At 58.6% G+C, this 57671-nt stretch carries 50 protein-coding genes, 1 tRNA gene and 2 pseudogenes (1 of these 53 running past the window's edge); 23 read left to right on the plus strand and 30 right to left on the minus strand.

Annotation, left to right across the window (positions count from 1 at the left end):
• Positions 1–38: 38 nt before the first annotated feature.
• Positions 39–398, plus strand: a complete 360-nt coding sequence (locus HMPREF2935_RS07855; RefSeq protein WP_070732961.1) for a DUF2200 domain-containing protein — start codon at positions 39–41, stop codon at positions 396–398.
• On the opposite strand, the gene HMPREF2935_RS07860 is transcribed toward HMPREF2935_RS07855, so the two are convergent.
• From HMPREF2935_RS07860 to HMPREF2935_RS07875, 4 genes are all read right to left on the minus strand, one after another.
• Entirely contained in the window at positions 379–1503 is a 1125-nt protein-coding gene (locus HMPREF2935_RS07860) for an aminotransferase class I/II-fold pyridoxal phosphate-dependent enzyme (protein WP_070732702.1), read from the minus strand. The genes HMPREF2935_RS07855 and HMPREF2935_RS07860 overlap by 20 nt on opposite strands.
• Positions 1503–2141 (minus strand): DUF3239 domain-containing protein, encoded by a 639-nt coding sequence (locus tag HMPREF2935_RS07865; RefSeq protein ID WP_070732704.1) that lies wholly within the window; start codon positions 2139–2141, stop codon positions 1503–1505. The genes HMPREF2935_RS07860 and HMPREF2935_RS07865 overlap by 1 nt, the downstream gene beginning before the upstream one ends.
• Before the next feature lie 4 nt (positions 2142–2145).
• Positions 2146–3777: a DNA repair helicase XPB gene (locus tag HMPREF2935_RS07870; protein ID WP_070732705.1), complete on the minus strand. Its 1632-nt coding sequence runs from the start codon at positions 3775–3777 to the stop codon at positions 2146–2148.
• A 71-nt stretch (positions 3778–3848) separates the two neighbouring features.
• A complete protein-coding gene (locus HMPREF2935_RS07875; RefSeq protein WP_070732707.1) occupies positions 3849–5933 on the minus strand; it encodes a helicase-associated domain-containing protein in 2085 nt (694 codons plus the stop codon).
• 66 nt (positions 5934–5999) lie between these two features.
• Here HMPREF2935_RS07875 and HMPREF2935_RS07880 point away from each other — a divergent pair, with 66 nt between their 5' ends.
• Positions 6000–6185: a hypothetical protein gene (locus HMPREF2935_RS07880; RefSeq protein ID WP_061921131.1), complete on the plus strand. Its 186-nt coding sequence runs from the start codon at positions 6000–6002 to the stop codon at positions 6183–6185.
• Positions 6186–6382: 197 nt separating this feature from the next.
• Here HMPREF2935_RS07880 and HMPREF2935_RS07885 read toward each other — a convergent pair whose 3' ends face one another.
• The gene (locus HMPREF2935_RS07885) at positions 6383–6997 is read right to left on the minus strand and encodes a resuscitation-promoting factor Rpf1 domain-containing protein (RefSeq protein WP_062035627.1); all 615 of its coding nucleotides are present in this window, start codon (positions 6995–6997) and stop codon (positions 6383–6385) included.
• A 373-nt stretch (positions 6998–7370) separates the two neighbouring features.
• Between HMPREF2935_RS07885 and HMPREF2935_RS07890 the strand changes: the two genes are divergently transcribed.
• Positions 7371–7751, plus strand: coding sequence for a cold-shock protein (locus HMPREF2935_RS07890; protein WP_061921135.1), 381 nt, complete (start codon positions 7371–7373; stop codon positions 7749–7751).
• A gap of 84 nt (positions 7752–7835) precedes the next feature.
• On the opposite strand, the gene HMPREF2935_RS07895 is transcribed toward HMPREF2935_RS07890, so the two are convergent.
• On the minus strand, positions 7836–8441 hold the full coding sequence (locus tag HMPREF2935_RS07895) for a DUF2771 domain-containing protein (protein ID WP_062041645.1): 606 nt from the start codon (positions 8439–8441) through the stop codon (positions 7836–7838).
• Positions 8442–8452: 11 nt separating this feature from the next.
• Positions 8453–9316 (minus strand): annotated as a pseudogene (locus HMPREF2935_RS13850) (glutaminyl-peptide cyclotransferase).
• 14 nt (positions 9317–9330) lie between these two features.
• Here HMPREF2935_RS13850 and HMPREF2935_RS07905 point away from each other — a divergent pair.
• From HMPREF2935_RS07905 to HMPREF2935_RS07915, 3 genes are all read left to right on the plus strand, one after another.
• Entirely contained in the window at positions 9331–9981 is a 651-nt protein-coding gene (locus HMPREF2935_RS07905; protein WP_070732709.1) for a DUF3027 domain-containing protein, read from the plus strand.
• 97 nt (positions 9982–10078) lie between these two features.
• Positions 10079–11482 carry an NCS2 family permease gene (locus HMPREF2935_RS07910; RefSeq protein ID WP_062041642.1) on the plus strand — a complete coding sequence of 468 codons (1404 nt, stop codon included), beginning with the start codon at positions 10079–10081 and terminating at the stop codon, positions 11480–11482.
• A gap of 5 nt (positions 11483–11487) precedes the next feature.
• On the plus strand, positions 11488–12300 hold the full coding sequence (locus HMPREF2935_RS07915) for a TrmH family RNA methyltransferase (protein WP_070432596.1): 813 nt from the start codon (positions 11488–11490) through the stop codon (positions 12298–12300).
• On the opposite strand, the gene HMPREF2935_RS07920 is transcribed toward HMPREF2935_RS07915, so the two are convergent.
• The 3 genes from HMPREF2935_RS07920 to serC form a co-directional block, all read right to left on the minus strand.
• Positions 12261–13088, minus strand: coding sequence for a DUF6928 family protein (locus HMPREF2935_RS07920; protein WP_070588202.1), 828 nt, complete (start codon positions 13086–13088; stop codon positions 12261–12263). The two genes, HMPREF2935_RS07915 and HMPREF2935_RS07920, sit on opposite strands and share 40 nt — an antisense overlap.
• A gap of 48 nt (positions 13089–13136) precedes the next feature.
• Positions 13137–14405 (minus strand): septation protein SepH, encoded by a 1269-nt coding sequence (gene sepH, locus HMPREF2935_RS07925; protein ID WP_070732711.1) that lies wholly within the window; start codon positions 14403–14405, stop codon positions 13137–13139.
• A 210-nt stretch (positions 14406–14615) separates the two neighbouring features.
• Positions 14616–15746 carry a phosphoserine transaminase gene (gene serC, locus HMPREF2935_RS07930; protein ID WP_070732713.1) on the minus strand — a complete coding sequence of 377 codons (1131 nt, stop codon included), beginning with the start codon at positions 15744–15746 and terminating at the stop codon, positions 14616–14618.
• A gap of 154 nt (positions 15747–15900) precedes the next feature.
• Here serC and HMPREF2935_RS07935 point away from each other — a divergent pair, with 154 nt between their 5' ends.
• The 6 genes from HMPREF2935_RS07935 to HMPREF2935_RS07960 all read left to right on the plus strand — a co-directional run bounded on the left by HMPREF2935_RS07935 (position 15901) and on the right by HMPREF2935_RS07960 (position 22233).
• Positions 15901–17196 (plus strand): citrate synthase, encoded by a 1296-nt coding sequence (locus HMPREF2935_RS07935; RefSeq protein WP_082778565.1) that lies wholly within the window; start codon positions 15901–15903, stop codon positions 17194–17196.
• A gap of 214 nt (positions 17197–17410) precedes the next feature.
• Positions 17411–17767 carry an FKBP-type peptidyl-prolyl cis-trans isomerase gene (locus HMPREF2935_RS07940; protein ID WP_061921152.1) on the plus strand — a complete coding sequence of 119 codons (357 nt, stop codon included), beginning with the start codon at positions 17411–17413 and terminating at the stop codon, positions 17765–17767.
• A gap of 128 nt (positions 17768–17895) precedes the next feature.
• Complete coding sequence (locus HMPREF2935_RS07945; protein WP_070732714.1) at positions 17896–18738, plus strand: aldo/keto reductase; 843 nt, start codon at positions 17896–17898, stop codon at positions 18736–18738.
• Positions 18739–19082: 344 nt separating this feature from the next.
• A complete protein-coding gene (locus HMPREF2935_RS07950; RefSeq protein WP_062035619.1) occupies positions 19083–19427 on the plus strand; it encodes a DUF485 domain-containing protein in 345 nt (114 codons plus the stop codon).
• 3 nt (positions 19428–19430) lie between these two features.
• Positions 19431–21083 carry a solute symporter family protein gene (locus tag HMPREF2935_RS07955; RefSeq protein ID WP_070732716.1) on the plus strand — a complete coding sequence of 551 codons (1653 nt, stop codon included), beginning with the start codon at positions 19431–19433 and terminating at the stop codon, positions 21081–21083.
• Between the two features lie 31 nt (positions 21084–21114).
• Positions 21115–22233: a hypothetical protein gene (locus tag HMPREF2935_RS07960; RefSeq protein ID WP_246817807.1), complete on the plus strand. Its 1119-nt coding sequence runs from the start codon at positions 21115–21117 to the stop codon at positions 22231–22233.
• Here HMPREF2935_RS07960 and HMPREF2935_RS07965 read toward each other — a convergent pair.
• From HMPREF2935_RS07965 to HMPREF2935_RS07985, 5 genes are all read right to left on the minus strand, one after another.
• Positions 22211–23212, minus strand: coding sequence for a DUF1906 domain-containing protein (locus HMPREF2935_RS07965; RefSeq protein WP_070732720.1), 1002 nt, complete (start codon positions 23210–23212; stop codon positions 22211–22213). The genes HMPREF2935_RS07960 and HMPREF2935_RS07965 overlap by 23 nt on opposite strands.
• A gap of 113 nt (positions 23213–23325) precedes the next feature.
• Entirely contained in the window at positions 23326–23634 is a 309-nt protein-coding gene (locus tag HMPREF2935_RS07970) for an OsmC family protein (protein WP_141740989.1), read from the minus strand.
• Positions 23635–23961: 327 nt separating this feature from the next.
• On the minus strand, positions 23962–24990 hold the full coding sequence (locus HMPREF2935_RS07975) for an ABC transporter ATP-binding protein (protein WP_070732722.1): 1029 nt from the start codon (positions 24988–24990) through the stop codon (positions 23962–23964).
• 2 nt (positions 24991–24992) lie between these two features.
• Positions 24993–26609 carry an ABC transporter permease gene (locus HMPREF2935_RS07980; protein WP_371326237.1) on the minus strand — a complete coding sequence of 539 codons (1617 nt, stop codon included), beginning with the start codon at positions 26607–26609 and terminating at the stop codon, positions 24993–24995.
• Between the two features lie 6 nt (positions 26610–26615).
• The gene (locus HMPREF2935_RS07985) at positions 26616–27647 is read right to left on the minus strand and encodes an ABC transporter substrate-binding protein (RefSeq protein ID WP_070732724.1); all 1032 of its coding nucleotides are present in this window, start codon (positions 27645–27647) and stop codon (positions 26616–26618) included.
• Positions 27648–27994: 347 nt separating this feature from the next.
• On the opposite strand from HMPREF2935_RS07985, the gene HMPREF2935_RS13765 reads away from it, so the two are divergent.
• On the plus strand, positions 27995–28180 hold the full coding sequence (locus HMPREF2935_RS13765; protein ID WP_246817808.1) for a helix-turn-helix transcriptional regulator: 186 nt from the start codon (positions 27995–27997) through the stop codon (positions 28178–28180).
• Entirely contained in the window at positions 28168–28356 is a 189-nt protein-coding gene (locus tag HMPREF2935_RS07990) for a hypothetical protein (RefSeq protein WP_070732726.1), read from the plus strand. The genes HMPREF2935_RS13765 and HMPREF2935_RS07990 overlap by 13 nt, the downstream gene beginning before the upstream one ends.
• A gap of 129 nt (positions 28357–28485) precedes the next feature.
• Here HMPREF2935_RS07990 and HMPREF2935_RS07995 read toward each other — a convergent pair.
• From HMPREF2935_RS07995 to HMPREF2935_RS08015, 5 genes are all read right to left on the minus strand, one after another.
• Positions 28486–28558: transfer RNA gene (locus HMPREF2935_RS07995), tRNA-Arg, on the minus strand.
• 70 nt (positions 28559–28628) lie between these two features.
• The gene (locus HMPREF2935_RS08000; protein WP_070732728.1) at positions 28629–28910 is read right to left on the minus strand and encodes a glutaredoxin domain-containing protein; all 282 of its coding nucleotides are present in this window, start codon (positions 28908–28910) and stop codon (positions 28629–28631) included.
• Positions 28911–29453 (minus strand): dihydrofolate reductase, encoded by a 543-nt coding sequence (locus HMPREF2935_RS08005; protein ID WP_070732730.1) that lies wholly within the window; start codon positions 29451–29453, stop codon positions 28911–28913.
• Positions 29453–30259, minus strand: a complete 807-nt coding sequence (locus HMPREF2935_RS08010; RefSeq protein ID WP_210400736.1) for a thymidylate synthase — start codon at positions 30257–30259, stop codon at positions 29453–29455. Before HMPREF2935_RS08010 ends, HMPREF2935_RS08005 begins: the two co-directional genes overlap by 1 nt.
• A gap of 44 nt (positions 30260–30303) precedes the next feature.
• Positions 30304–31062 carry a 3'(2'),5'-bisphosphate nucleotidase CysQ gene (locus HMPREF2935_RS08015; RefSeq protein WP_070732966.1) on the minus strand — a complete coding sequence of 253 codons (759 nt, stop codon included), beginning with the start codon at positions 31060–31062 and terminating at the stop codon, positions 30304–30306.
• A 34-nt stretch (positions 31063–31096) separates the two neighbouring features.
• On the opposite strand from HMPREF2935_RS08015, the pseudogene HMPREF2935_RS08020 reads away from it, so the two are divergent.
• Together HMPREF2935_RS08020 and HMPREF2935_RS08025 are read left to right on the plus strand one after the other, a co-directional pair.
• Positions 31097–35988, plus strand: a pseudogene (locus HMPREF2935_RS08020) (ATP-dependent helicase).
• A gap of 103 nt (positions 35989–36091) precedes the next feature.
• The gene (locus HMPREF2935_RS08025) at positions 36092–36937 is read left to right on the plus strand and encodes a DNA-formamidopyrimidine glycosylase family protein (RefSeq protein ID WP_061921212.1); all 846 of its coding nucleotides are present in this window, start codon (positions 36092–36094) and stop codon (positions 36935–36937) included.
• A gap of 33 nt (positions 36938–36970) precedes the next feature.
• Here the strand turns inward: HMPREF2935_RS08025 and pgi are convergent, their stop codons facing one another.
• The 3 genes from pgi to HMPREF2935_RS08040 form a co-directional block, all read right to left on the minus strand.
• Positions 36971–38602, minus strand: a complete 1632-nt coding sequence (pgi, locus tag HMPREF2935_RS08030) for a glucose-6-phosphate isomerase (RefSeq protein WP_070732734.1) — start codon at positions 38600–38602, stop codon at positions 36971–36973.
• An 81-nt stretch (positions 38603–38683) separates the two neighbouring features.
• Positions 38684–40030 (minus strand): Na+/H+ antiporter family protein, encoded by a 1347-nt coding sequence (locus tag HMPREF2935_RS08035; RefSeq protein ID WP_070732736.1) that lies wholly within the window; start codon positions 40028–40030, stop codon positions 38684–38686.
• A 51-nt stretch (positions 40031–40081) separates the two neighbouring features.
• Positions 40082–40441 (minus strand): chorismate mutase, encoded by a 360-nt coding sequence (locus HMPREF2935_RS08040; protein ID WP_061921220.1) that lies wholly within the window; start codon positions 40439–40441, stop codon positions 40082–40084.
• Positions 40442–40560: 119 nt separating this feature from the next.
• On the opposite strand from HMPREF2935_RS08040, the gene pcrA reads away from it, so the two are divergent.
• Entirely contained in the window at positions 40561–43176 is a 2616-nt protein-coding gene (gene pcrA / locus HMPREF2935_RS08045) for a DNA helicase PcrA (protein ID WP_083313205.1), read from the plus strand.
• Between the two features lie 18 nt (positions 43177–43194).
• On the opposite strand, the gene HMPREF2935_RS08050 is transcribed toward pcrA, so the two are convergent.
• The 5 genes from HMPREF2935_RS08050 to HMPREF2935_RS08070 form a co-directional block, all read right to left on the minus strand.
• Positions 43195–43959 carry a M23 family metallopeptidase gene (locus HMPREF2935_RS08050; protein ID WP_061921226.1) on the minus strand — a complete coding sequence of 255 codons (765 nt, stop codon included), beginning with the start codon at positions 43957–43959 and terminating at the stop codon, positions 43195–43197.
• Positions 43960–44374: 415 nt separating this feature from the next.
• Entirely contained in the window at positions 44375–47053 is a 2679-nt protein-coding gene (locus tag HMPREF2935_RS08055; RefSeq protein ID WP_070732738.1) for an ABC transporter permease, read from the minus strand.
• Between the two features lie 3 nt (positions 47054–47056).
• Positions 47057–47761: an ABC transporter ATP-binding protein gene (locus tag HMPREF2935_RS08060; RefSeq protein ID WP_070432576.1), complete on the minus strand. Its 705-nt coding sequence runs from the start codon at positions 47759–47761 to the stop codon at positions 47057–47059.
• Between the two features lie 3 nt (positions 47762–47764).
• On the minus strand, positions 47765–48295 hold the full coding sequence (locus HMPREF2935_RS08065) for a PadR family transcriptional regulator (protein ID WP_348967643.1): 531 nt from the start codon (positions 48293–48295) through the stop codon (positions 47765–47767).
• Positions 48296–48538: 243 nt separating this feature from the next.
• Positions 48539–49309, minus strand: coding sequence for a M23 family metallopeptidase (locus tag HMPREF2935_RS08070; protein ID WP_070732969.1), 771 nt, complete (start codon positions 49307–49309; stop codon positions 48539–48541).
• Between the two features lie 457 nt (positions 49310–49766).
• Between HMPREF2935_RS08070 and HMPREF2935_RS08075 the strand changes: the two genes are divergently transcribed.
• From HMPREF2935_RS08075 to purH, 3 genes are read left to right on the plus strand one after another with little or no spacing between them, the layout of a single operon-like run.
• Entirely contained in the window at positions 49767–51470 is a 1704-nt protein-coding gene (locus HMPREF2935_RS08075; RefSeq protein WP_070455964.1) for a cell division protein PerM, read from the plus strand.
• Between the two features lie 11 nt (positions 51471–51481).
• Entirely contained in the window at positions 51482–52111 is a 630-nt protein-coding gene (gene purN / locus HMPREF2935_RS08080; protein WP_061921242.1) for a phosphoribosylglycinamide formyltransferase, read from the plus strand.
• A gap of 27 nt (positions 52112–52138) precedes the next feature.
• Positions 52139–53674 (plus strand): bifunctional phosphoribosylaminoimidazolecarboxamide formyltransferase/IMP cyclohydrolase, encoded by a 1536-nt coding sequence (gene purH / locus HMPREF2935_RS08085; protein WP_061921245.1) that lies wholly within the window; start codon positions 52139–52141, stop codon positions 53672–53674.
• Between the two features lie 90 nt (positions 53675–53764).
• Here the strand turns inward: purH and HMPREF2935_RS13345 are convergent, their stop codons facing one another.
• Complete coding sequence (locus HMPREF2935_RS13345) at positions 53765–53980, minus strand: flagellar basal body-associated FliL family protein (protein WP_061921248.1); 216 nt, start codon at positions 53978–53980, stop codon at positions 53765–53767.
• A 420-nt stretch (positions 53981–54400) separates the two neighbouring features.
• Between HMPREF2935_RS13345 and HMPREF2935_RS13600 the strand changes: the two genes are divergently transcribed.
• A complete protein-coding gene (locus HMPREF2935_RS13600; RefSeq protein WP_246817809.1) occupies positions 54401–55180 on the plus strand; it encodes a hypothetical protein in 780 nt (259 codons plus the stop codon).
• A gap of 131 nt (positions 55181–55311) precedes the next feature.
• Positions 55312–56142: a hypothetical protein gene (locus tag HMPREF2935_RS08100; RefSeq protein ID WP_246817810.1), complete on the plus strand. Its 831-nt coding sequence runs from the start codon at positions 55312–55314 to the stop codon at positions 56140–56142.
• On the opposite strand, the gene HMPREF2935_RS08105 is transcribed toward HMPREF2935_RS08100, so the two are convergent.
• Positions 56139–56930 carry a hypothetical protein gene (locus tag HMPREF2935_RS08105; RefSeq protein WP_062041572.1) on the minus strand — a complete coding sequence of 264 codons (792 nt, stop codon included), beginning with the start codon at positions 56928–56930 and terminating at the stop codon, positions 56139–56141. The two genes, HMPREF2935_RS08100 and HMPREF2935_RS08105, sit on opposite strands and share 4 nt — an antisense overlap.
• Before the next feature lie 176 nt (positions 56931–57106).
• On the opposite strand from HMPREF2935_RS08105, the gene HMPREF2935_RS08110 reads away from it, so the two are divergent.
• On the plus strand, positions 57107–57671 hold the start of the coding sequence (locus HMPREF2935_RS08110; protein WP_141744798.1) for a serine/threonine-protein kinase. 716 nt of this gene lie beyond the right edge of the window; 565 of the gene's 1281 nt are visible here — the first part of the coding sequence; its start codon is at positions 57107–57109; its stop codon lies off the right edge, out of view.

Raw genomic sequence — 57671 nt, forward strand, 5'->3', positions numbered from 1 at the left:
AGGCCCGATGTCTGCGCCCCAGCAGTAGGATGGAAGCCATGTCAGATACTTCTAAGCCTCGAATTTTTAGCATGCGGTGGGAGCAGATCCATTCCGCCTATATCGCCAAGGCGGAACGTAAGGACCGTACTCGCGCTGAGGTAGATGAAGTTATTTCCTGGTTCACGGGATACGATGTCCCAGGCATGGCTGCGGCAGGGGAACTTACTGTTAAGCAGTTCTTCGAGCAAGCATCAGAGATGAATCCGCATCGCTTTCTTATCAACGGCAGTATCTGCGGCGTGAACGTTCAGGAGGTGCAAGACCCAGTGATGCAGAAAATTCGCCAGCTCGACAAGTTGATTGACGAACTGGCGAAGGGTAAGGCTTTGGAGAAGATCAAGCGCTCAGACGCTTAACTGCCTCTTTGATTACGGCAGGGCGCTTACAGAACGCGAAACGGACTTTGTAGCGCCATGGTTCGGGGTTATCGGCAAAGGCAGCAAGCGGGATGGCAGCAACCCCGTGTGTCTCGGGGAGCTTTGTACAGAATTCAACTCCGTCCATGCCAGAGGAGCTCACGTCGGCGACTAAATAGTAAGTGCCTTGAGTCTCGTGGACTTGGTAGCCGGCCTTACTTAGGCCATCAACTAGGATGTCGCGGCATTCGGCCAGTTCTTCCACCATGGCTTTCTGCCAGTCCCGCTCATATACCAGTGCGTGGGCCACTGCGGCTTGGAAAGGCGTGGCAGATACAAATGTCATGAACTGCTTTGCTTTTATCACTCCGTCTAGAAGGTCTGGGTGTGCGAATGCCCAGCCCGTCTTCCAGCCGGTGGCGTTAAAGGACTTAGCCGCCGAGCCGACCTTGACCGTACGGGTTTCCATGCCCGGGATGCGCATGATGTCCACGTGCGTGGCAGAGCCGAAGGTGAGGTCCTCGTAGACCTCGTCGGAAAGCACGAGCAAGTCATGCTCCACGCAGATATCGCGGAGGCCCTCTAGTGCTGCGCGGCTAAATACTGAACCGGTGGGGTTATGCGGAGAATTGACGATCACCATCGCGGTCTTATCCGTCACAGCGGCGCGCACAGAATCGACGTCGAGGTCCCAGCTTTCTCCGGAAGGCTTGAGCGGGACGGGGACACGGGTGGCGTCGGCAAGCGCAATGGCGGCGGCATATGCGTCGTAGTAAGGCTCCAGCACAATGACCTCTTGGCCCGGCTCCACGAGTCCCAGCACGGTCGCGGTGATGGCCTCCGTTGCGCCCGCGGTGACCACGATTGCCTTGCGTGCAACGCAGTATTGGTATGCCAAGGCGTCGATAAGCTCAGGGCGCCCGCGCAGGGGAGCGTATTGATTATTTCCCGTCGCAATCTGCTCCTGCGCGATCTCCAGCATGCGCTCTGGCCCATCAGAGTCCGGGAAGCCTTGTCCCAGATTGATGGCGTCATTATCGATTGCCAGCTGGGTCATGGTGGCGAAGATGGTCTCGCCAAATTGCTGCAGACGTTTAACCGTCATTAGAGCACCAAGAGATCGTAACGGGTGGCCTTCACATCATTGAGGCGCTTGCGGGCGCGGTCGAGCTTTTGCCACTGGTCTTCTGGGATTGCCTTACGCGCCATAGTGACGACCTCAGCGTCCGGCGTGCCCCATGCAATTGGCATCGGGGTGACCTGCTGCCAGTGTTCTTTATCGCTACTGTTGCGCTGACCGGAAACTGCGGCAACCGGCAGCTTTGTGCCCACAGTCCGCTTGACACCTGGCACGGAAGTAACGGTGCGCAGGCAAGCTGCCCAACGCGGCGGAAGCCCGGGATCAACGTTGGTGTTCACTAGCGCCATCAGCACCATGTCACGTTCGTTGACCTCAGCTACCACTGCTGGTGCCAGCGGGTAGGAATCATAGAGGTGCTGTGCGGTGCCAACCTGGCGCGCGGCTGCAACGCCCACGATGGCCACGAGGATGCCGAAGAGCAACATACCGAGGCCAATGGTAAATCCCCAGTCCGCATTCACAGTCATGTAGACCGCAGCGGCACCGATGATGAGCAGCAAGCCCATGATGAGGCCGGAGTTGCGCAGACGCGCGGAATCGCGCAGGAGTTCATCGTTCTTCTTGGCGTAGGTCTCGTCGACCTGAAACTTGAAAATCTTCATCAGGTCATAAGTCTACTTCGTCGACGAGACGGTACGCGTATCCCTGTTCCGCCAAGAAGCGCTGGCGGTGGAGCGCATAGTCCGCATCCACGGAATCACGGGTGACGAGCGTGTAAAACTTTGCTTCCTTACCGTCTTCCTTCGGGCGCAAGAGGCGTCCTAGGCGCTGGGCTTCTTCCTGCCGCGAGCCGAAGGTGCCGGAGACCTGAATAGCTAGGGCAGCTTCGGGAAGATCAATGGAAAAGTTTGCCACCTTGGAGACCACGAGTGTTTGCACCTCGCCGTCGCGGAAAGCTTGGAAGAGCTTTTCACGCTTGGAGTTCGAGGTCTTGCCGTCGATTACTGGCGCGCCCAAGTGTGAGCCGAGTTCTTCCAGTTGCTCCACGTAACCGCCAATGATGAGTGCTTGCTGGCCAGCATGCTTGGCCAAAATCTTATCCACGGCACGGTGCTTTGCGCTTGACGACGCCGCGATTCGGTAGTGATCCCGCGCCTGCGCCGTGGCATAGAGCATCCGCTCCTCGGCGTCCATGTCAACGCGTACTTCGATGCACTCCGCCGTGGCGATGTAGCCGGCGGCTTCGAGCTCCTTCCACGGGGCGTCGTAGCGCTTGGGGCCGATGAGGGAGAAGACGTCTCCCTCCATCCCGTCCTCGCGGATGAGCGTGGCGGTAAGGCCCAAGCGGCGTCGCGATTGGAGATCCGAAGTCATGCGGAACACGGGAGCAGGAAGCAGGTGGACCTCGTCGTAGATGATTAGACCCCAGTCGCGGGAGTCGAAGAGCTCAAGGGCGCGGTATTCGCCCTTCGTCTTGCGGGTTACCACCTGATAGGTGGCGATTGTGATCGGTTTGATCTCTTTCTTTTCACCGGAGTATTCGCCAACCTCGTTCTCGGTCAACGAGGTACGCCGCAGCAGCTCGTTGCGCCACTGGCGTCCGGCCACTGTATTGGTAGCCAGGATCAACGTGGTGGCTTGGGCCTTGGCCATCGCCGCCGCGCCCACGATGGTCTTGCCGGCGCCACAGGGCAGCACGACCACGCCGGAGCCGCCGGACCAGAAGGATTCTGCGGCATAGGATTGGTAATCGCGCAGCGCCCAGCCTTCCTCCACCAAAGAGATGGGGTGGGACTCGCCGTCGACGTAACCGGCAAGATCCTCGGCCGGCCAGTTGGCCTTGAGCAGCTCCTGCTTGAGGCGGCCGCGCTGCGAAGGCGGCACGGCGAAGGTGTTGCCGTCGATGCGAGCGCCCAGCAGCTGGCTGACCTTCTTGTGCCGCGCGAGTTCTTCGAGGATCGGAACCTCGGCAGATTCCAAGATGAGGCCGTGCGCCGGATGCGAGTGGAGGTGCACGCGGCCGTAGCGCGACATGGTCTCCGCGACGTCGATAAGCAGCGCCTGCGGAACCGGGAAACGCGAATAACGCTCGAGCACGTCGACCACCTGCTCGGCGTCGTGGCCCGCGGCGCGGGCATTCCACAGCGCCAGCGGCGTGATGCGATAAGTGTGAACGTGCTCTGGCGCGCGCTCTAGTTCTGCAAAGGGCGAAAGCGCGATGCGGGCTGCGGCAGCGTCTTCGTGGTCGACCTCCAAGAGCACCGTCTTGTCAGATTGTACGATGAGCGGTCCGGGCATCTACTTGCTCCTTTGTGCAGGCTCGCCAATGGTAGAAAGCCAAAAGTATAGCCCCGATCGCCCTGCTGGCGCTAAGCGAGTTCCACGGCAGTGATGCGGTGCAAAGGGAAGCGGATGGTGGAACCATCGGTGCCGGTGGCATCGACCTGACCTCCGGCGACGGACAGCGGCTTTACGGTCCTGGACTTAGAATTGCCGTTCTTATCCGCATAGGTGATCTTGACGGGGCGCCCGCCGCGGGCAGCAGCGTGAAGAACGTCGAGGCTGGATTCGTCCGCTGCGGTGGGCGCGGGTGATTCGGTATCAAGCAGAGCCTTTGCGACGCTCGTCGGATCCGGGCGAGTGGGGCCAGCCTTGCGAGGTGCCGGAGTAGGTAGTGCATAGGGCTCGAGCGCCATATTCAAGGAAGCACCTGTTTCATCTTCGCCGGCGGGAGCAAGTCCGTGGGCGCGCAGTTTCTCCAGCAGCTCACCGACGCGCACTTGCGATATTGCGACGGTAGGAGCGATGCGGCGCAGTTCTGGCACCGCCCGCACCGCCATTTCGAGAAGGGCGGGATCTTCACTGCGGAGGTACGCCAGCGCAGGGCCGGAGCGCAGCGTGCCGTGGCGCCTATCGACGTCGCGGATGAGAAACTCGAGGGTCTGAGGCACCTCGCTGTGGGCGGCGAAGAAGTCGGTGATCTCTTGCGCCGTCATGCCTACGTCCAAGCCGCGGCGCAGAGTGGACTCGCTAATACGGTAGACGCTGGCTAGGCCTGGCGATTCCAAGTCCGCGAGATCTCCCAACCGGCGATGCGCGCTGGCCTCTAGCGGTCCGGGAACCAAGACCGTGAGATCGCCCTGGATGATGAAGTAGTTCACTTCTTCCGGGGTAAGGGTATGCGTGGCCGCAGGATCCAGCAGCACCTGGGTGGCTTGGCCTAGTGCAATGGCTCCGATCCATTCAGCTTCGGCAACGAGGGCATCGATGGTGGAGGACTTAGTGTGCGTTGTAAAAAGCGGGGCGCGGAAGCGCAGCTCTTCGGAAAACTCCTCTTTGCTAAGTGGGACGGAGGCGTGGGCATAGATGTCCATTACCGTGCGGCGGTGGCGGGCCAAATGCTCAGAGACGCTCTCGGCGGAAAGCAGGCGGCCTTCGGCCCAAGGTTGCCAGGTAGAGGATTGCCAGGCATCGAGGAGCAGGCTCCACTTCTCAGACAGGCCGGAATCTAGCCATTCCTGTGCGCCTTGGGTAGGCGCTAAGAAGTTGCCCTCCAAGCCCTTCGGTTCGCCGCGGCTTAGGAGACGAGCGGAAAAGCCGAGGCAAACCAGGCGGCGCAGCTCCAGCTCTGTGATACCGAGTTCCTTGGCGAGTTGGGCCTGCGGGCGAACGCCTACAGTCTTGTCTTTCAAAAGCTCGATGGGTCGAGCACCGACAAGATCGATGAGTCTTTCCAGCTCGCGAACTACTTGCAGCCCAGCGGCGGCGCCTGCTTCCCCCGTCTTCTTCTCTAGTGGCGGGGTGCCGGCACGGCCGCTTGGGCGCAGCGGAATGAGCTCGGGGCTGTGTCCCTCTAGCGCGCGACGGGCGGCGCGCGGCAGGCGCACGGTGCGGGAATCGACGCGGGTGAGAATGCCCTTGGCTAAAAGGCGGGGGATTGGGCGCGTGGGATCAGCATCGGGAGCTGCGTCGCGAGTAGCGCCCACTCCGCCAGAGGCGGCCAGGGTTTGCAGAATCCGTGCCTCATCCTCGGGCAGTGCCGCGATCTCCTCGGGGTTGGTGGTGCTCTGATGCAGCAGCGACCACCCGGTGGGAAGCGCCTGCATGAGCCCTGGGGCAAGGCATACGCCCTGTGCTTCCACTTCGAATGCGAGGCCCCGCTCGAGCAGCCGTGCGGTTGGCTCTGGGGCCAAAATCTCTACGGGTTCCAGTTCGCCGCCCCGCAAAGCGATGTCCTCGGCAGTAGCAAGCAACTCGGCATCGCACTGCGCGAGTGCGCGCGCTAGGGAAGTGGTCAGGCTAAGGCGCGTTGCCAACGGGGCGATTCCCGGGGGTAGCGGTGAGAGCACATCGCTGCGATAGCCAAGCAGCGTCGAAAGCTGCTCTTGGTCAAGATCTGCAAGCCACGTGCGGAATTGGACCGTCGCGGAGGAAGTGCTGTGAGGTGGGGTCATGGTGGCGAATAAGTTTAGTGGGTTATTGAGTTACTTTTTGGGCCGGGGTTTGGAATAATAAGGCCTATGTCGAATAAGAAGAATGGCTTCGTATCCCCGGCTTGGCCGAAGAATGAAAATCGCGAGCACGCAATTACCGAAATCTACGCGCCGTTCGCTGGTGCATCCAGCCCGTTCGGTGACGATCTGATCCTGCCAATGCCGGCGGAGAAGCTCAACTACGTGCACCCATACACCCGCGTTAACCGCTAAAAGCTCTTACTTAGAAGAAAAGCTTTTAGCCTAACGCAGGCCTAGCCCCACCGCGCGCCCTTCAGCGGCCGCCTTGTGGTGGGGCCATTTTTCGTACGCTAAGAAAGCCAAAAGCTCCCAGCCAGAAGGAACTGGAAAGTTCCACCTAGAGCTGGGAGCTTTAAACGCGAATCTGCGCAGCTTTAGTTTGAAAAGCCTTAGAGGTTTTCGATGAGCTGAGCGATCGGATCGATGAACTGGCGGTTCGCGGAGTAGAACGCGTCGAAGTTGTGGCGGTTTGCCTTGTACTGGTTTGCAAACTCAGCCGGGATAGCCAGGCCGTACTTAGCTGCGGTGTCCTCGACCATCTTGTAGAGAGCGTCAACAGCCAGCTCGTCGGAAGGCTGTGCAGCTGCCTGCTGAACTGGAGCCGGTGCTGGAGCCGGAGCCGGAGCGGCGTCACGCGGGGTTGGCGCGGAGTTCAGGCCCAAGGAAGCGGAGCAAGCGGGCCATGCGCCCCAGCCCTGGGAAGCCAGGATCTTTTCAGCGACAGCGATCTGCTGCTCGCGAGTTGCCTGGTTTGCGGTCGGTGCGTACTGACCGCCACCGAATGCGGACCAGGTCTGGCCGGAGAACTGCAGACCGCCGTAGTAGCCGTTGCCGGTGTTGATTGCCCAGTTTCCGCCGGACTCACACTGTGCGAGGCGGTCCCAGTCGGAATCCGGAGCAGCGGATGCGGTCGGTGCCATGATGGCTGCAGCGGCGCCGACGGCGACGGTGGAAGCTGCGAACTTGGTAGCGAACGAGTTGTTCTTAGCGGAGTGGCGTCCCATTAAAAGTATTCCTCTTCTCTAGATTTCTCGCGCCCACGTTGTGCTCAGTCCGGCAAAAGTAATTGCTTTAAAGTTGTCTTGCACAAATATCGGCCGCCACGGGGAAGCCCGGACTGCGTGTGGGGGCGAGACTTCCTCGCTGGCGGCCAAGTGCCTTCCTCAAACAGTAACGGTTTATAACGAAATAGTCACGTAGCTGACTCGGTATGGCGTCTTTCCTCTGAGAGCGCATCGCATTTCCGCAGGTCGTGACGAAAATGTGAATTAGATCACCGATGTAACGTGTGTTGTTTATGTGACAGCAACTTTAATTGCTGTGTTATAGGAGTTAGAATAATTCTCTTTATTCCCGAGTAAGAAAGCGAGTAGGGGCGTGCCAATCGGCAAAGTTAAGTGGTTTGATGCTGACAAGGGCTTCGGCTTTGTGAGCAACCCCGGCGATGAGGATGTCTACGTCGGCCGCAACGTGCTGCCCGAGGGCGTCGACGAGCTGGTCCAAGGCCAGCGGATCGACTTTGATTTCGCGGCAGGCCGCCGCGGTCCACAGGCACTGCGTGTCAAGGTCTTGGACAAGCCGCGCCGCCGTACTCCTTCCCGTAAGCCGGACGAGCTGTCGAGCATGCTCTCCGATGTAATGACGCTGCTGGAAACCCAGGTGCAGCCGGTGCTGGCGCAGGGGCGCTACCCAGAGCGCAAGACTGGCCGTCAGGTCGCTGAAATCCTGCGTGCCATCGCCAAGGATTTGGATAGCTAAAAATCAAGCAAAAGCGCGAGCCCAACTTCGTCTCCCCTTGTAGGAATCTAGAAGTTGGGCTCGCGCTTTTTTTGCAGGCTGCGTTTATTTGGAAGCAGCCTTGCTCGGCTCGGTGGACTTATCAGGTGCAGCGGTCTTTGTGGCCTCGGCAAGCTCCTTGTCAGACATCGTGGAAAGGGACCACACGGTGCTAAACGGAGCCTCCTCGCCCTTGCCATCGGTGCCAATCATCAGCGAGGAAATCTCGACCACCATCAGGCGCGGACGCTTGCCTGTAGAAGCCTTGATGGGGTCAACAGAACCCGGAACGTCCACGGTGGAAGAATCGCCGGCGCCGTGAATCTGCTCGTCGTTAGCCGCCGGGTCATCGTAGATGGAAAGGATGCGCCACTCGTGGTTGGAGATCTCTTCTGGGATCTCTAGATGCAGGGTGTCATCCTTGCCCACGGTGAGGTTTGGAGCCTCGCCCTCAGGGCATTCGGTGCCCAGCTCGCAGACCATATAAGGTGCAACGTCGAGACTCTTCTCACCCACGCTGGCCTTGACGGTGATGTCCTGCGGCTCAGGACCTGGGCGGCTATTCCACCAATTCTGGAATAAGACCACGGAGACCACAATGACTGCCACGGCGATAATCAGCGCCAAAAGCTGCAGCAGTGACTTCTTCCTTGCTTCCTTACGGGTTGCCATGGCAAAGAATCCTACTCGAAGGTCACGCGATACAAATCAACCCACCGCTTACCAGTAATCCAGAATTCTTCCGTTCCTGGAATATGGGCGATGCCATTGAGTACATCGTTTTGGGTTTGCGGCCCAGATTTATTCAGTCCTGCAGCATCAATAACCGCGGTGACCTCGCCGCTTGTGGGATCAATGCGCAAAATATCCTCGCTCATCCACACATTCGCAAAGACCTGGCCGTCCACGCACTCCAACTCATTAATCTCTTCTACCGCCTGGCCCTCCAGGGTAACGGGGGTCCGCGGTGCAGTCTCTTCGAAAGTTTGGGCATCAAGATGTCGCAGCTCGTTGCTTCCATCAGACATGATGAGCTCAGATTTATCCTAGCCCGTGGCACACAATCCCCAGCCCTCGCCTTCATAGTGAGCGCGGCCGGTCTCTTCTAAGGTCACGGGATCCCGCTTGATGGCCTCGCCCGCCTTCCACGTCAACTGCCAAATCGCATCCTGGGTTTGCGTGATGCCCTCACCGAACAAAGAAGGAGGTAGTGACACTTCCTGCTCGGGTGCCTTCGCGCCGGGTTCCAGGCGCAGTAACCGGGATTGCCCGTATAGTCCTGTTCCCACCAACAGCATGCCCTCGGGATCAACTTCGAGGCCCTGGGTAAAAGAATCGGGGAGCATGGCAGTGTGCTCCTTGATGGAAACGGATAGACGCTCAACTTTGCGTGGCACGTTTGTTCTTTCTTGAGCCGGCGAATCGCCCTCTGAACTGCTGCAACCGGCAAGCAGGCCGATTGCGCTAAGCGCGCTTAAAACGGCGGTGGAAGTCAAAGCGAGAGAAGATTTAGAAGAACCCATGGAAGTCATTGTGCACGATGTCATGGATAATGTAGTGCGTGACTAAGCAGAATGAGCCAACGAACCCACGTCTTAACAAGACCGCCGTGCGCATCGCTCGCGCTGCAGTGGAAGAAGTAGGAGAGGGCGGCGTCGGCAAGCACCGCGGAGTCACAGGGCTAGGCCGAAACGTCGCAACCCATCGCTTTGAAGCAGATATGCCAGGCTACCCAGGCTGGGAATGGCAAGCGGTTGTGGCCTGCGCGGAGGGCTCGCGTTTTATCACCGTTAACGAGGTAGCGCTGGTGCCGGGGCAACAGGCACTGCAAGCCCCGGAGTGGGTGCCGTATAACGAGCGCGTGCGTCCGGGGGATTTGGGCCCGGGCGATCTGATGCCGCCTGCGCCTTACGACGAACGCTTGGAAGACGGCAAGCTTTCCGCAAAAGGCTTAGACGAGGCGAAAAAGAGGTGGCGCACTGGCTCCTTTGGCCCTAATACCGAGATGGCCGCGCAAGCGCCGCTGCAGTGTAAGACCTGTGCTTTCTATTTGGAGCTGATGAATAATTTTGGTGTGTGCGCTAACGAATTTTCGGCCGATGGCCGTGTAGTGCACGCAAGTTACGGATGCGGCGCGCATTCGGAGACAAAAATCCGGGAAGAAGGATCCGTGACCGAAACCGCTTTTGATGACGAAAAACCTATCTACTAGCGCTTTCGTGGTTTGCTTTCTGGAGTCGCAAATACTTTACTAAGGCCAGTAAAACTCAATCCTCCTGGCACTAGGTAAAGGGGCTGTCTCAAAAGCGATGAACGCTGCTCTCGATCGTTATTTCAAAATCTCTGAACGCGGTTCCACAATCGGAACTGAGGTTCGCGCCGGCGTGGTCTCGTTCTTCGCGATGGCCTACATCATTCTTCTCAACCCGCTCATCCTCGGCACCTCGCCCGATGCTGCGGGCCATACCTTGGGCATTCCGCAGGTCGCCGCAGCTACCGCGTTAATCGCCGGCATCATGACCATTGCCTTCGGCGCGATTGCGCGCTATCCATTCGCCATGGCGGCGGGCCTGGGTATGAATACCTTTGTTGCCGTCACCATGGTCTCCACAAAGGGCTTGGAGTGGAAAGACGCCATGGGTCTGGTGGTACTCGAAGGCATCATCATTGTCTTGCTCGCCATCTCGGGCTTCCGTCAAGCGGTCTTCGATGCCATTCCGGCCTCGATGAAGGCTGCGATGGGCGTGGGAATCGGCATGTTCATCGCCATCATCGGCTTCGTTGATGGCGGTTTTGTAACGCGTGTCCCCGATGCAGCGCACACCACGGTTCCGGTGGGCCTTGGCATCAATGGCTCTGTTTCCACCTGGCCGGCGTTCGTCTTCGTCCTAGGCCTTTTGCTTTGTTCCTTCATGGTTATCCGCAAGGTCCGCGGCGGCCTGTTCCTGGGCATCGTCATCACCACCGTCATCGCAATGATTCTGCAGGCCATCTTCGGCTCTGAGGACTGGGGCATGGCAACACCAGAGATTCCTGGTTCCTTCGGCGGTCTGCCGGATCTGTCCATCGTGGGCGAGGTCAGCCTCGTGGGTGCTTTTACCAAGCTCGGCGTCGTGGCCACCGTACTTCTTATCTTCACCCTGCTGCTGACGAACTTCTTCGACGCCATGGGCACCATGAATGGCTTGGGCAAGCAGGCGGGTCTGGTCGATGAGAATGACAACCTGCCAGACATGCGCACCGCACTGGTGGTAGAAGGCGCCGGCGCCATCGCCGGCGGTCTGGGCTCGGTTTCCTCCAACACCGTCTTTGCGGATTCCGCAGCCGGCATTGGCGACGGCGCGAAGACCGGCCTGGCCAACATCACTACGGGTGTCATCTTCCTGCTCGCGATGTTTTTGACTCCGCTCTATGAGATCGTTCCTATCGAAGCGGCCGCTCCGGTTTTGGTCATCGTCGGCGTAATGATGGCAAGCCAGCTCAAGGACATCGAATGGACCAAGATGGAAGTTGCCATCCCGGCCTTCCTCACCATCGTGGTCATGCCGTTTACCTACTCCATTGCAAACGGCATCGGCGTGGGCTTCATCGCCTTCGCCCTGATGTCTGCGTTTGCCGGTAAGGCAAAGCAGGTGCACTGGCTCATGTGGCTCATCGCCGCGCTCTTCGTGGTCTACTTCGGCATGGCTCCGCTGACCAACGCGCTAAGCTAGCGTGCATGCGTGAAGTAATTGCTGACCCTTTAGACCCTCGCCTTGATGACGTCCGTGACTTGAATAAGTCGGACAAGAAAGGCGAGGGGCTTGTCATTGCCGAAGGTCATCTGGTGGTCTCCCGCCTGGCTGACTCGCGTTTCCCGCTGCGCTGCGTCGTAGGTTTTGGCGCAAAGCTGGATGCCTACGTGGAAGAGTATGGGGATCCAGGTTGCCCGATGTACGAGGTCTCGCGAGAAACTCTCGCGGCCGTCGCCGGCTTTGATATGCACCGTGGGCTGGTGGCTGCCGCAGACCGCGCGCCAGAGCCGAGCTTGGATGAGATCTTGAAGACGGCAAGCACCGTGGTGGTGCTTGAGGGCGTGGGTGACCACGAAAATATCGGCGCCATCTTCCGCAATGCGGCGGGCATGGACGTTGACGCCGTGCTGTTGGGCTCGGGCGCAGCAGACCCGCTCTATCGTCGCTCGGTGCGCGTTTCCATGGGCCATGTGCTGCGTTTGCCTTTTGCCCATCTGGACGGCGGATACACCACGTGGCAGCGTTCTCTGCAGGCGCTTCGCGACGCCGACTTCCGCCTCGTTTCCTTGACCCCGCACCCAGAAGCCGTTCATCTCGCGGAGGCGCTCAGGGGCGCAACTAAGGCTGCTCTGCTCGTGGGCGCAGAAGGCCCCGGCCTTACCGAACATGCGATGAAGGCCACCGATGTGCGCGCACGCATACCGATGGCCCCAGGTACAGATTCGCTCAACGTGGCTACCTCAGCGGCCATCGCTTTTTATGAGCGCCAGCGCTCCCGAATTGACTTCGAGGTCTGACGCACGTAGCTGCTGATTAGCCCGCCGAGGCGTTTGGCGGTTTCGAGGATTTCCTCGCCAGTGGACTCTGGTTCTTGGTCGTGGGCCTCGTAATCGTCGTAGTCGTTGAAGCCGAGCTTGGACACGGAAGCAGAGGCGATGGTGCCGAGGCTGCGCTCCGGCTTCTTTGGCGCGACCTTGGGCTCGGGCCGTCCGTCGGTGGCATAACCCACGACGTCGAGGTCGGGGCCTTGGTCATTTACTTCCACGCCGAGCCAATAAGACTGCGCTGCTTCGGTGATGCCCTGTGGTTCGAAAGGCAGAGAGATACCGCCGACCGGTTCGTATTTTTCGCCGGCCCAGAACGGCGCCTCAAAGGGCTCTGGTAGGCCGGAGTCTTCCTGCAGGTTAAAGCGCGTACCGCACAGGCAGCGCTTGAGCTCACCGGCCGTCCAGTGCGCAAAACCGGCATAGCCGGTGCTTTCCTGCGAGACGAAGGCATAGATTTCGAGCGCGGGAACCGCCTTCAAGAGTTGCTCTGGAAGGCGCGAGAGCACCATGGATTCTTCCTCGATGACCGTCTGAACCACGGTAACGCCAGGGTATCCGCCGATGTAGTACTCGCTATCGCCAGCCTGGGCAGAGCGATTGAGAGGAAATTGCCCGATGGGGGTTACGGGCAGGTTGGGATTGAGTTGTGCCAAGAATTTCCGGCCAAAGCCGCGATCGGCCTTTGGCTCCTCCCGCAGCACAGCAGCGGGATCTTCGACAGTGACGTACCAGAGAGTGAGAACAGGTTTAGGGTTCACGGTAAAAACTCGCTTAATTACTTTTCTTGGCTGTCAATCCACTCGCGTTCACTCGCGCGGACGCTTGGTGTTAGAGCGCACCCCGAGCAGGACATCTTCCCAGTGCGGGGTTGTAGCGCGGCGACGGCGGCTCTTTGGCTTTGGCTCCGGCGAAGGGTTCTGCAGGAACTCTTCATCGGTGCTTTCTGCCTTCGACTTATCCGACGCAGATTCGGTAGCTGTGGAGGCCTTTGAACCAGAAGCCTGAGTTTCAGCGGCGCCAGCAGGGCGGGCCGCGCCGGTAGCGCCGGAGTCTGCATCGGCGGAGTCCGCTTCGACATCAGCAGGTTGCGGATCCGGTACGACCGTCGGGGCAGTGAAGTCGGTGATATTGGTGACTGCGCTCGGCGTCTCGCCGTCTATGGCTTTGTCATAGCGCTCGCCGCGGCCGACGGAGGTCAGGGAACGCACTGGCTGTACGAAGTCAGGGTCGGTGAGATCGGCGGCAACGGAGTTACGGGCCTCCACGGTAGCCGGCGAGGACATGGACTGCTTGAAGGTCCACTCCGCCTCGTTCTCAGACAAGCCAGCCTTCCACGTGATGCGAAGGATCCACGGTTCGCCCTGATGGCGGTAGGCATCCCAGTTCGACTCCGAGAGGGAGTGGCCGCGTGCGGCAAAGGCCGTGGCGAGAATCTCCCAGAGAGTCAGCTTGGCCGGGCCGTCTTCGCGGATGGGGTGGGCCTGCTTGGCGACGTCGGCAATGCGGGCGCGCTCCAGCAGTACCGGGTGTGCGAAAGGCTCGATGCGGGATTCGGGGGCGCCAATTTCCTCGGCGATCTCTGCGGCAGATGCGCCAGCGCGGATGCGGGCCTGAATTTCCGCCGGGCGCAGGCTGATTGCGTGCGGGCGGGAGTCGCCGTGGTCACGCATGCCAGAGCGCGGCTGCGAAATAGGCGCCGGAGTGGTTGTGGTCAGCTGTGGCGCAGCGGGCGCAGTGGAGTCAGTGGACTCAGCCGCGGTGGATGCCGCGTTGTCATCCTTCTTTGCTTCCGCGACGCGCTGTTCGTGTTCGCCAGCGGAGGCGGTGCTTGCAGCCGAGTCTGCGTCGCTGGATGCTACAGAATTCACAGAATCTGCAGTATCCGTAGAGTCATCTGCTTCCGCCGCGAACGGGAGCCTGGAGACATTGCCCCATGCGTCATCCTCTGACTTAGGTGCGCCTAGAATCTCGCGGAGATCGTCGGTGACGGCCAGGAAAAACTCTTCGCCTTCTTCGGTTTCCATGACCAAAGAAGTAGTGGTTGAGTCGCTTTTTGCGAGGAAGAGCTCGCGCATTGAGGGGCGCTCCTTTTGCTTGTCGACGGATTCGGACAACGGATTTGGATACTGACAGTTTATTTAAAACCGCATCTAGGCATTGCGACTAGTGCAATCGATTCACACCCCAACGGGGCGCGTGTGATGAAATCCACTTTAACCCAGAAAAGCCCCGCGCCTTATGAAGAACGCAGGGCATGTTGGCTGGAAAAGCCCTGTCAGTTGCTCTTAGCGCCTATCCAGAAGGTAGTCGATTGCTTGCGTGAGCTTGGCGACGTCGTCTGGCTCAATCGCGGGGAACATACCAATTCGCAGTTGGTTGCGCCCCAGCTTGCGATAAGGCTCGACATCCACGATGCCGTTCGCTCGCAAGGCCTTGGCTAAGGCCGTAGCATCCACGGTCTCGTCAAAGTCGATGGTTGCCACGACTAACGAGCGGCCAGCGGGCTCGGCGACGAAAGGCTTGGCCTCTTTTCGCGATGCGGCCCAGTCATAAACAATGGTGGAGGAAGCGGTGGTGCGCGTAACCATACCGTCGAGCCCGCCGTTGTCGTTCATCCAGCGGACCTGATTTTCCAGCATCAGAAGAGTAGACACGGCTGGAGTGTTATAGGTCTGGTTCTTGCGCGAGTTATCCACGGCGGTCTGCAGGTTCAGGAAAGCCGGGATATAACGTTGTGCAGCATTAAGCTTTGCGATGCGTTCAATCGCAGCAGGGGAGACCGCCGCGAGCCAGAGCCCACCTTCGGATGCGAAGCACTTCTGCGGCGAGAAATAGTAGACGTCAGCCTCGTCCATCGTGACGGGCAATCCGCCAGCGCCCGACGTCGCATCGATGACAACGAGTTGCTCCGGATTATTTGGCTGTGGGCGCAGCACCTCAACCATCGCGCCCGTCGAGGTCTCATTGTGTGCCCACGCCACAACGTCCGCATCGCCGAAATCCACCGTGCGCGGGTCGGGAGCGGTGCCGGCGGGGAAGTCGTAAACGATGGGCGCTGTGAGCCACGGTGCACCAATACTTGCCTTGGCAAACTTCGAAGAGAACTCTCCGTAGGTCAAATGCGCGGACTTATTTTCGATGAGGCCGAACGTCGCGGCGTCCCAAAAGGCGGTGGCGCCGCCGGCCGAAAGGATAATCTCATAGCCGTCTGGAAGCTTGAATAGTTCTCGCAATCCCTCACGAATCGAACCCACCACGTTTTTCACGGCGGGCTGGCGATGAGAAGTGCCGATTATGGATTTAGCCCCCGCAGTAATTGCCTCAATTTGGGCGGGGCGTACCTTGGAAGGGCCGCATCCGAAGCGACCGTCCGTAGGGAGTAGATCTGCAGGTAAAGTTGGTTCTGTGTGGAGCATGAGGCACAGTCTAACCTAATTTCGGTCATCCTATTGGTAAACGTTAAAAGTTTAGGATGTTGGCAGCGTCACAAATTTTGATAAAGTGTGAAGAGATTTAAAACGTAATGCCGGTTTGGAGCCGGTGTTTTAAGTGTTGAGAAAGGATCAACAAGTGGCTTCTGAAGACAACAAGGTTGTTCTCCACTACCCAGGTGGCGAGTACGAGATGGATATCAAGCAGTCCACCGAAGGTGACTCTGGCTTTGATATTGGCAAGCTTCGCAATGAGACTGGCCTCGTAACCTTTGACCCCGGCTACGCCGCTACCGGCTCCACCGAGTCCAAGATCACCTTCATTAACGGTGAGGAAGGCATCCTGCGCCACCGCGGCTACGACATCGCGGATCTGGCAAACAACGCCACCTTCAACGAGGTTTCCTACCTCCTTATCAAGGGCGAGCTGCCAAACCAGGAGCAGCTGAGCGCTTTTAACGATGAAATTCGCCACCACACCCTGCTGGATGAGGACTTCAAGGCGCAGTTCAACATCTTCCCGCGCAATGCGCACCCGATGGCGGTTCTGGCATCCTCCGTTAACATTCTCTCCACCTACTATCAGGACCAGCTCAACCCGTTGGATGAGGAGCAGCTGGACAAGGCAACCGTCCGCCTGCTGGCTAAGGTTCCGATGCTGGCTGCATACGCTTACCGCGCGTCCCAGGGCAAGCCTTACATGTACCCGGACAACAACCTGAACGCACGCGAGAACTTCCTGCGCATGATGTTCGGTTACCCAACCGAGGAGTACAACGTCGACCCAGTCGTCGCAAAGGCTCTGGACAAGCTGCTCATCCTGCACGCAGACCACGAGCAGAACTGCTCCACCTCTACCGTCCGCATGATCGGTTCCGCACAGGCAAACCTCTTCGTTGCTATCGCCGGCGGTATCAACGCTCTGTCCGGCCCGCTACACGGTGGCGCAAACCAGGCCGTTCTCGAGATGCTCGATGAAATCCAGAAGAACAACGGCGGCGACGCAACTGACTTCATGAACCGCGTGAAGAACAAGGAAAAGGGCGTCCGTCTGATGGGCTTCGGCCACCGCGTGTACAAGAACTACGACCCACGCGCAGCCATCGTCAAGGAGACCGCACACGAGATTCTCGAGCACCTCGGCGGCGACCCAATGCTGGATCTGGCAATGGAGCTCGAGAAGATCGCTCTCGAGGACGAGTACTTCGTTTCCCGCAAGCTGTACCCGAACGTCGACTTCTACACCGGCCTCATCTACCGCGCCATGGGCTTCCCAACGGACTTCTTCACCGTCCTGTTTGCCATCGGCCGCCTGCCAGGCTGGATCGCTCAGTACCGCGAGCAGCTGGAGCTGAACACCAAGATCAACCGTCCGCGTCAGATTTACACCGGCGAGACCTTGCGCACCGTTTCCCCGCGCGCTGAGCGTGCATAATAGGCCCTTTGAATTGCATGGCTTTAGTCACGAAATGATGACAAATCAAGTCATTGCGTAGACCAAATAAAGCCGAATCGCAGATGAACCCTTATACTGGGAACACTGCGATTCGGCTTTTTGTCGTTCGTGCAGGCCTAGTTCTCGGCCTAAAAGCGGGACAACTAGGCGCCGAATCGATATCACAAACGTTTCCCAAGGAGGATTTTCCCCAATGGATAAGCCCGTAATTGAGGCTCATACTGAGCCGGCCCCGACTGAGCTAGTTATCGAGGACATCATCGTCGGCGACGGCGCAGAGGCACAGCCGGGTGGCTTTGTTGAGGTTCACTACGTGGGCGTCTCGTATGAGGACAACCAGGAATTCGACTCTTCCTGGGGTCGCGGACAGTCCATCGAGTTTCCGCTGACTGGCCTCATTGCAGGTTGGCAGGAAGGTATCCCGGGCATGAAGGTGGGCGGCCGTCGTAAGCTCATCATCCCTCCGGAGAAGGCATACGGCCCAGCTGGCGGAGCGCATCCACTTGCTGGACGCACCTTGGTCTTCGTTATCGACCTGCTGCGTGCGTAAATAACGTTTCTTTTGGCTCCACCTTTTGCCCCCGTATTGCTAGGGCAGAAGGTGGAGTTTCTTTTTGTGGGCACAAGAACTTGAATTTTTCGGCGTCACGCGTGGCGAAACTCGTGCACAATGGAACCATGAGTGTCCCATTTATCTCTTTTAATGATGATCGCGAGATGCCACAGCTTGGTCTGGGCACCTACAAGATGACGGGTCAGGAATGTATCACGGCAGTACGTGAAGCCATCGAGCTCGGCTACCGCCATTTCGATACTGCCACCTTGTATGAGAACGAGGCAGAGCTAGGCCAGGCCCTAAATGATGCGATGCGCGCCGGTGACGTCACCCGTGATGAGCTCTTCATCACCTCCAAGGTCTGGCATGACAGCCACGGGGCGAAGGGGGCAGACGCAGCATTTACTGAATCGCTGAAGAAGCTGCAGCTGGACTACCTAGACCTCTACCTGATCCACTGGCCGTGGCCACAGGCTGGACTCTATGTGGAGACCTTTGAGGAGATGGCTCGTCTGCAGGGCATGGGGCAGATCGCTTCCATCGGCGTGGCTAACTTCTACGAGGAAACGCTGCAGGAGATCATCGCGCGAACGGGTATCGTTCCAGTGTTGAACCAGGTGGAGCTGCATCCGGGGTTTACCCAGCCGGAGTTGCGAGAATTCCATGATGAACATGGCATTGTTACAGAGGCATGGTCGCCGCTGGCGAGGGGAGAGGTCCTTAACAATGCGGAGATCAAGAATGTGGCGCAGCGCCTTGAGGCAACCCCGGGACAGGTAGTAATCGCCTATCTTCTAGCCAAGGGGATTTCCGTAATCCCGAAATCCACCAAGCGTGAGCGCCTAGAGGAGAACTTGGCGGCCGCGCAGCTGGAGCTTAGCCACGATGACATTGCGGCAATCGATGCCCTCGATAACGGCGCGGCTGGGCGCTTGTACAAGGACCCGCGTGAGTTTCCGGGCTAAACGCTAAAGGCGGCCTTTCGGCCCTCAGAAAACGGCCTAGAGGCGGCAGGGAACGGCGTTGTTCTCTGCCGCCTTTTCTTGCCATATGGCCTTTCGCAATGTTTGCAAACTCGAGCGTTGAAAGATATGGGGGTACTTTTCACGCTTTAAAAAGTGCAGTAAGCAATGGGGTTAGGGGGTAGCTAAGGCTTGCTAATCAAAAATCGATTGGCAAGCTTTACAACCTCGCAATGTGAATTGGGTAACTTACTCGTAAGGCGAAACGTGATTCATCACACTATCTCTATCTCGTGTGGTTCATTAATCACTTTCGTGTGGAATCTTAAGAACCCAAGGAGAGCGACATGACTAGCGCACCTACCTCGATGCTCGAGCGCCGCGAACCGACAGCGCAGGACTTCATCGAGATGCGCGATAGCCCGCAGTTTAAGCAGTTACGCGGTGCATATCGTAACTTCACTTTCCCGATGACCATTGCCTTCTTCCTGTGGTACGTCATCTACGTGTTGGCTGCCGTCTTTGCGCCTGGATTCATGGGCACCGAAATTGGCGGTGGGTGGAACGTGGGGCTCGTATTCGGGCTCGCCCAATTTGTCACCACGTTCGCGATTACGTGGATCTACGTCAAGTACGCCAACAAGAAAATTGAGCCGCGTTCAGCAGCTATTCGTGAGGCATTGGAGGGATAGATTATGCTGACTTTCAACCTAGCTGCCGAGGCCGCGCAAGAAGGCTCCGGAAACCCGGTGCTCAACATCGCCGTTTTTGGCGCGTTTCTTGTCATCACCATGTGGGTGGTTTTAAGGGCAGGAAAGACCACGAAGAAGGCCTCGGACTTCTACACCGGTGGTGGCACCTTCTCTGGCCGCCAGAACGGTTTGGCCATTTCCGGCGACTACCTTTCTGCCGCGTCCTTCCTCGGTATCGTCGGCGCGGTCGCTCTCAACGGATATGACGGATTCTTGTATTCTGTCGGCTTCTTCGTGGCCTGGCTGGTGGCGTTGATGCTGGTTGCCGAGCCGATGCGTAACGTTGGTCGCTTCACCATGGCAGACGTGTTGTCCTTCCGTTTGAAGCAGCGCCCGGTACGCGTGGCGGCGTCCATCTCTACGCTTTTTGTCTCGCTGTTCTACCTGATTGCGCAGATGGCCGGCGCAGGCTCCCTGGTGTCGGTGCTTTTGGATATCCATGACTTCACCTGGCAGGCGGTCGTGGTTGGCATCGTGGGTGTTTTGATGATCGTCTACGTTCTGGTGGGCGGTATGAAGGGCACTACTTATGTGCAGATGATCAAGGCGGTCCTCTTGGTCACCGGCGTCGTGGCGATGTGCATCATGACCTTCATTGCGGTGAAGGGCGGCTTTAGCACCTTGTTCTCCGACGCCGTCGATATGCATGCGGGCTCGGATTACCTCCAAGAGAAGGGCTACGAAGCTTCTCAAATCATGGAACCGGGCTTAAAGTATGGAAAGACTTTGACCACCAAGCTGGACTTCGTTTCCTTCGGTATCGCTCTGGTGCTCGGCGTTGGCGGCCTGCCGCACGTGCTCATGCGCTTCTACACGGTTCCGACTGCAACTGAGGCGCGCCGTTCCGTGACCTGGGCCATCGTCATCATCGGCGCTTTCTACCTGATGACCCTCATCCTGGGCTACGGTGCCGCGGCACTCGTAGGCCCAGACCGCATCCTGGCCGCGCCGGGCGGGGCCAATGCCGCAGCGCCGCTTCTGGCGCTAGAACTCGGCGGCTCGGTATTCATGGCTGTCATCTCGGCGGTTGCATTCGCCACGGTGCTGGCAGTAGTTGCAGGTCTGGCGATTACCGCGTCTGCATCCATCGCGCACGATATCTACCACGCGGTTATCCGTAAGGGAGAGTCCACCGAGTCGGAGCAAGTCCGTGTCTCGCAAGTTACGGTCGTAGTCCTCGGCATCGCCGCCATCATCCTGGGCATTCTGGCCATGACTCAAAACGTCGCGTTCTTGGTCTCTCTCGCCTTCGCCGTCGCGGCTTCTGCAAACCTTCCGACTATCCTGTACTCGCTTTACTGGCGTCGCTTCAATACGGCCGGTGCGGTGGCGTCCATGTACACCGGCGTCATCTCCTGCCTGCTGCTCATCTTCTTCTCCCCGGCAGTATCTGGTTCTGAGACCTCGATGTTCCCGAACGCGGATTGGGCGCTGTTCCCACTGTCGAATCCGGGCCTGGTTTCCATTCCGCTGGCATTCATCGCAGGCTGGTTGGTTTCCATCCTGACCCCGCCGGATGACTTTGAGGATCTGTTCGCAGAGATGGAGGTACGGTCTCTGACCGGCGTTGGCGTGGAGGCCCCAGTCAACCACTAAACCTGGCAGAGTACTGAGTATTATCTAATGCGTGCTCGATTCTTTGTCTAAAACGAAGGCGGTGCCGATGAAGGTCGGTACCGCCCTCGCCGCGTTTTCACTCGCCGGCGGCCTGTTGTGCGCATGTACACCGTCGCAGCAGCACGATAGTAAGGCCGCCTCGGCGTCGGCAAGCAATGCGTCTGCGTCCGACCTTCGGCATGAGCTGGGGGAGCCTGCGCTTTCCGACGTCCCCGATGACGTCAGTCAGTTCCTCGAGGGTAATAAAGACCAGCAGCTGAGCTACTACCGCATCGGCGATGGAATGCGTATGGCAACGGCAAATGAGCATGAGCCGCGCCCAGCATTGAGCCTTATCAAGCTGTATATCGCAACCTACGTGCTCGAAAAGGGAAGCTTCGAGGATAAATACGAAGCCTTAGACATGATCGCCAGCTCCTCAGATACAAGCGCAGAAGAACTCTTTGAGAAGTACCCGAATTCCATTGACTCCGTGGCAAAGGAATATGGATTGCAGGCCACGAAGGCCGGTGATCAATGGGGCACCTCGGTGACCTCCATGTATGACGTGGTGCGCTTCGTGGTGCAGCTGAAGGAAGATAACCCCACCCACCCGGTCCTGGTGGCGATGGCCCACGCCGATCCCATCTCGGAAGACGGATACGAGCAGGACTACGGCACGGCGAAACTGCAAAATGTAGTGGGCACCAAGTGGGGCTGGTCAAATGACAAGACCTTGCACTCTTCGGTTTCCTTTGGCAAGAACTTCGTTGTTGCAGCTACCACCTATGGCAGCGCCGATGATCTCACGGACTTTGTAAAAGACGAGGTAACGGGCAGCAACCTGCGTAAGGGCACTGACCGCTACCAAAAGGCGCTCAACGGTGAGAGCGTTGCTCCAGTAAGTCCTTCGAAGCCTTCTACGCCTGCCTCCAAGACGACCATCACCGTGACCTCGACTCTGCCGAAATCTGAGAAGAAGGGCTCTGATAAGGACCAGAGCAAAGACGGTGGCAAGGCCAAGCGCGGGGATAAGAGCAAGGAGCCTACCGACGCCGGCAAGAAGAGCGCCGAGAAAAAGAAGGACAAAAAGAAAGAGCCGACCTCGTCGGCTCAATCTGAAAGCGCTACTTCAAAGCGTTCTGAATAGTAGAGGCTAGGTCGATGGCTCCCTTGATTTGGTCCTGGGAGACGGAAGAGCCGCCGTAGGAGATGCCGTTCTGGTTTACTTGCGGCAGGCGCATGCCTGGCACCGCGTGCTCTACCTGGGAGCTAAGCGCACCCATCGCATCAGAAGACTGCGGGGAGATACCCGGGATGTTGCCCGGCTGTGCCGGTGCGGCCGGTTTCGGTGCGGAAGGCTTGGCTGGTGCAGCAGGTGCCTTCGGGGCCTTCTGGCCCGGCATCCACTGACCCCAGTCGCGGGCGTAGACCTCGTTGATGTCCACGGTGACGCCGTCGATGGTGCGCTGCATGTTGCCCGGCAGCTGGTGAATCGTGGTGCGTGGGTGGATCTTGCCGTTCGAACCCCAATCGTGCATCCAGAAGAAGGAGCCGATTCCATCGCGCACGCACCACTCGATCGTGTTGTAGTTGCCGTATACGCCGGTCTGGTAGCCCGCTGCCGAAAGCAGGCGGCTAAAGGCCTGTAGGTAAGGCTTGATCTGTTGGTCGTACTGGGCGCGGGTCGGGTTATCGTCAATCGCGATGTAGATGGGGCGATTGGTCGGTCCGCCTGCTGCCCTGTGCAGGGCAATAGCCTGCGGGGCGTGGATGGCTGCACCTGCGGCACCTTGCTTCCAATCGGCGGTTTCGGCACGGCCAAACTGGTAGATGGAGGCCGTCGCCAAGCCCTGCGCAGCATTAGCCTTGGTCTCCTGCAAGGTGACAGGCTTGCCCGTCATCCAGGACTCGGTGCCCGGGCGACGCTTGGAAACATAACGGATGGCGCCGAGGTGGCCCGCGCGCTTGATGCCTGCGGCGGAAGGCACTCCGACGGCGAAGTCGATGATGGTGCCGCGCACCGGTCCAAGCGCCGCTGCATTCGGAACGGCAGAACCGATGGCGCCTGCGGTCAGGGCGAGAGCGCTGACCTTTAAGAGGCCGCGACGGGAGAAAGATGGTGACATGTTGAGCTCCTGCAGTAATCACATTTGTCACAGTAGTTAACAATTGCACCATAGCAGGAGGTCTTGGGGCATTCCCGGAGTGCAACCGCATGTCGCGCTTTTACTTCGGGAAACTATTTTGAGTCGTTCCTAAACGTCACTTGCGTGGAGTTCTCAACCGTGCGCGATACCGTGCAGTCCTTCTCATGGGAGATGCGAATCAGGTTGTCCACGAGCTTGCGCGCTTGGTTGCCCTCGGGGGTATCCGGGAACGATAGATCGAAGCCCACGCGAACCTCCGACTGGCGCGATGCCCCGTCCTCATTTACGCGGTCACCTTCCATGTGCACATCAAAAGATTTCGGCTCCGCGCGCTGGGACGTTACGACGTCTACCTCCACTGCGGCAGACCCCGCAACGGCCGCCAAAAGGTGTCCCTCCAACGATAACTAGCCGTTCCCGGCGGACGAGCGAGATGCTGGCGTCATCCGGATTGATGGCGCGGTATACCGAAATTTCCACGCCGTTAAGGTCAATGCAGGATTGCTTAGTGCTCTCACTTATGGCTTAGAGTTCAAGCGGGTTCAGACTATATACGACACTGCCTTCTGAGAGCATGGTGATGAAGATGGGTGTGATAACCAGCGTTCCGTGTCGGCTGTGATCGGTATTAGCCTAAAATTTTATGCTTAAGACGGCGGGTGTAACCGCTGCAAAACGGCGGCACCGTGCCATCGCTGAGCTGGTCATGGTTCTTGCGGGGTGGTGATCTAAAAAACCAAGGGCGGCGCGAAGCGGATGCGCACCGTTTGTCCCATCGCTGGCTTATCGTCCGCGGTGGTGCGGAATGTGGTTCCCGATCCATGGGTGGCGGTAACGGAGTAGTGGCCGGCTTCGTAAATGGCAGAGTCAACTACTGCTGGAACCGTGGCACCTGGATGGTTTTCCTCCACGATTGTTGCGTGGTGCGGTAGGATGGCGGCCTTAGTGCCTTCGCCCCGCACGGAGACTTCACTCAATGGCCAAGAAATGCCAAGGGTTGGGCACTCGACGCGGCCTCCTGAGATAGCGGCCTGGACTATTGTGGCATCCGCAATAAATCCCGCGACCAGCGGGCTTCCGGGATTTTCCAGCAGCTGTTGTGGGGTAGCAATCTGCTGGATTTCGCCGCCATCTAGAACCACGACTCTATCTGCGATTGCCAGCGCCTCGGCGCGATCGTGGGTGACGTGCACCGTGGTTAAGCGCTGCTTTTGCGTCAGGATTACCAGCTCGCGGCGCAAATTATCGCGCAATGGTTCATCGAGGGCTGAAAGAGCTTCATCCAGTAATAAAACCGTGGGATTAGCAACGATCGCCCGGGCCAGCGCAACGCGCTGGCGCTGCCCACCAGAAAGGCTGTCCGGAGTACGGTTCTCGAATCCTGGCAGGCCCACGAGAGCTAAAGTCTCAGAAATGCGCTCTTCGCGCTCGGGCTTTGCTACTTTCGCCTGGCGCAACGGGTAGCCAACATTGTCTTTAACAGACATGTGCGGCCAGATCGCGTGCTGTTGGAAGACCATGCCGATGCTGCGTTTCTCGGGAGGAATAGCAGTCATCTTCCGGCCATCTATGTAAAGCTCACCTGACGATGGAGAAATAAAACCAGCGATGGTGCGTAAGAGCGTGGTTTTACCGGAGCCTGACGGGCCAACGAGTGCAATGAGTTCCCCAGGTTCGATGGAGAGGTTGATATCGCGCAAGCCGGTGGTTCCGTCCGGAAAAGTGACCGTGAGGTGGGAAGCTGCAATTTTCGCCATTATTAAGTCCTTACCTTGGGAGCACGGATAGTCAGTGCGACGGCAATGATGCCAAGTAGCGCAAAGAGCAGGGCGAGTGCCGATGCCTGGTTATAATTTCCTGCCTGTTGCAGGTTGAAGACTTGAACACCCAGTGTTGTCGTTCCGGGTGCGACGAGGAGTACGGAAATAGTAAGTTCTCGAATCGCGGTCACCGCTACGAGCACCGCACCGGATATCGCCGCTGGAATGGTCATCGCGCCGGTGGTAGTAAATAGCGCCTTAAGCGGCGTGGCGCCGGAAATGCGCGCTGCTTCTTCCACGGTGACCGGGGTGCTTATTAGCGGGGCACGCACGGCCTGGACAACGAGTGCGGTAAAAGCACAGACGTAGGCGATAAGGATTATCCAAATGGTGTTATACAGCCCGGTATAGCGCCCGGCAATCAGCCAGGCGACACCGATGATAAGCCCAGGCAGCGCGCTCGGTAGCAGTGCAGAAAGGGTTAAAAGCGTATTTCCTCGAGCCTGAGTCCGGGTCACTAGAATTCCGATGACCCAACCAAGAACCCCGCAGATTATCGCGGCGGTTATTGACAGAAATGCGGAATTACTGAGTCCGTCGATGACGCGCGGGTTGGATAAAGCGCTGCTAAAGTTCGCCAGCGAGATGGTTTCTAAGGTAAATGGAACCCCAGGAGCTGGCAGCAATGCGCGGTAGGCCAAACCGAGAATTGGGCCAATGGAAATGGCGAGCCCGCACACCCACATGATGATCGTGACCGGCCAGCGCGCCGAATGCAGTGCGAAACGCGCCGGACTTCCGGAGTCATGTGTAGAAGACGAGTTTTTCAGGGAGGTGAGATAGTCCATGATTACTGTGCCGATTCCCAAAAATAAGAGGACAACGCCGATGGTCGATACCACTTGTAAGGGGTTGGATACGGTGCCGGAATCAATGAACCGGTAAATCATCGTCGCGAGCGTTTCGAACCGAGTCGGCGATCCGATAATAGCGGGAATGCCGAAATCAGCCAGATTAGCAATTGCTGTGAGAGTGAACGCGGACAATAGTGCGGGGCGCAGGAGTGGAAGGGTGACCGTGCGCAGAACTGTCACCACGGAAGCCCCAGATACTCGGGCGGCTAGCTCAAAATCGGGGGAGATGGAGCGCAAGCTTGAAGAAATGATGACATATGCCGTGGGAAAAGAATGGATAGTCATCAGCGCAATGACCCCGTCTGCGCCGTAGATATTCCATATTTCGAACTCAAAAAGCTTATTCAAGCCCTGATTCGGGCCGAAGAGTTGAATCCAGGCGATCGCTCCGATAAATGGCGGAACCAAGAGAGGCGAAAGCAAGAATAGGCGCAGTACCGAAGAGCCGTAGATATCTGTGCGGTCTAGCGCGATGGCAATAACGGTGCCGATGATGACGGCAGCGAGAGCTGAAAGCGCCGTGGTAAATAGCGAATTCCATGTGGCGATGCCGAGCCCTTGCTCTAGCAAGATGGGAATTTGGTTTCCGCCCAGTGCAAGGGAGACAACAAGGGTCAAAGGCGCGATGAACAGGCCAATGGCAATCAGCCACACGCCAACACGTAGCGCGGATACGGAGGGATTTTTCAACAAGTGGGCCACCAAGAACTAGGAAGACACTGCCTTTTGGAATACCTCGACGGCGGCGTCTTTATCCTTGGTGATTTTCCCCAAGTCCTGGTCCATGAGCTCAATGTCTGTGAGTTCAGGGGTGCCTGCTGGGGTTCTCACGTCCTCACGCACCGGGAGGTACGACTGCTCGACGGCGATTTCTTGTGCCTTCTTTGAAAGCAGGAAGTTGATGTATTTCTGGGCTGCTTCCTGTTCCTGGGAGTCTTTGAATACGCCCGCAGGCTCAGAAATATATGGTGATCCTTCGGTGGGGTAGGCGAGGGCAATTGGGGACCCCTTATCCGCCAGGTCGCGGACTAAGTAATCGACGACCACGCCCACGGGCTTGGAACCGGAGGCGATTTCTTGGGAGGTAGGGCCATTGGAGTCTGCGATCATCGGGGCATTCTTGCCCAGATCTTCGATCCACGCTTCTCCGAGGTCTGAATTATTCTTCCACGCTGAGGCGTTGAATGCCGCTGCACCGGAGACCGCTGGGTTAGGTAAGACGAGTTTGTCTTTGTACTTCGGATCGGTGAGATCCGCCCAGGAGGTCGGGGCATCGTCTTCTGCGATCTCGTCGGTGTTATAAGCAATTATCGTAGGGATTATGCGCGTGCCGACATAAAAATTCTTGTCGTCCTTGGCCTCGTCGATGATGTCATCGGAATCGACATCGGCAAGCTCGATGAGGTCACCATCCTCAGCGTAATTTTCAAAGGTAGGTCCATCGGCTGCCCAGAAAACATCCGCTTCAATGTCGCCAGATTGCTTCTCTGAAGAGATGCGGGCGTTCAAATCACCGGTGCCAGCGCGGTATACATTGACCTCGATATCGGGGTATTCCTCGTTGAAGGCCGCATTGATCTCATCGACCTTTTCCTCTGGTTCGGAGGTATAGACGGTTATTGAGGTTGAGTCGCTGGTCGCCTGTGAATCTTCTTGGTTGGACGCAGGCTCACCGCACGAAGTAAGAAGGACGGTTGAAGCAAGGGCTATGGCAGAGAGAGAAGTGTGCTTCGACTTCATCGTGGGAGTTCCTCCAGAGAAAATAGTGATCAGGAACATCAATCTAACTGCACTGAAGTTAAGACAACTTGGGATCGATGTAAACGTGCAGTAAATTTTTAGCACCCTTGATCGGGTGCTTGGAGGGTGAGGTGGTTAAGTCGCCCTTTCAAGACTGCATTAAACGGTATCCGCTTCTTTGATCCCACCAACGCGAGCGATTATGGCGGATGGCTCGGCGCGTTATCGTCATATTCGGCCGTGGCTGGAGACCACGGTGAGGCGTACACCGGTGGCCGTTATTGAGAGCGCCTAGAGATATCGGTGCAGATGCTGGCAGACCCGCTGGAATACTAGCTTTGTGCAGTGTGCTAGGCGCTTTCCGATGGCCACATTCATCCAGCGTTTTCCATGGCGGGGTTACGCGCCAAACAATCAATCTGCTTGAAAACGGCCGGTATAACCCGACCCTCAAGCTTTGCCTTGCGATCTGTCACAGGTTGGATAGCTCGCTCGACCAACTATTTTGGGAGGAACAGAATTGCCAATCCTAAACAAGATCTCTGACGAACGTTTACTCGCAAAGAATCTGCGCAATATCAGAATTGCGTTTGTCATCCAGACCCTAGGCATTATTGTCGTGTTGGTCAACGAATGGATAAAGAACGGTTCGCGGGCGATGTTCGCCGAGCCTTTACACCTCGTTTTGCTGGTTAGCCTCACCGTTTAGGTGGCGCTCACGATTCCTATAGCGCGCGAGAATGAGGAACAGTAGGAGCCGGGGTGGCCCGAAAGCGGGCGTACTGCTGAAACCCCCCTGTCTGCGCTGGTCAACGGGGAAGTTTTGTGAAAGATTTTGTGCCCCAGAGTGGATTCGAACCACCGACACCGGCTTTAGGAGAGCCGTGCTCTATCCCCTGAGCTACTGGGGCGGGGTTGCGTGTGCAACGTGGCTAATCATAGCAGTGGGGCAGGGGCGCTCCGAAATGGCTGGGGTTTGGATTAGCTCTCGGCCAATTCCTTCTGCTTATTGCGCACAGAGGACGCCGGTGGGTTGGTAACGGAGGTGCCATCGGAGTAGAGCACGGTTGGCACGATGCGGTTGCCGTCATTGACGGACTTGATCCACTCGTTTATGTCCTCAGTGCCTTCGGCCTCGACGTCGACAAGCGCGTATGGCGTCTCCGTGCGGTTCAGCGCCTTGAGCAGCTTCGCGCAAAACGGGCACCAGTCGGCGTAGAAGACTGTGACGTGCTCGGTGGTTTCGGGAGTTGCGACGGTCATTTAAGCGGCGTCCTTTCGTTCATAAGTTAAAAAGCGGTATTTAATCGGCAGCTCACTCGGTGGCTGCCCCGGAATGGTCAGGTGGCCCTTTTCAGAAGTGAGCCAATCAGTGCTAGCCGCCAAGCCGAAAGTCTCCGGAACTGCGGGGGCATAGACTGCGTCATCACCGTAGATGTCCCCGATGTTAACGCCCATCAGCGTAATTTCGATGACGTCGACCTCATCCAAGGTTGAGGCGTATAGCTGGCCGCCGCCGATGATCCAGGCGTCGGAAAGCGTGGAAGTTAGGTCGTTGAGGTTGCTGGTTGTGCTCGCCCCAGCGGACCATTGGCCCGGCTCCTTGCGGGAGAGAACAAAGTTATCGCGGCCTGGCAGCGGGCGAAACTTCGGGTTTAGAGATTCCCACGTGCGTCGGCCCATCACTACGGGCGAGCCCAGCGTGACCTCCTTAAAGTGCTTGAGGTCCTCTGGTACGTGCCACGGCATGACCGAGCCATCGCCGATGATGCCGTCCAAGGACTGCGCCCAGATTGCGCCCAACATTAGACGGAAACCTGCGCTTTGATGGTGGGGTGGGGATCGTATCCTTCGACCTCGAAATCGTTGAAGGTGTAGTCGAACAACGAGTCAGCCTTGTGCAGCTTGAGCTGCGGGTAGGGGCGTGGTTCGCGGGAGAGTTGCTCCTTGACCTGCTCCAGGTGGTCGTTGTAGATGTGGCAGTCGCCGCCAGTCCAGATGAGCTCGCCGACCTCCAGTCCAGCCTGCTGCGCAAACATGTGGGCCAGCGCAGCATAGGAAGCCAAGTTGAAAGGCACGCCCAGGAACATGTCCGCCGAACGCTGATAGACCTGCAGGGAGAGCTTGCCGTCTGCCACGTAAAGTTGGAATAGCAGGTGGCAGGGCATAAGCGCCATCTTGTCTAGTTCTGCCACATTCCAGGCGGAGACCAGGTTGCGACGAGAATCCGGATTATTTTGCAGTGTGTCCAGAGCCTGCTGGATCTGGTCAACATGTGTGCCATCCGGGGTAGGCCACGAGCGCCACTGGACGCCGTAGACAGGGCCCAGCTCGCCATCGGCGTCAGCCCACTCATCCCAGATGCGGACGTTGTTGTCCTGCAGCCACTTCACGTTGGAATCGCCCTTGAGGAACCACAGCAGCTCGCCGATAACGCCGTGGAAGTAGACCTTCTTGGTGGTCAGCAGCGGGAAAGACTCCGCCAAGTTATAGCGCAACTGCGCACCGAAAATTGAGCGCGTGCCGGTGCCGGTGCGGTCACCTTTGTCCGCGCCTTCTTCCAAAACTTTGCGGAGGAGGTCCTCATATGGGGTCTGGATCATGGTTCTCAAGTGTAGAAGCCTTTTTGCTGAAACGCCTAAAAGTTGAGGAACGCTTAAAAGCCGCCGTTTTCTTCGGCATAGGCAGCAGCGTGCTCCAGGATTTCATCGGCGAGTTCCGGCCGGCAGATGAGCAGGTCTGGGATGAAGGTGTCCTCGTTGTTGAAACGAATTGGGGAGCCATCCAAACGGGAACAGTGCAGGCCCGCCGCCATGGCAACGCCCACCGGCGCAGCCTGGTCCCACTCGTACTGGCCGCCTGAGTGGATATAGCCGTCAAAGTCACCGAGCAGAACGTGCATTGCCTTGGCACCGGCAGAACCGATGCCGACGGTTTCAAATCCCATCTTTTCCCCAATATGGGAAGCCACCTGGGGCGGACGGTTGCGGGAGACCACAAACTTCTTAGAAAGCGGGCCGGTAACGGCGCGGGCATCGGAGGAGCGGAAGGTTACGCCCAAATCCGGCATGGCCACGGCCGCATGCTGTGGCATGCCGTTGACCACGAGCGCGATGTGAACAGCCCAGTCTTGGCGGCCGGTGGCAAACTCCTTGGTGCCATCGAGGGGATCGACGATCCACACGCGTTCCTTCTTCAAACGGCTGAGATCGTCTGCTGCTTCCTCGGAAAGCAGGCCGTCTTCGGGGCGGTGCTGCGCAATTACCCGGCTGATCCATTCTTGTGCGGCTTCATCGCCGGCGTCGCCAAGCGCGAGGCCGCGCAGCAGGCCACCGTTGCGCACACCTTTGAGGATCTCACCGCAGCCGTTGGCTAGTGAATTGGTCAGGCGGGAATCAGAAATCTCGACGGTCATGCATGCTAGATTACCGCGCGCGTTAGAGTAAGGCATGAACAAAAACGTCCTAACCCGCTTCCGGCCCCAAGTCCGGCAATGGTTCGAGGACGTTTTCGCAGCGCCCACGCCCGTACAGCGCGAGGCATGGGAGCAGATCTCATCCGGCAACCATGCGCTCGTGGTCGCCCCCACCGGCTCCGGTAAAACCCTGGCGGCGTTTTTATGGGCCTTAAATTCCCTCGTGGAAAAGGAAGGCCAAACTGCACTGCCCGTAGGACAGCCGGCAAAGGGCAGCAACTCAGGCGTCAAGGTTTTGTATATCTCCCCGCTGAAGGCGCTTGGCGTGGACGTGGAAAATAACCTGCGTGCTCCGCTGAACGGCATCGCTCGTGCGGCAGAACGATTAGGACTTGACGCCCCCGACATCACCGTCGGCGTACGCTCCGGGGATACACCTTCTGCAGAACGCTTCCGGCAGGTACGCCGCCCGCCGGATATCCTCATCACCACTCCGGAGTCGGCTTATTTGATGCTGACCTCGAAGGCCGCGGGCATCCTATCTGCCGTCGATACCGTCATCATTGATGAAATCCACGCCCTGGCCGGCACCAAGCGTGGCGTGCACTTGGCGCTCACGCTCGAGCGGCTGGCGGCCGTGGCGGGGGAGTTCCAACGCATCGGGCTATCGGCAACGGTGCGCCCGCTTTCTGCAGTGTCGAGTTTTTTGGGCGGCGACAGGCCCGTAGAAATCGTGGCACCGCCGGCTGAAAAACGCTGGCAGCTTGATGTCCACGTGCCCGTGGAAGACATGTCGGATCTGCCCACCCCAGAGCAAGGCTCCACTATCGGTGAGATGACAGTGGATGATCCACTGGGCATTACTGGCCCCGCGGCGGTGGCTGATTCGGCATTGCCCACCGCGAAATCCATTTGGCCGTTTATTGAAGAAGACCTCTACGGCGAAATCATGGAGCATCGCTCCACGCTCGTGTTCGTGAACTCGCGGCGTACCGCGGAGCGCCTGACCTCCCGGCTCAATGAGCTTTATGCCATGGAACATGATCCGGAAAGCTTGTCGCCTGCTACGCGCCGGGACCCAGCGCAGCTGATGAAGCAAGTCGACGTCGCCGGCAAGGCACCTGCCGTCATCGCTCGCGCACACCACGGCTCGGTGTCGAAGGATGAGCGCACATTGACTGAAACGATGCTCAAGGAAGGAACACTGCGAGCAGTGGTGGCCACCAGCTCGCTAGAGCTGGGCATCGACATGGGCGCGGTCGATCTAGTGGTGCAGGTGGAATCACCGCCTTCGGTAGCCTCTGGTCTGCAGCGTGTGGGCCGTGCCGGGCACTCCGTGGGCGCTGTATCGCAGGGTTCTTTCTATCCGAAGCACCGTGCTGACCTTGTGCAATCCACTCTTACCGTGGCGCGTATGCGCGAGGGCCTCATCGAGGAGATGCACTCCCCGCAGAACCCGTTAGATGTGTTGGCACAGCAGACCGTGGCAGCCGTCGCCGCCGCCGAGGTTGCTCCGGTTACCTCCCCAGATAACGCGGGTGGCCTAGACGTGGATGCCTGGTACGCCATGGTGCGCCGCGCGTGGCCCTATCGCGATTTGGCCAGGGAGGTATTCGATTCCGTCATCGACCTGGTCTCCGGCGTCTATCCCTCCACGGACTTCGCGGAGCTCAAACCCCGCGTGGTCTTCGACCGCATCACTGGCCGACTGAGCCCGCGCCCCGGTGCGCAGCGCGTGGCTGTTACCAACGGCGGCACGATTCCGGACCGCGGAATGTTTGGCGTTTTCCTGCCTGCAGGGGCAGAAAATGCCGCGCCCCGGCGCGTGGGTGAGCTCGACGAGGAGATGGTCTATGAATCCCGCGTGGGCGATATCTTTACCTTGGGTGCTACTAGCTGGCGCATTGAGGAAATCACGCGCGATCAGGTGATTGTCACCCCTGCGCCGGGGCACACTGGCCGGTTGCCTTTCTGGAATGGCGACCAGGCAGGACGTCCCTATGAGCTAGGCAAGGCCTTGGGCGCTTATCGCCGGCAGGTGCACCTTTCTCCAGAGATTATCCAGGACGCAGATGGGCATGCGGTGAATAACATCGTGGCCTATCTGCAGGAACAGCATGAGGCCACGGGTGTTATTCCGGATGAGAAGACCTTGGTTCTCGAGCGTTTTAAGGACGAACTCGGGGATTGGCGCGTGGTGTTGCACACGCCGTTCGGCCGGGGTGTGAATGCCGCCTGGGCGCTTGCGGTGGGGCAGCGGGTGGCGGAGCTGACCGGCATGGACGCGCAAGCAGTGGCTGGCGACGACGGTATCGTCCTGCGCTTGCCCGAGGGGGAAAAGGAGCCGGATGCTGCGCTTTTTCTTTTCGACGCCGATGAAATTTCGGACATCGTGGCCGAGCAGGTGGGCGGTTCCGCGCTCTTTGCCTCGCGTTTTCGTGAGTGTGCCGCGCGTGCGCTGTTGCTGCCGCGCCGCAATCCCGGCAAGCGCGCGCCGCTGTGGCAGCAGCGTCAGCGGGCAGAACAGCTTCTCGACGTCGCGCGGAAGTACCCTTCCTTTCCCATCATCCTGGAGACGGTCCGCGAGGTCCTGCAGGATGTCTATGATCTGCCGGCGTTGACGGAAACCATGCGCGAGCTGGCTTTGCGTCGCATTCGCATCGCGGAGGTGACCACAGAGCAGCCTTCGCCTTTGCTTCGACGCTGCTGTTTAATTACACCGGCGCCTTCATGTACGAGGGTGATTCTCCGCTGGCGGAAAAGCGGGCGGCGGCGCTGGCGCTTGATCCGGCGCTTCTGGCCAAGCTTTTGGGCACGGTGGAGCTGCGGGAGCTTTTAGATCCGGAGGTCATCGAGCAGGTGCACGCCCAGCTGCAGCGCACCTCCGCGGAGCGTCGGGCGCGTACGACGGAGGAAGTCGCGGACCTGCTGCGGGTGCTGGGGCCGATTCCGGTGGAAGAGATGGCGGAGCATGCCTCGGTGCCGCTGAGTGCAATTGATTCTCTGGGTGTCCGCGTGATGCGGGTGCGCATTGCCGGACGCGAGCACTTCGCGCAACCTCTTGATGCGCCGCTGCTTCGCGACGGACTCGGCGTGCCCGTCCCGCCTGGTGTTGCCGCGCAACAGTCCACCATCACCGATGCCTTGCAACAGCTGGTCTCGCGTTGGGCACGCACCCGCGGTCCTTTCGTGCTGGGGGACTTGCAGGCGGCCTTTGGCCTTTCGGCCTCGGCAGCACACACCGCGCTGGCGAGTCTCGATAGCGTGGTGGAAGGCCGCTACCGCCAAGGAATCGAGGAGACCGAGTACTGCGCTGCGGAGGTCTTGCGCACCATTCGCTCGCGCTCGCTGGCAGCGGCACGCGCTGCAACGGAGCCTGTTAGCGCCGCCGCTTTCGGACGCTTCTTGCCCGATTGGCAGCAGGTAGCGCCCGTGGGCAAGCGTCCTGCGCTACGCGGGGCGGATGGCGTCTACAGCGTGATTGAACAGCTCGCCGGCGTGCGTCTGCCAGCCTCTGCGTGGGAGTCGCTGATTCTGCCGACGCGCGTGGGCGATTACTCACCGACCATGCTCGATGAGCTGACCTCTAACGGCGAGGTGCTCATCGTGGGCGCTGGCAAGGCTGGCACGAATGACCCGTGGATCATGTTGCTGCCGGTGGACTACGCGGCGCAGTTGGCGCCGCAGGTTGACCCTGACGAGCAAGGGTTGAGCATGCTGCAATTAGCGGCGCTGGAGGTCCTGCGCGGTGGCGGCAGTTACCTGTTTAACGATATCGCGGCGCAGGTGCCTGGCACTGCCGAGGAGCTGCGGGAAGCGCTGTGGCAGCTGGTAGAAATGGGCCTGGTTAGTCCCGATTCCTTTGCTCCAATCCGCACGCACATTGCCGCGGCCGGCTCGCGCTCGGGAGCAACTGCGCACCGCGCTAAGCGACGCCCCACCCGTTCCCGGCTGCGCATGGGACGCACGTCCTTTGCCCAAACGCAGGGCCTCGGCGGGGCCGCAACCGCCCCAGACGTGGCCGGCCGTTGGGCTGCTTCCGTGTCAGGCCAAGGCGTCGACGCGACGAGCCGCTCCGTAGCGCACGGTGAGGCTTGGCTTGACCGCTATGGCGTGCTCACTCGGGGTTCCGTGGTGGCCGAGGACGTGCTCGGCGGCTTCGCGCTGGCCTATAAAGTGCTCTCTGGCTTTGAGGAATCTGGCAAGGCGGTGCGCGGCTATGTGCTTGAAGGGCTTGGCGCGGCGCAGTTTTCTACTCCCGCGGTCATCGATCGCTTGCGTGGCATGAACGATTCTCCCGACGTGACGGGCTGGCCATCTGGCACTGCGAGCACTGCGGAAATTAATACCTACGTGCTCGCCGCGACGGATCCCGCCAACCCATATGGTGCAGCCCTTGCTTGGCCGCAGCGCGATGGCGCGGACAGCGGCCACGGCCCCACCCGTAGCGCCGGTGCCCTAGTGGTGCTGATAGACGGCCTCTGCGTGGCGCATCTAACCCGCGGTGGAAAGACGCTGACAACTTTCTTGGACGCCCTGCCTGAAGACATCGATGCTGATGAAGTGCTTGGCAAAGTGCTTGAAGGTCTCACGGAGCTCATCGCCGCAGGGCGCTTGAGCCCGCTGGTGATTGAGAAAATCAACGGAGCGCCCGCATTCGAATCGGCAATCGCCACTCGTTTGCGAGGCCTTGGCGCAGGTATCAGTCCCCGTGGCGTGCGGATCTCGGCCAAGGCTGCGCCGCCGCGCACGTCCCGCCGCATCGAAGACAACCGCAGCGACCCCTGGCAAAAGCCCATGGAGCCACGCCGCGGCCGAAGCGTTTCGGAAGCTCTGGCGGAGCTACCGGATTTAAGCTTTGACGATCCTCCCGAACCAGGCCGTGGCGCGCCGGGTGGATTTCGTCCGCGGGGCAGCCGCCGCTAGAAACAGGACTCAAACGGTAAAACCAGGATGGTAAATTGCTTCAGCAGCTACCGGGTACCTCATCTTTAACGAGCTGGTTTTGCCATCTAGTTAGACTGGTTGCATGCCAGAAGGTGATTCCGTCCTGCAGTTGTCCAATAAGCTGCAGTTTATGACCGGCCGCGAGGTCACCGGGGCGTCGCTTAGGGTGCCCCGGTATGCCACCGTGCATTTGGAGGGCAGCACAGTTTCTCGTGTGTGGCCTTATGGAAAGCATCTTTTCATGCAGTTCGCGCGGCCCGATGCTGAAAGCTTGGTGCTACATACTCACTTGAAGATGGAAGGCCAGTGGGCCATTCACTACAAGGGCGATAGGTGGCGCAAGCCGGGCCATAGCGCGCGGGTGGTGCTGCAGCTCGCTAGTAGCCCGCGCGATATTGAGCTGGTGGGCCACTGGCTGGGCATGGTCGAGGCCTATCCTGCCTCCTTGTACAACGAGCGGATTTCGCATTTGGGCCCAGATATCTTGAGCGAGCAGTGGGAGTCTGAGGGCGCGGACGAAGCCGCGCGGCGAATCTTAAGCCAGCCCACCCGTACCATTGGGGCGGCGCTGCTGGATCAGAAAAACGTGGCCGGAATCGGCAACGAATACAGGGCGGAGGCCTGCTTCATCGCGGGCGTGCACCCAGCCCTTCGCGTGGCCCAAGTGGATGTGCCGCGGATTCTGGAGATATCGCGGCGCATCATGTGGGCCAACCGCAACTCCCCAGTGCGCGTGACCACGGGTGTGCGGCGCGCCGGGGAGACCACCTATGTCTTCGGCAGAAATAACGCCAAGTGCAGGCGGTGTGGCACGCCAATTGCCAAGTCGACGCTCGGCGGCGTTGACGCCGGCGGGGAAGAAGGCGAGCTGGAGCGCATCATCTGGTGGTGCCCGCATTGCCAGCCCTATTCCCGGGCCGGGGCTTAATTAGTTTCGAGCCAACCGTTAAGTGCTAGGCGCTTAGCGGTTGGAGCGGTACCAACCAATGAGCTCGTCGGTGGATTGGTCGCCGGATGCGGCTTCCTCCTTGCCGGAGACTGCCGGCGCCAAGTCATTAGCCTGCTGCTTGCCCAGCTCCACGCCCCACTGGTCAAAGGAATTGATATCCCAGATAACGCCCTGGGTGAACACGATGTGCTCGTAGAGCGCGATGAGCGCGCCCAACACAGCCGGGGTCAGCTGCTCCGCCATGATGGTGGTGGTCGGACGGTTGCCTGGCATGACCTTGTGAGGAACCAGCTCAGGGGCAACGCCTTCCGCCGTGATTTCCTCGGCAGTCTTGCCGAATGCCAGAACCTTGGTCTGAGCAAAGAAGTTACCCATCAGCAGATCGTGCATGGAGCCGGTGCCGTCGGCAGTAGGGAAGTCCTGCTGCGGGCGAGCAAAACCGATGAAGTCCGCCGGGATAAGGCGAGTGCCCTGGTGGATAAGCTGGAAGAAAGCGTGTTGGCCGTTGGTGCCCGGCTCGCCCCAGTAGATTTCCCCAGTGCCGGTGGAAACTGCGGTGCCGTCGCGGCGAACGGACTTGCCGTTGGACTCCATGGTCAGCTGCTGTAGATAAGCAGGGAAGCGGCCTAGGTCCTCAGAATAAGGCAGGACCGCATGGGTCTGTGCGCCGTGGAAGTCGGAGTACCACACGCCGAGCATGCCCATCAGGACCGGTAGGTTCTGCGCAAGCTCCGCGGTGCGGAAGTGCTCGTCCATCGCATGGAAGCCGGCAAGCATGTCCATGAAGTTATCCGCGCCGATGGTGCACATCAGGGACAGGCCGATGGCGGAATCCATGGAGTAGCGGCCGCCCACCCAGTTCCAGAAGCCGAACATGTTCGCAGTGTCGATGCCGAACTCGGAGACTTTCTCGGCGTTGGTCGATACAGCAACGAAGTGCTTGGCCACTGCCGCCTCATCACCCAACTTACTGACGAGCCATGCGCGTGCCGCGTGCGCATTGGTCAGGGTTTCCTGGGTGGTAAAGGTCTTAGAAGCAATGATGAACAGAGTCTCCTCAGCTTCTACCTGGTCCAGCGCTGCAGCCATGTCAGCCGGGTCAACGTTGGAGACAAAAAGTGCCTTGATGCCGGCGTCTTCGTAGCTGCGCAGCGCCTTCGAGGCCATGCCCGGGCCCAAGTCGGAGCCGCCGATGCCGATGTTGACCACGGTGCGGATCTTTTTGCCCGTATGCCCCAGCCAGCTGCCATCGCGCAGGGAATCAGAAAAGGCACGCATGCGGCCCAAAACTTCGTGAACGTCAGCTACTGCGTCTTGGCCATCGACGCTAAGCTCCGAGTCTGCCGGCTGACGCAGGGCGGTGTGCAATACGGCGCGGTCCTCAGTGTTGTTGATGTGTTCGCCGGCGAACATGGCATCGCGGCGGCCTTCTACGTCTGCAGCCCGTGCAAGTTCTACCAATGCCGTGAGGACATCGTCATCGACCAGGTTCTTGGAAAGATCGACATGCAGCCCCGCAGCGTCGAAAGTTAAGCGAGCCGCACGCTGCGGGTCAGCCGCGAAGAGCTCACGTAGATTGAGGTCTTTCTTCTCCGCAAAGAGCTGCTCAAGTGCGTTCCACTGGGGCTGGGTGGTGATGTCCATTACAAGGGCCTTTCTGGCTTTAGTCAGACACTAAAAATTACGGATACCACCGTAGTCCACGCGGGAGCATTTTGCCGTTAGCTACAGGACCATTGCTGCAATCCAGCCGGCGATGAGAAGCGGGATATTAAAGTGCAGGAAGGTCGGGATGACCGAATCGCGGATGTGATCGTGCTGGCCGTCCGCGCCGAGGCCCGCGGTGGGGCCGAGGGTGGAATCGGAGGCGGGGGAGCCGGCGTCGCCAAGCGCGCCTGCGGTGCCGACGATGGCCACCGTCGCGGCGGGGCTAAAGCCCAGTGACATGCACAGTGGAACATAGATGACGGAGATGATGGGAAGCGTGGAGAAGGAAGAACCGATGCCCATCGTCACGACAAGTCCCACGATGAGCATGACCGCGGCGGCCATCATCTTGTTGCTGCCGAAGATATCGCTGGTTGCACTCACCAGTTCCTCGACCTGACCTGTGGCTGTCATGACAGAGGCAAAGCCCTGGGCAGTAATCATGATGAAACCGATGAGCGCCATCATGCGCATGCCATCGGAGAAAACATCGTCTGCTTTGCGCCAATCGATGGCGCCGGTGACCAACATGATGCCAAGTCCTGTCAGGGCGCCGACCATAAGACCATCGGATTCGAAATCCATCGCCTGCATCGCAATCTGCACGCCGAAGGTGGCGATGATGGCGACAACGCAGACCCAAATCTTGTAACGCGACGGGGCTTCTTCGGTTGGCTCTTCATTGCTGAGCGGGGTATCGGCGTAATCGCGGGGTTTGCGGTAGCTGAAGAACATGGCAATCAGCAGGCCAGAGAGCATACCAAGGGCAGGAATTCCCATGACATGCATGATGGAAATGCTTTCGGTATTAAGGCCTGCTTGGCCGATGTTGAATAACAAAATGTCATTCAAAAAGATGGAGCCGAAACCTACCGGTAGGAACATGTAGGTGGTGACCAGGCCGAAAGTAAGGCAGCAGGTAATCAGACGTCGGTCGAGGCGCAGGGCATTCATGACCTTGAGCAGTGGCGGCACGATAAGCGGGATGAACGCGATGTGCACGGGGATGACGTTCTGGCTCATCACAGCCATAGCGATGAGGCCGGCGACCAAGATCCACTTGGTGGCTTGTGCTGCGCTTGGCGACGCCCCGTCCCCGCCGATCCGCCGAATCAAGGCGTTGGCGAGCAGCTGCGGCACGCCCGCCGCGGCGACCGCCATGGCAAAGGCACCCAGCAATGCATAGCTCAAGGCAATTTTGGCACCGCCACCGAGGCCCTCCTGGAAAGCGACCATGGTGGCGTCGAGTCCCATGCCGGAAAGCAGGCCGCCCGTCAGCGCGCCAAGGAATAGTGCGACAACAACATGCACACGCAAAAGCGCGAGGACGAGCATGACGATGACCGCGACAAGAACTGCATTCATGGCGAAGAGAATACTGTATTTTATCCAGAAAAATGAAATTTATTGAAAGGTTTAGCCGAGTTTTCCGCGGCCCATGCGCAGCAGTGCAGAGGCGATGGCTGGGCCTTCCTCACCGAGCTCGTCGCGAAATTGGTTAAGAATGGCAATCTCGCGGGTGTGCACCAGCTTGGTGCCGCCGGCGTTCATGCGCGTGCGCCCGATGGTCTGGGAGATTTCCGTGCGGCGCTTCGCAGCGTCGAGGATAACGCGATCCAAGCGGTTGATTTCCTTGCGATAGTTCTGAATCTCCGCATCGCTCAAGGGATCATCGGTGCCGGAGGGCATGCGGATCTCCATGCCGTTGTCCACAACGTTGGTATCGAGGCTATTGGCGTGTGCGGAGTTTTCAGTCGGGTTGTTCGCAGAGGACATAGCCCAAGATTCTGCCACTTAAAAACCAAAAAGGAAACTGCAGCAGATAAATTCGAATTCCCCTGCATAAGGCGTGTTATGAGGGGATGTCCGGTGGTGCTAGTAGGTTGGTAGGCACTATGAGTAATGCGTCTGAATTCTCCCCAGCTCCACGCCCAGATGGAAAAAATTCTGCCAACAGCCAGCCGGATCTTTTTGGCGGCTTTGGCGGTTTCGGTGGCCCAGCCCGGCCTGCCGCGCCGCAGTCACAGTCGGGTGGCTTTGGGGCTCCTACTTCGAGGGGGCCTGCTGCTGGTGCTGCATCGAACCCAGCTGGCGCGCCTGGTGCTGTGGACCCCGATCCGCTTACTGAGGGCCTTAACCCGCAGCAGCTTGAGGCGGTTACGCACGCTGGTTCGCCGCTGCTGATTGTGGCGGGTGCGGGCTCTGGTAAGACTGCTGTGCTTACCCGCCGCATTGCTTATCTTATGCGCAATCGTGGGGTGGCTCCGTGGGAGATTTTGGCTATTACCTTTACCAACAAGGCCGCCACGGAGATGAAAGAGCGCGTGGGCCAGCTGGTGGGGCCAGTGGCCGAGCGGATGTGGGTTTCTACCTTCCACTCCATCTGCGTGCGGATCTTGCGTCAAAATGCGCAGCTGGTGCAGGGACTGAACACCAACTTCACTATTTATGACGGTGACGATGCACGCCGCCTTTTGACCATGATCGCCAAAGACATGCAGTTGGATCTAAAGAAGTACACCGCCCGTGTGCTGGCCAATCAGATTTCGAATCACAAAAATGAGCTGGTCTCGCCGGCTGACGCTTTGGCAGAAGCAGAAAAGACCAAGAATCCTTTCGAGATTACGGTTGCACGCGTCTTCGATGAATATCAGCGCCGCTTACGTGCAGCCAATTCCGTGGACTTCGATGACCTCATCGGTGAGGTAGTGCGTATCTTCCATCAGCACCCACAGGTGGTGGATTTCTATCGTCGCCGCTTCAAGCACGTTCTTATCGATGAGTATCAGGACACCAACCATGCGCAGTATGCGCTGGTTTCTGCATTGGTGGGTAGGGGAGAGCTAGGCCCCGATGCACCAGAATTGTGCGTGGTGGGTGACTCAGATCAGTCCATTTATGCCTTCCGTGGCGCTACGATCCGCAACATTCAGGAATTCGAGCGTGACTATCCGCAGGCGCACACCATTTTGTTGGAGCAGAACTATCGCTCCACTCAGACCATTCTGAACGCGGCGAACGCTCTCATCGCGAAGAACGAGGGCCGCCGTGAGAAGAATCTGTGGACTGCGCACGGCGAAGGCGCGAAGATCGTCGGCTATGTCGCCGATAATGAGCATGATGAGGCCCGTTTTATTGCTTCTGAGATCGACTCTCTGGCAGATAAGGGCCGCGCCTATTCCGATATGGCGATCATGTACCGCACGAACAATGCCTCGCGTGCGTTGGAAGATATCTTTGTTCGCTCCGGAATCCCGTACAAGGTTGTGGGCGGCACTCGCTTCTATGAACGCCGCGAAATCCGTGACATGGTGGCTTATCTGCGCATCATTGATAATCCGGATGACACAGTGAGCCTGCGCCGCATTATCAACGTTCCAAAGCGCGCCATCGGTGATAAAGCACAATCCCAGATCGCGCTGCGTGCAGAGAACCTGGGAGTGAGCTTTGGAAAGGCCCTGTACGATGCCGCCGCGGGCAACATTGCGGGCATGGGCACACGAGCCGTTAATGCAGTGTCGAAGTTCAACGAGATGATGGAAGGCATCCGCGCTCAGATTCCGAGCATGATTAACGAGGTTACTCATCAGCCGGATCTTGGTGATCTGCTCAGTGCCGTGCTCGATGCAACTGGATACCGTGCGGAGTTGGAGAACTCGAATGATCCGCAGGATGGCGCGCGGCTGGATAACCTCAACGAGTTGGTTTCCGTTGCCCGAGAATTTAGCTCCGAGGCGGCTAATCAGATGGCGTTTACCGGAGCCGACGCTGTAGAAGATTTAAGCCCAGAGCTCGCCGAGGGGGAGGCCCTACCCGGCTCGCTCCAGGCTTTCCTAGAGAAGGTGTCTTTGGTAGCTGACGCAGACCAAATCCCTGACAACGAAACTGGCGTGGTCACGCTGATGACCTTGCACACTGCCAAGGGCTTGGAATTCCCAGTCGTCTTCCTCACAGGCTGGGAAGATGGCCAATTCCCGCACATGCGCTCTTTGGGTGACCCGAAAGAACTCAGTGAGGAACGCCGCTTGGCTTATGTGGGCATCACACGCGCTCGCGAGCAGCTCTATCTCACCCGCGCAATACTTCGCTCGTCCTGGGGTAACCCGATGACGAATCCGGCCAGCCGCTTCCTCGCCGAGGTCCCCGAAGACCTCATCGACTGGCGCCGTGAAGAACCAGACAGCTCGTTGTCTAGCGCATGGGGCGGAGATGATTCCTACCAATATGGCCGCTCCTATGGCTCCGATTGGTCCGGCTGGGGCAGAACCTCACCGCGCGCTACGTCTTCCCCTTCGCAACGCACGCGTAAGCCTGCTCCTACCAGCTCGATGCCTAAGAACAACCAGCTGAATTTAGTTGTGGGAGACCGCGTCAACCACGCCAAGTACGGCCTGGGAACGGTCATCGATGCCTCCGGCTCCGGTCCACGCGCCACGGTGACGGTGGACTTTGGAAGCGCCGGCAAAGTGCGCTTGATGCTCATCGGCGGCGTGCCGATGGAAAAGCTTTAAGCGCAAAGGGCGGTTCGCTTAGATGTTGATGCCACGCTGAGCGAACCAGTTGACCGGGTCCACGGCTGCGCCGCCGCCCGGGTGCACCTCGAAGTGGAGGTGCGGGCCGGTGGACTGACCCTCGTTGCCGATGACGGAGATCTGCTGACCTGCGCTCACGCGGTCTCCGACGTTGACAAGCAGTTGGTCGCCCGGCATATGGCCATAGACGGAGATGGTTCCATCATCGTGTTGGATGCGGATCCAGTGGCCAAAGCCTTGAGCCGGACCAGAGGAGATAACTTCACCGTCCATGATGGAGTAAATCGGCGTGCCAATCGGATTAGCAATGTCGATTCCGCTGTGGAAGGCGCCCCAGCGCGGGCCGAAGCCGGAAGTAAGAGTGCCGGAAGTAGGAAACACCACGGTGTTGCCCGCGGAGTCCTGGCTCTTCGTTGGCTTCAGTCCGGAGTGATTGCCGGAAGGCGCGAAAGCCTGGGCAAGCCCCGGAACACTCGAAGGGTCGAGAACGATGTTCAGCGCCCCGCCCTCATTCGATACCTCTGGGGTAGCAGCGCCCGCGAGTACGCCGGCCGTGGACTTGGTCAGCCCGACGAAGGCGTCGATAAGCGTGGCGTTATCTGCATTAGTAGATACTTCTGGCTGTGACGAGCCATCAGAGACGTCTACGCTAGCTGCCGGCTGCGCGGCAGAGGCGGTAGCGCCCATGGTGGTGGCAAGGGTGGTGCAAACTGCCAAAGCAGTAAGCGCCACAGTCTTGCGTGCGCGGAGATTGCGCTTCATAACTTCGGGTCCTTTTCATGGCGGTGCATGGTCGGGGTGGCTCGGTTAAGCCTGTAGTGCCAAACGGACGCGTTTCGACACGCCGAAAAAGTTCAATCCGGAATATCGAGGCCGTTTATGGCAACGAGATAAAGTTATCGAGCTTTTCGTACTGTTGCAATTGTGAAAATTGCAGGTAAAGACAGGAAATGTTCGAAAATTATTCGAACATGCCAGCATGTTACACATGTTACTAATGTGAAAATAGTTACGACTGTGAAGTATGGGTTTAGGTTGTGGGGGTGGATGTTGGGGGTGGCGTTATGGAGCTGCCAGGATTCATTCAGTAAAAGCCCCTCCTGAGCTGCGATAAGGCCTGTACCTAGACTTGGTACAGGCCTTGCGTTCGGGTCAATTTGCTGTTGTGGCTCTTGGGCTAATCGTTTTGTTCAGCCTCGACTGCACTTAAGCGCCGGTGCACCAACCAGGAACCGCCCGCACCAAGCAAAGGCACTATGAACACGCCCGCAAGTTGCCACCAGTCCATGCTGTAGAGATCTCCCTGATAGAACAGCTCGTTTGCTTCGGGCCTGCCTGACCGCGGCACACGAATCATGATGATTCCAATAATCTCGCCGACGATGAAACCGAGCGTCATGCCGATCGTGCCAACCAACCACGTGCGCCAAGCGGCGACCTTCGGCATGAGGGAAGGTTCTGCACCCAAAGACTCAAAGAGCTTTCCGCTGCGGCGTAGCGCTGCCGCGGAGTTGGCGATGATGAGCACTAACAAGATGAAGCCGATGCCCCATAGGGCAATGGCAGGGGCGTATTCCTTTGCCTTGCTCGTGGTCTTTGTGAAGGAAATCTCGTATTCGCCGCCGGTAGCGTTTTCTACGGCTTCTTCAATTTCCTTCTGTTGGCTGCGCTCCAAAGTCTTATCGAAGACAATCGCCGTGCCGATTCGGGAGGAGGAGATCTTTAGCTTCTTTGCCGCCGCAGGGCTAACCAACCTGAGATCGCGGCCCAACGCGGGAAGCGCCTCGACCGCAGGCAGCGTAGCGCTAACCTCTTCGCGCGGTTCGGTTTGGCCCTGTGGGGTCCGAACAGCGGTGAACTCGGCATGGTCGCGCCCATCGAGGTGGCTGTTATGGGTCAAGACAACTCCGCCCTTACGGAGTGTATCTGCCGCCGCTTGGCGGTCAGCATCGCTGTCGAAGTTCCAGAGGTCGAGCGTTTCGGGCGTTGCTTCTAGCGTGCGGCCATAGCGAGTGAAGGCGCTAGACGGGAACCACGTCATCATGTCATGCAGACAATTCTGCCGTGCTTCTCCAGACTCATCGGTCCTGCGGCCATCTTTGTCGATGAAGGTAGCCTGCTCGACAGAGTCGTTGTAGGAAGTCTGCTCGCAGGTGTAGTCATATTCCATCTCGAGAGCAATATTTGGAATGGAAGAACCAGGAATAGAGGTGGAATTCCAATCGGTATATCCAAAAGTCTCAAGGGGCTTGCCAGGCTGCAGTGCAAGCGCACTATCGATGGCTCGCTGTTCCACCTTGTTGGCCGGTGCGCCCAAGTTCTTTTGATAATCCGTGCTTCTGACTATTGCTGAGGTGGAGGGATTTACTACCGTGTCCACCTTGTCCCACCATGCTTCGTCACTGCGAACGCCTACGGAACCCGCGGCCGCAGCTAAGGTTACGGCGATGAGCGCGATAGCGGTTGGGACCGTATGGAATCCACGTCGCATGAGATCGCGGCTGGCAATCCGCAAAGCGAGGCCGTGGTGACTGCATACGCGTGCGGTGGCATATACCAGCGCGGGAACGCTTGCGGCTGTGGCGAGGAAAGCCAGCAGGATGAGCAGTGAATAGATTGACTTACCGAATGGGGTAAGCAGCGCGATGAGGATAACGGGCAATGCGACAGGGCCGTATGCCATTTCCTTGCGCCAGTTGAGGATGCGATCCGGCATGCCGCCGTGGAGGGAGGGTGCAAGCGCCTGGCGGGCGGCGAGCCACGCGGGCACCAGAGCGGCGGCCGTGGAAGCAACAATTGCGATAGCCCAGAGTGCAAGTGGATAAAGCAGTGGAACATCGAGCTTTACTCCAGGAAAACGCAGTGCCCCGATGGCATAGCTGCCTGCGAGTCCGAGCACTGCGCCGCTCGTGGCGCCGAGCAGGCCTGTGAAGAAGCCATAGGCTAATACGGCTGTAGCGATGTGCTTTGGTTGTGCGCCCTGTGCTGCCATGAGTGCGTACATGCGTGTATTCCGGCGCAAAGCGAAGCTAAACACTGGCGCGATAAGTGCAAGGAGCAGCGTAACCGCAAAAGCAAAAGAACTGGCGATGGCGATGAAGCTTAAGAAGGCTTCAAAATTTAGGTGGACGCCGCTATCGATTATCGTTGCTTCAGATAAAGATTTGTCGTAAATGCTAAAGCCTGCCGACTGCACCCGTGCGATGTCATTTTGGTTGAGCACGGTACCGCCCACGATGGCCCACGTAGCTTGCTCCGGGTGCTGGGCCAAGAACTCCGTGTTCGTAAGGACTGGTGCCGTGGCATAGCTCCTACCGCCGGGGATGATGCCCGCGACCTTTGCCTCCGATAAGCCGCCAGGGGTAGGGGAACTTATGCTGACAACATCACCTTTGTGTACTCCTAATGAACGCGCATCTGCATAGGACAAGATGAGCGTTCCCTCGTCGGGGTGCGCGGAATCGATGAGGGGTTGAGCTTTAGTGGGCGGTAAAGCACTGTCGAATTGGGTGATCTGGATATTGGAGTGCTTTGAATCGTGCTGAACTCCCACGGTGACGGGCCCAAAAATCGGGGAGGGGCGCAGGTCACCAGGCAAGATTTCTTCTGCGCGGGAAGCAAAACCCGCTGCAGGTTCCAGGTGCACCGCTTTTGTATCTTCTGAAGCCGCCACGCCAATCGTGCGCGGATTGCTTGAAAATACGTTGTGGAACCTATCGCCATTGACGCCCAGTATGCCCAGGCACACCAAAACGGCGACGGGAAGTGCAACCAATGCCACCCCGGCTAGGCTGCGCCAGCGATGGGCCAACATGTCGCGATAGGTGGGGCGGGCGGCGGCTAAAAGAGCAGACATTGACTAATGCTCCTTTCCGCTGAGGACGCCATCGCGCATCATTACAACGGAGTCGGCCCATGCGGCGAAACGTGGCTCATGGGTAACGAGAAGCCCGGCGGCGCCGGCGTCGATGCGAGAGCGCAGCACCTTCATGACTTCTTCGCTGGTGGCGGTATCGAGCGCGCCGGTCGGCTCATCCGCGAGCAATACCTGGCGCGGGCCAATGAGTGCACGGGCGATTGCGGCCCTTTGCGCCTGACCGCCTGAGATTTCCTCAGGGAAGCGGTCAGCGACATTTTCCAGGCCTACTTCCGCAAGCGCAATTTCAGCGGCCTCGCGGCACTTCTTAGGGCTAACGCCATCTAATTCAAGGGGTAGGGTGACGTTCTCACCGATGCTGAGGGTGGGCACCAAGCTGAAGTCCTGGAAGACGAAACCTAGGTTCCGGCGGCGCAACTGAGCGGCAGCAGATTTGGACAGCCCCGCAGCATCCTCGCCGTTGACAAGCACGCGTCCAGAGGTCGGTGGCAGCAGGAGCCCAGCGACGTTGAGCAACGTGGACTTGCCGGAACCAGAAGGGCCCATGATGGCGATGAGCTTGCCGGGATGAAGCTGCAGGTTTGCCTCCTTAAGTGCGGTAACTTGGCGCGCACCAGAGCCGAACTCGCGGGAGACATTATGAAGCTCAAGTGGTAAAGGGTGGGTGGTTTCTTCGCTGTTATGCATGGTCTATTCCTCTGGTTGATTGGAAGTAGAAGCGGAGGTGTGGGGATTTAGAGCCTCAGCCCGGTCGAGCCACCGCAGCAGTGCTTCAAGGTCAAAGATTTCGCGTTCGAGGGCCAGCCGCGTGGCGCTGCGGGTTTCAGGTAATTCGGCGGCCTGCTGGTTTAGAAGCCGAAGCTGCTTCAGGGTGGCAAAGCGCTGGGCATCCAGAATTTCAATGGCATCGACGTCGCTGCGTTGGGCAGCGAGCGCTACCTTGAGGACGAGTTCATCTCTTTCGAGCGCATGCTTGGCGACGCCCCGCGTCCACCAGTCCGCAAGCTCCGCACGGCCTTGTGTAGTGATGCGATAGGTCGTGGCATGCCTGCCCGTGGGGCCTACGGCTGTGCCGTGCTCCTCGATGAAGTTGTCTCTTTCGAGTCGTTTTAGCGTTTGTGCAACTTGGCCGATGTTGAGTGGCCATAGTCCATCCAGCGCTTCCGCGAAGTGGCTTTGCAGCATGCTGGCGGTAGCTGGCTCAGCGCTAAGGAGCGACAAGAGAGAATGTTTAATGGACATATTTCCTGCCAGGGGGATGGATATAGATTTTGGAAAGTTGCCGGTCAAGCCGATAGTAATCATTGATTACCGGGTAACCTATAGCGTAGCTTACTGGGTAAGTAATGCGGCGGCAAGGGTGGGTGGCCAAAACCACGAAAGCGGCAACAGGAAGCGAAGTCCTGTTACCGCTTAAACCAGGTGAGAAGGAGGGGGGAAGAAGGAATTTTAAAGGCTAGTGCTTTAGGAGATGTTGATTCCGCGGGCTGCGAACCAAGAGATTGGGTCAACTGCGCCCTGGCCTGCTGGGTGAATCTCGAAGTGCAGGTGGGAACCAGTGGAAAAGCCCATCGAACCCATGCCGGCAATCTTCTGGCCGGCGTGCACGCGCTCGCCAACTGCAACGTCCAGGGTCTGCATGTGGCCGTAGACGGTCATGGAGCCGTCATCGTGCTTGATGCGGATCCACTGGCCGAAACCGGAAGCTGGGCCGGAATCGATGACGGTGCCGTCCATAGCGGCGAGGATTGGGGTACCGACAGCGTTAGCGATGTCGATGCCAGAGTGGAAGGAGCCCCATCGTGGTCCGAATCCGGAGGTGAAAGTGCCCTCGGCTGGGCGAACGACGGATGGTGCGCGGGATGCTTCATCGGCAGCAGCACGTGCCTCAGATGCCTGAACTGCCTTATCCAGCTGAGTGGAAAGATCTGCTACCGGCTTTGCCTCGGCAACGTTCAGGATCTGTGGGGCAGCGGCGGCAGCTTCCTCGGCGGCAGCCTGGGCGCCATTCTGAACGTCCTGCAGGGCGTCAGACTCGGTAGCAAGGTTGTAGTCGACGGTCTGCGCCTTCATGCCGGCATTGTCTGCCTGAAGGTTGGCAGCTGCTGCGCCACCGACACCTGCGGTGGACACAGCTCCTGCAGCGACGGTCACCAGTGCTAGACGACCTTTCGCAGTCTGCGAGGTGGCGATCTGGCGGTGACGGCCGGCGTTCCGCTGAGTCTTGCTTCGCATGATTTCTTCTTCCATTGTCTTCACAATCCGCCAACCGCACCTGCACTAGAAACCAAAAAAGTAAGCGTTACGTCTTTGGGCGGTTGGTTACTGGATTGTGACCTTCCTGTTACCAACGAGATGTAACAGTAGCGTCTCGAAATAATAACAGCAAGCCGTTATGGAAATTTTTCGACCTTTTCGGTGAAATTAGCTGGACAGGGGCCTGAAAGGGTTTGTGTCACACTTTAGGTAGAGCTAGCGATAATCGCAATTGGCCAGTATAGACGGTGTATGTTTGCTCAGAGTGCACGGTCATCACGGTAGCGTTAATGGTTGCTTTCCGTTCCATACAGTATATATTGCGCTGTTGTGCGCCTGAGCTAGCACCTTAAGGTTAGTGCGAAGTGCCGCCAATTCAGCTTGTTATCGTCGCGCCAACCCAAAATGGACGATGGGCCATGGCAAAGTGGACGCGATGAACAAAAACACCAGCCCTCAAACGCGGTCGGCTTCCCGTTCGCGCGCGCAAGTGCGCGGGCGCGGTGGCGCCGGCTCATCCAAACCAGCTGCACGCGTGGCCAACAAGGTTGGCTCCCAGGCGCGCGCCCGTCGAGCTACCGCGCCTACCACTTTGGCCGGGCGCATCCGCCGAATGCTGTGGACGGTGGCAATCCCTAACGCCGTCGTGGTGTTGGTAGTGCTTGCAGTGGCATTGGCGGCGCTGCTTTTAACAAGCTCGCCTTTGGCATGGCTGCCCACGATCGTTGCCGAAGCGTGGATGGTGTTTAACCTCGCGCCGATTTCGGCAGGCGGAATTGAGCTTTCCGTTTTACCGCTGCTGCCCGCAGGAATCTTATCCTTAATTGTCGGGCGCCGGATCCGTCAGGCGATCAAGCATAAGGTCAGCATCAAAGATCTTTTGGTCCTCTTAGGCTGTGTTGTCGGTGTGCCGTTGCTTCTCACGATCATCGCGTGGCTGATGTTGTGGGACGCCGGCAAGGTATTTGACGTCTCGCCGCCTAATTTCTTCGTGGTCTTGCCGCGCATGCTTCTGCTACATCTGTCGGCGCTGGCCGGTGGCATGGGTTCGCGCTTGTGGAAGGCATTGGCCAAACGTTTCGGTATGCCGCGCATGCTTGTCGACGCCGCGCAAGTAGCGCTGCGTTACCTCGGTGTGCTTTTTGCTGCCTCGGCAGTAGTGTGCCTCATCGTCGCCATTGTGGGCTGGTCCCGTCAGAGCGAGATGATGAATGCGTACCCGAGCATCGATGGCTTGGGTGGATTCCTGCTCTACCTGATTAGCGCTCTGTATATCCCAAACGCAGTTATCGGCACAGGCGGCATTCTGTCTGGTTCTGAATTCCAGTTCGGCCCGGAAAGCAGCATCAGCCTGTTTAGCATCCACATGGTTTCCTTGCCGCCGCTGCCAATCGTGGGCGTAGTTCCTTCTTCCATTGCGCCTTGGGCGGTGGGCCTTCTCGTTGTTCCGATCGCCTCGGCCATCTATGTGGTCTGGCGCGCACGCCGCCACGTGAACTTTTTCTTTGCGGTCGCTGCGAGCGCCTTTGTTGCTTTCTTTACCTTGCTTTTGAGCTACTTTGTTTCCGGCGTGCTTGGCATCTATGGCGCAACGGGCCTAAACGTGTGGACTGCAACGGGTCTCGTGGCGCTATGGTTTGCGGCAATCGCATTGGGCTTTGCCTGTGCCTTCGCAATCGGCGCCTGGCATGCATCCCGCAACGCCTCGGCAGCAGCCGCCGCAGAATCCGACAAGGCTGAGGAAGCTGCGGCGGACGCTGCATTTGCAGAAGCCGAAGCAGAAGAAGCTGAAGTGGAAGACGCTGAAGCTGAAGAAACTGCGCCAAACACTTCCGAAGGTGCCGTGGCGGAATCGATTAAACCGGATGCTGCAAGTGAAAATGCCACGGGTGAGGAATCGGCCGAAGAGGAGCCTGTGCCGGAAGAACCAATGGGTGCCCCTGAAGGGGAGTCGGTTGCAGACGCTCCAGAAGATGATGAGGCTGATGAAACAGCTGTAGAAAAGGCAAACGAATCGGCCGAAGAAGCAGCCGAAGAAGCAGCGGAAGAAACGGCAAAGTCCGCCGATTCTGGGGTAGAAGCGGAAGTCATCGACGGCGAAATTGTCGAAGAATTCCCGCAGGAGCCTCACAAGGACTAGGCTTATGTCCCGTGACTTCACAGCATCAGCCACAAGGCGAAACCGTCCGCACCTCCCGTCCGATTGAAATCGTCGTTCTGGTCTCCGGAACCGGCTCACTCCTGCAAGCCATCATCGATGCGCAGGATGAGAACTATCGTGTGGTCAAGGTCGTCGCTGACGTTCCTTGTCAGGGGGTAGAGCGCGCGAAAGCTGCTGGTATTGAAGCAGAAGTAGTAGAGATGGGTGCAGACCGCGCCGAATGGAATAAACGTCTGGTTGCCGCAGTAGAAGCTGCGCAACCAGACGTTGTTGTTTCGGCTGGTTTCATGAAGATTCTGGGCGCAGATTTCCTCGCCCGCTTCGAAGGGCGCACCATCAATACTCACCCGGCTTTGCTTCCGTCCTTCAAGGGCGCACACGGTGTCCGTGACGCGCTCGAGTACGGAGTGAAGGTCACAGGTTCAACCGTCCACTTTGTTGATGCCGGTGTAGATACCGGTCGCATCATTGCCCAGGAGCCAGTCTTGGTTCGGCAGGATGATGATGAGGCTTCGCTGCACGAGCGCATCAAGGTGGTCGAGCGCCAACTCATCGTTAAAGTCTTGCGCGCCGTTCAGGTAGCGCAGGATGCCAACGCAACCATTTCGATTCAGCTCTAAGACTTTTAGGAAGGCTTTCTCCGCACCATGAGCGATGACCGTAAGCAGATCAAGCGCGCGCTGATTAGCGTCTATGACAAGACTGGGCTCGAGGATCTCGCCCGCTCCCTCGACGCTGCCGGCGTTGAGATTGTGTCCACCGGTTCCACCGCCGCCAAGATTGCAGACCTTGGCATCAACGTCACCCCAGTGGAAAAGCTCACTGGCTTCCCGGAGTGCCTCGAAGGCCGCGTGAAAACCCTGCACCCGAAGGTTCACGCTGGCATTTTGGCGGATACCCGCAAGTCGGATCACCTCTCTCAGTTAGAAGAGCTGGGTGTGGAGGCATTCCAGCTGGTCGTGGTGAACCTGTACCCATTCCGTGAGACCGTTGCTTCCGGCGCGGACTTCGATGGCTGCGTTGAGCAGATCGACATCGGAGGCCCATCCATGGTTCGTGCGGCAGCGAAGAACCACCCATCCGTGGCCATCGTTGTGGACCCGGCTCGTTACGGCGACGTCGCAGAGGCTGCAAAGAAGGGCGGCTTCACCTTGGAGGAGCGCCGCGGCCTGGCACGCGATGCATTCCTGCACACCGCTGATTACGATGCCGCTGTTTCCCAGTGGTTCGTCGATCAGCTCGGCGGTGAGGGCGCTACCACCACCTTGCGCTACGGCGAGAACTCCCACCAGTCCGCGACCGTTACCCGCGATGGCTCCGGCAAGGGCCTGGCTAACGCGCAGCAGCTGAACGGCAAAGAGATGTCCTACAACAACTACCAGGACGCTGACGCCGCATGGCGTGCTGCATGGGATCACGAGCGTCCGTGCGTTGCCATCATCAAGCACGCCAACCCGTGCGGTATCGCCGTGTCTGATGAGTCCATCGCTGCGGCACACCGCGCCGCGCATGCGTGCGACCCGCTCTCCGCATTCGGCGGCGTCATCGCAGTAAACCGCGAGGTCAGCGTCGAGATGGCCGAGCAGGTCAAGGACATCTTCACCGAGGTCATCGTCGCTCCGTCTTACGAGGATGGCGCGGTGGATATCCTCAAGGAGAAGAAGAACCTCCGCATCCTTGTTGCCGAGCACGAGGCTCCGGCAGAGGAAATCAAGCACATCTCCGGTGGCGTCCTGCGCCAGGAGCCGGATACTTACCAGGCCGAGGGCGATAAGCCGGAGAACTGGCAGCTGGTTGCTGGTAACGCGCTTTCCGACGCCGACCTAGCTGAGCTCGAGTTCGCATGGCGCGCAGTGCGCTCAGTTAAGTCCAACGCCATCCTGCTGACCAAGGACAACGCCGCTGTGGGCGTGGGCATGGGCCAGGTCAACCGCGTTGACTCCGCGAAGCTGGCGGTCGAGCGCGCTAACACGCTTGCCGACGGCGCGAACCGCACCGCGGGTGCTTTCGCTGCTTCGGATGCCTTCTTCCCGTTTGCTGATGGCCTGGAGGTTCTGCTCGACGCTGGCGTCAAGGCCGTCGTCCAGCCGGGCGGCTCCATTCGTGACGAAGTGGTCATCGAGGCCGCCAAGCAGGCCGGCGTGACCATGTACTTCACCGGCACTCGCCACTTCTTCCACTAATTCGCTATCGCGAATTAGTACGTTGCGCCGCTAATTAGGCGCAGCGCTAATTGGCTGAGGGGCCTGGCAACTTATGGTTGCTGGGCCCCTTTAGACGTTTTCGGATGGAACGTCGCTCATGGTCGTTGGCGCAGTTGAGGCTGGCGTCGAGGTTGGCGTTGACACCGTGTCTGCTGGGGCGTCTGGAATGTCTTTTGGCAGCAGGAAATATGCCGCGGCGCCTAAGACAATGGCGAGGAAGAGGAAGGCGGCAATCAGACCGATGATTGCGCCGCTAATCAATCCTTTGCCGTTGCGCGCTGGCATTTGCGCGCCGAAGTTATTAGGTTGCGTAGCCGATGCTGGGTGCGCGGGGTTCGTACCGGGGGCAAAAGATCCGGAACCAAATTGTGGCGATGATTGTGGCGCAGAAAACTGCGGGGAGCCAAACTGGGGCGATGAATTAGGACGCGAGTTATTAGGCTGCGAGCCAAAACCTGGATAGTTCGTCATAGGGATTTCTAAAACGGCCTTTCCTCAACAAAGACAGTGGCGAATCACATAAGCAGTGATAGCAATAGTGACAATGTAACCGAAGTTTTGGCTACTTCGCCCACTACCAAGGAAATTTCCCCAGATCCGCCTACTTCGGGTGAGTTCTGCACAAAAATTAGCTGGTCGAAGGGCATACGTGTGCCATAATCAGAAATCTAAGTAACTACCATATCCCTGCATATAGGAGACGTTTTGTCTGGCGAAAACAACGGCTTTGGCCCTTACCAAGGCGCAAACGAAGCACCCAATACCAACCCTTGGGCAAAACAGTCAGGCGGGCAGAACGCGGCGGATCAACCACAACAGCAATTCCCGCAAGGCTACTCACAGCAGGGGTCCCCGCCGCAGGACTATGGGCAATACGAGCTGTCCAACATGGGGTCACCATTTGCTGGTGACTCCGCGCCGTACTATGCGCAAGGCGGATACAGTCAGCAGTATGGTCCTGCGGATTACAGCCAGGCGGCGCCGGTGTACCAAGAAGAGCGCTCGAGCGGTACGAAGTGGGCAATCATCGCTCTCATTGTGCTTGCCGTCATCGCGCTCTGCGCTGCTTTGGCATTTTTCCTTCTCAAGGGCGGCAGCGATGAGAAGAACGCCAGCCCGATGCTGACAACCTCTGCAGAAGCAACCACCGAGGCGCCAACAACCGAAGAAACGACCAAGGCTCCGGAACGCCCAGCGTATCCCTCGCTTCCGGCCGGTGCGGTGGCCGCAAACGACGCAGCTATGTCTGGTGCTGCGGGCGGAGACCTGAACAACGTCTACCGTGATTCCACGATGACCTCTCCTGAGTTCGCCCGCGCCGTCCGCGATGCATATGTAGAGCATTTCCTAGATACCAAGGAATATAACGCGGTCATCACCGCATATAGCCCGGTTACTGGCATCAACTACACGATGGATTGCCGTGACAACGGCGAATATGTCACCTGCACCGGCGGCAACAACGCCATTGTTTACATCGTTTAATCGGCTCCGGCAGCGAGAGAGGACCCAACTAGATGAAGAAAAAGAACCTGTGCGGTCTGGGCCTACTATGCGTGGCTTTGGCCGCAAGTGCCTGCACGATCGGTGATGTGGAGGAAAGAGCGGAAGTTAGCATGACCACCAGCACGGATGTGGACCCGCGCCCCACTTTGAGCGGGCAGACGATGGTGCCCGATGCGGATGCTAAAGGCGATGGTGGAAAGTCTGACAAGGACCCGGCTCCTGCTGCAGCGAGGGGGAACGTCCAGGAAGCACTGCCGAAGATCGTCGAAGACGTTCAGAGCAAGTACGGCGGGAAAGCCGGAATCGCCGTTGCAGGTCAGGATGAGGTATATAGTGCCGGTATTTCTGAGCCGCGAGCCGCATGGTCTACCGCGAAGGTGCCGGTGGCAATTGCCGCGGAACGCGCTGGTTCTGCAGAACCAGCGATGGTCTCGCAGGCCATTACTTTTTCAGATAATGCGGCCGCAGAAAATCTCTGGCAATCCCTAGGCGGCGGGCAGTCTGCAGCTAGCGCCGCCAGCGCAGTTCTAGCGGAAGCAGGCTTAGACGTGCAAGTGCAGCCCACGGTTACCCGTCCGGGCTTTTCCGCCTTCGGGCAGACCCAATGGACAGTCGCTGATCAAGCGCGCTTTATAGGGCAGTTGGGTTGTATCGCACAGGGCAGCGGAGTGCTCACTGCTATGGCTGCCTCTGATCCTGCCCAAAGCTATGGCTTAGGCAGCCTCGATAATTCATCTTTTAAGGGCGGTTGGGGCCCAGATACAAACGGCGCCTATGAAGCACGGCAGATGGGCACGGTAGAGCTCAACGGTAAGAAGGTTGCGGTGGCTATTTACGCGACGTCGCCAAGCGGTGCCTATGGCTCGGCACAACAAATGCTCAGCGCCTTGGCCACCGAACTCGCGGGTGCGAAGGTCCAGTGGCCCAAGGCCGCTTGCTAGTTGGCGCTCCAGACGGTGCTGAACTGGCCGGTGTCTAGCTTGCTCGAGTCATAAGAGGTGCTGTCTGGGATGATTGTGAACTCGCTGCCATTAATCAGCAGCTGGCTGACATCGTTGAAGGTAGCGGTGTACGAAGTGCCGCTACCTGAGGCAGTGCCAACGGCCGGGCCGCTGGACCAATTGCCGCGGTAGACCAAGCCGGAGCCTTCGTCACAGATGACGACGTGCGCCTGTGGCGCGGACTTCTTGGCCGCGTACACGGCCTCGCCGCCGTTGCACTGCGCGCCGGAGATTCCGTCCCAGCCATTGGCGCTAAGCCCTGCCGGATAATCCTTGCGCTGCGTAGTGGTGTGGGTTTGCTGGCGCGGCTGCTGCCTTTGCTGATAGCGCGGCGAATTATTCTGCGCCGGGGAAGAAGAATCCTGGGTAGGCGTAGGATCAGACTCGGTTTCTTCCGTGGTCGTGACGGGTTCTTCCGAAACCTCCGTCGACGGCGGTGCCAGAGCGACAGGTGGCTGCTGAGCCTCGTCGCTCTTCTTATCCGCCCAGACCACGCCGCCGCCAATCAGCATGGCCAGGATGACTGCCAAGATGCACAGGATCGGAACCCAGTTTCGCGAGGGCCGCGCGGCGGGCGCTGTAAATCCCATCGGCTGCGTCGACTGGTAGCGGCCATTTGGGTCGGTATAGGGATTCTGCTCGCCAAATGGGGATTGCGACTGCGCGCCCGAGTACATATTCGTGGGCAGCGAAGGGTAGTGATTTGGGCCTTGGTTAGGGTTGGTCATTGCATCCTTCGGCAAAGAAATCGGCGATAGGAAATAAATACAGGCAGCAACTTAAAAGTTTCCGAGTAGTTACAAATAGTAGCTGCCTTCTACGAGCGGTTATGCTACCCCACAAGCGGGGTAGATAGGGCGATTCTTAGAACCTGCATCTACATCGGGTGTGGTGAAATATACGCGTGAATGATTCCCGTGTAGTTATGTGGCTGGAGCGCCAAGGATATGCAAACGTCCGGCGCATCGGTGGCGGTGGCATGGGAACCGTCTTCGCGGCCACCGATGTCGATCTAGGGCGCAACGTTGCAATCAAGACGGTGTTGCCGGAGCTGCACAACGAAGAAGGGCTCAAGCGCTTCCATAATGAAATGAAGGCGCTGGCGGCCATCCATAGCTCCTATGTCACGCACATAAATAAGAAGCTGGCCGACACCGAGGGCAATCTCGGCTTTGAGATGGAGCTTTTCGAAGGCGGCACGTTGGAAGAGCTCATCCGTGAACGTCGCCATAGTAACGAGCCGGGTTTTAGCATCAGCGACGTCGTCAAGTACTTGCGCCCCGTGGCCAAAGCACTGGACCAGATGCATTCGATGCGCCCGGATGGGTGGATTCACAGGGATGTAAAACCGGCCAATATCTTGCTACGCCGCCGGCCCACCGATAGCGGCTATAGCGTTCTGAGCGACTTTGGAATCGCTATCTCGGAGGGGCAGTCGCGTTTAACTGCCGTAGGCAACGTAATCGGAA

It is taken from the genome of Corynebacterium sp. HMSC076D02, assembly GCF_001813815.1.
GTDB lineage: Bacteria > Actinomycetota > Actinomycetes > Mycobacteriales > Mycobacteriaceae > Corynebacterium > Corynebacterium simulans.

Excerpts from the sequence above, each read along its gene's own strand:
- HMPREF2935_RS07855 (WP_070732961.1), top strand. The coding sequence starts at position 39 with ATGTCAGATACTTCTAAGCCTCGAATTTTTAGCATGCGGTGGGAGCAG.
- HMPREF2935_RS07860 (WP_070732702.1), bottom strand. The coding sequence starts at position 1,503 with ATGACGGTTAAACGTCTGCAGCAATTTGGCGAGACCATCTTCGCCACC.
- HMPREF2935_RS07865 (WP_070732704.1), bottom strand. The coding sequence starts at position 2,141 with ATGAAGATTTTCAAGTTTCAGGTCGACGAGACCTACGCCAAGAAGAAC.
- HMPREF2935_RS07870 (WP_070732705.1), bottom strand. The coding sequence starts at position 3,777 with ATGCCCGGACCGCTCATCGTACAATCTGACAAGACGGTGCTCTTGGAG.
- HMPREF2935_RS07875 (WP_070732707.1), bottom strand. The coding sequence starts at position 5,933 with ATGACCCCACCTCACAGCACTTCCTCCGCGACGGTCCAATTCCGCACG.
- HMPREF2935_RS07880 (WP_061921131.1), top strand. The coding sequence starts at position 6,000 with ATGTCGAATAAGAAGAATGGCTTCGTATCCCCGGCTTGGCCGAAGAAT.
- HMPREF2935_RS07885 (WP_062035627.1), bottom strand. The coding sequence starts at position 6,997 with ATGGGACGCCACTCCGCTAAGAACAACTCGTTCGCTACCAAGTTCGCA.
- HMPREF2935_RS07895 (WP_062041645.1), bottom strand. The coding sequence starts at position 8,441 with ATGGCAACCCGTAAGGAAGCAAGGAAGAAGTCACTGCTGCAGCTTTTG.
- HMPREF2935_RS07910 (WP_062041642.1), top strand. The coding sequence starts at position 10,079 with ATGAACGCTGCTCTCGATCGTTATTTCAAAATCTCTGAACGCGGTTCC.
- HMPREF2935_RS07915 (WP_070432596.1), top strand. The coding sequence starts at position 11,488 with ATGCGTGAAGTAATTGCTGACCCTTTAGACCCTCGCCTTGATGACGTC.
- sepH (WP_070732711.1), bottom strand. The coding sequence starts at position 14,405 with ATGCGCGAGCTCTTCCTCGCAAAAAGCGACTCAACCACTACTTCTTTG.
- serC (WP_070732713.1), bottom strand. The coding sequence starts at position 15,746 with ATGCTCCACACAGAACCAACTTTACCTGCAGATCTACTCCCTACGGAC.
- HMPREF2935_RS07940 (WP_061921152.1), top strand. The coding sequence starts at position 17,411 with ATGGATAAGCCCGTAATTGAGGCTCATACTGAGCCGGCCCCGACTGAG.
- HMPREF2935_RS07945 (WP_070732714.1), top strand. The coding sequence starts at position 17,896 with ATGAGTGTCCCATTTATCTCTTTTAATGATGATCGCGAGATGCCACAG.
- HMPREF2935_RS07950 (WP_062035619.1), top strand. The coding sequence starts at position 19,083 with ATGACTAGCGCACCTACCTCGATGCTCGAGCGCCGCGAACCGACAGCG.
- HMPREF2935_RS07955 (WP_070732716.1), top strand. The coding sequence starts at position 19,431 with ATGCTGACTTTCAACCTAGCTGCCGAGGCCGCGCAAGAAGGCTCCGGA.
- HMPREF2935_RS07965 (WP_070732720.1), bottom strand. The coding sequence starts at position 23,212 with ATGTCACCATCTTTCTCCCGTCGCGGCCTCTTAAAGGTCAGCGCTCTC.
- HMPREF2935_RS07975 (WP_070732722.1), bottom strand. The coding sequence starts at position 24,990 with ATGGCGAAAATTGCAGCTTCCCACCTCACGGTCACTTTTCCGGACGGA.
- HMPREF2935_RS07985 (WP_070732724.1), bottom strand. The coding sequence starts at position 27,647 with ATGAAGTCGAAGCACACTTCTCTCTCTGCCATAGCCCTTGCTTCAACC.
- HMPREF2935_RS08000 (WP_070732728.1), bottom strand. The coding sequence starts at position 28,910 with ATGACCGTCGCAACTCCCGAAACCACCGAGCACGTCACAGTCTTCTAC.
- HMPREF2935_RS08005 (WP_070732730.1), bottom strand. The coding sequence starts at position 29,453 with ATGTTGGGCGCAATCTGGGCGCAGTCCTTGGACGGCATCATCGGCGAT.
- HMPREF2935_RS08015 (WP_070732966.1), bottom strand. The coding sequence starts at position 31,062 with ATGACCGTCGAGATTTCTGATTCCCGCCTGACCAATTCACTAGCCAAC.
- HMPREF2935_RS08025 (WP_061921212.1), top strand. The coding sequence starts at position 36,092 with ATGCCAGAAGGTGATTCCGTCCTGCAGTTGTCCAATAAGCTGCAGTTT.
- pgi (WP_070732734.1), bottom strand. The coding sequence starts at position 38,602 with ATGGACATCACCACCCAGCCCCAGTGGAACGCACTTGAGCAGCTCTTT.
- HMPREF2935_RS08035 (WP_070732736.1), bottom strand. The coding sequence starts at position 40,030 with ATGAATGCAGTTCTTGTCGCGGTCATCGTCATGCTCGTCCTCGCGCTT.
- HMPREF2935_RS08040 (WP_061921220.1), bottom strand. The coding sequence starts at position 40,441 with ATGTCCTCTGCGAACAACCCGACTGAAAACTCCGCACACGCCAATAGC.
- pcrA (WP_083313205.1), top strand. The coding sequence starts at position 40,561 with ATGAGTAATGCGTCTGAATTCTCCCCAGCTCCACGCCCAGATGGAAAA.
- HMPREF2935_RS08050 (WP_061921226.1), bottom strand. The coding sequence starts at position 43,959 with ATGAAGCGCAATCTCCGCGCACGCAAGACTGTGGCGCTTACTGCTTTG.
- HMPREF2935_RS08055 (WP_070732738.1), bottom strand. The coding sequence starts at position 47,053 with ATGTCTGCTCTTTTAGCCGCCGCCCGCCCCACCTATCGCGACATGTTG.
- HMPREF2935_RS08060 (WP_070432576.1), bottom strand. The coding sequence starts at position 47,761 with ATGCATAACAGCGAAGAAACCACCCACCCTTTACCACTTGAGCTTCAT.
- HMPREF2935_RS08070 (WP_070732969.1), bottom strand. The coding sequence starts at position 49,309 with ATGCGAAGCAAGACTCAGCGGAACGCCGGCCGTCACCGCCAGATCGCC.
- HMPREF2935_RS08075 (WP_070455964.1), top strand. The coding sequence starts at position 49,767 with ATGAACAAAAACACCAGCCCTCAAACGCGGTCGGCTTCCCGTTCGCGC.
- purH (WP_061921245.1), top strand. The coding sequence starts at position 52,139 with ATGAGCGATGACCGTAAGCAGATCAAGCGCGCGCTGATTAGCGTCTAT.
- HMPREF2935_RS13345 (WP_061921248.1), bottom strand. The coding sequence starts at position 53,980 with ATGCCAGCGCGCAACGGCAAAGGATTGATTAGCGGCGCAATCATCGGT.
- HMPREF2935_RS08100 (WP_246817810.1), top strand. The coding sequence starts at position 55,312 with ATGACCACCAGCACGGATGTGGACCCGCGCCCCACTTTGAGCGGGCAG.
- HMPREF2935_RS08105 (WP_062041572.1), bottom strand. The coding sequence starts at position 56,930 with ATGACCAACCCTAACCAAGGCCCAAATCACTACCCTTCGCTGCCCACG.